Annotated in this window: 31 protein-coding genes, 3 tRNA genes and 4 pseudogenes (2 of these 38 running past the window's edge); 15 read left to right on the top strand and 23 right to left on the bottom strand. The window is 36.3% G+C overall.

The window, feature by feature from the left end:
• The 6 genes and pseudogenes from GGR08_RS01455 to GGR08_RS08625 all read right to left on the bottom strand — a co-directional run.
• A pseudogene (locus tag GGR08_RS01455) lies at window positions 1-701 on the bottom strand (hypothetical protein) (its annotated part extends 3,711 nt beyond the left edge of the window); the annotation flags it as partial.
• A 1,806-nt stretch (window positions 702-2,507) separates the two neighbouring features.
• A pseudogene (locus GGR08_RS01450) lies at window positions 2,508-2,640 on the bottom strand (integrase); the annotation flags it as partial.
• Window positions 2,641-3,851: 1,211 nt separating this feature from the next.
• Window positions 3,852-4,031, bottom strand: a complete 180-nt coding sequence (locus tag GGR08_RS01445; RefSeq protein ID WP_183193631.1) for a hypothetical protein — start codon at window positions 4,029-4,031, stop codon at window positions 3,852-3,854.
• Between the two features lie 530 nt (window positions 4,032-4,561).
• Window positions 4,562-4,696, bottom strand: a complete 135-nt coding sequence (locus tag GGR08_RS08510) for a hypothetical protein (RefSeq protein ID WP_281377791.1) — start codon at window positions 4,694-4,696, stop codon at window positions 4,562-4,564.
• A gap of 1,201 nt (window positions 4,697-5,897) precedes the next feature.
• Window positions 5,898-11,654, bottom strand: coding sequence for a Vomp family autotransporter (locus GGR08_RS01440; protein ID WP_183193630.1), 5,757 nt, complete (start codon window positions 11,652-11,654; stop codon window positions 5,898-5,900).
• 1,079 nt (window positions 11,655-12,733) lie between these two features.
• Window positions 12,734-13,230, bottom strand: a pseudogene (locus GGR08_RS08625) (helix-turn-helix domain-containing protein).
• Window positions 13,231-14,083: 853 nt separating this feature from the next.
• On the opposite strand from GGR08_RS08625, the gene GGR08_RS01435 reads away from it, so the two are divergent.
• A complete protein-coding gene (locus GGR08_RS01435) occupies window positions 14,084-14,353 on the top strand; it encodes a hypothetical protein (protein ID WP_183193629.1) in 270 nt (89 codons plus the stop codon).
• Window positions 14,354-14,668: 315 nt separating this feature from the next.
• Here GGR08_RS01435 and GGR08_RS01430 read toward each other — a convergent pair whose 3' ends face one another.
• Window positions 14,669-15,880, bottom strand: a complete 1,212-nt coding sequence (locus tag GGR08_RS01430; RefSeq protein WP_183193628.1) for an MFS transporter — start codon at window positions 15,878-15,880, stop codon at window positions 14,669-14,671.
• 723 nt (window positions 15,881-16,603) lie between these two features.
• On the opposite strand from GGR08_RS01430, the pseudogene GGR08_RS08620 reads away from it, so the two are divergent.
• A pseudogene (locus tag GGR08_RS08620) lies at window positions 16,604-16,870 on the top strand (class I SAM-dependent methyltransferase); the annotation flags it as partial.
• A gap of 1,669 nt (window positions 16,871-18,539) precedes the next feature.
• Here GGR08_RS08620 and GGR08_RS01420 read toward each other — a convergent pair.
• Window positions 18,540-18,629: transfer RNA gene (locus tag GGR08_RS01420), tRNA-Ser, on the bottom strand.
• 278 nt (window positions 18,630-18,907) lie between these two features.
• On the opposite strand from GGR08_RS01420, the gene rplU reads away from it, so the two are divergent.
• The 4 genes from rplU to GGR08_RS01400 all read left to right on the top strand — a co-directional run bounded on the left by rplU (window position 18,908) and on the right by GGR08_RS01400 (window position 24,052).
• Complete coding sequence (rplU, locus tag GGR08_RS01415) at window positions 18,908-19,369, top strand: 50S ribosomal protein L21 (RefSeq protein ID WP_183193627.1); 462 nt, start codon at window positions 18,908-18,910, stop codon at window positions 19,367-19,369.
• A gap of 12 nt (window positions 19,370-19,381) precedes the next feature.
• Window positions 19,382-19,651, top strand: coding sequence for a 50S ribosomal protein L27 (gene rpmA / locus GGR08_RS01410; RefSeq protein WP_183193626.1), 270 nt, complete (start codon window positions 19,382-19,384; stop codon window positions 19,649-19,651).
• Window positions 19,652-20,989: 1,338 nt separating this feature from the next.
• Window positions 20,990-23,524: a phosphoenolpyruvate--protein phosphotransferase gene (ptsP, locus tag GGR08_RS01405; protein WP_183193625.1), complete on the top strand. Its 2,535-nt coding sequence runs from the start codon at window positions 20,990-20,992 to the stop codon at window positions 23,522-23,524.
• A 438-nt stretch (window positions 23,525-23,962) separates the two neighbouring features.
• A tRNA-Ser gene (locus tag GGR08_RS01400) sits at window positions 23,963-24,052 on the top strand.
• Window positions 24,053-24,580: 528 nt separating this feature from the next.
• Here the strand turns inward: GGR08_RS01400 and pgi are convergent.
• The 3 genes from pgi to GGR08_RS01385 all read right to left on the bottom strand — a co-directional run bounded on the left by pgi (window position 24,581) and on the right by GGR08_RS01385 (window position 30,708).
• Window positions 24,581-26,245: a glucose-6-phosphate isomerase gene (gene pgi, locus GGR08_RS01395; protein ID WP_183193624.1), complete on the bottom strand. Its 1,665-nt coding sequence runs from the start codon at window positions 26,243-26,245 to the stop codon at window positions 24,581-24,583.
• 189 nt (window positions 26,246-26,434) lie between these two features.
• On the bottom strand, window positions 26,435-29,572 hold the full coding sequence (locus tag GGR08_RS01390; RefSeq protein WP_183193623.1) for an efflux RND transporter permease subunit: 3,138 nt from the start codon (window positions 29,570-29,572) through the stop codon (window positions 26,435-26,437).
• A 32-nt stretch (window positions 29,573-29,604) separates the two neighbouring features.
• Window positions 29,605-30,708 carry an efflux RND transporter periplasmic adaptor subunit gene (locus GGR08_RS01385; protein ID WP_183193622.1) on the bottom strand — a complete coding sequence of 368 codons (1,104 nt, stop codon included), beginning with the start codon at window positions 30,706-30,708 and terminating at the stop codon, window positions 29,605-29,607.
• A 360-nt stretch (window positions 30,709-31,068) separates the two neighbouring features.
• Between GGR08_RS01385 and GGR08_RS01380 the strand changes: the two genes are divergently transcribed.
• The 4 genes from GGR08_RS01380 to GGR08_RS01365 all read left to right on the top strand — a co-directional run bounded on the left by GGR08_RS01380 (window position 31,069) and on the right by GGR08_RS01365 (window position 36,178).
• A tRNA-Arg gene (locus GGR08_RS01380) sits at window positions 31,069-31,145 on the top strand.
• A 760-nt stretch (window positions 31,146-31,905) separates the two neighbouring features.
• Window positions 31,906-33,579, top strand: a complete 1,674-nt coding sequence (locus GGR08_RS01375) for a formate--tetrahydrofolate ligase (RefSeq protein ID WP_183193621.1) — start codon at window positions 31,906-31,908, stop codon at window positions 33,577-33,579.
• Between the two features lie 184 nt (window positions 33,580-33,763).
• Window positions 33,764-33,997 (top strand): 30S ribosomal protein S21, encoded by a 234-nt coding sequence (gene rpsU, locus GGR08_RS01370; RefSeq protein WP_183193620.1) that lies wholly within the window; start codon window positions 33,764-33,766, stop codon window positions 33,995-33,997.
• A gap of 1,620 nt (window positions 33,998-35,617) precedes the next feature.
• On the top strand, window positions 35,618-36,178 hold the full coding sequence (locus tag GGR08_RS01365) for an SH3 domain-containing protein (RefSeq protein WP_183193619.1): 561 nt from the start codon (window positions 35,618-35,620) through the stop codon (window positions 36,176-36,178).
• A gap of 47 nt (window positions 36,179-36,225) precedes the next feature.
• Here the strand turns inward: GGR08_RS01365 and irrA are convergent, their stop codons facing one another.
• The gene (irrA, locus tag GGR08_RS01360; protein WP_183193647.1) at window positions 36,226-36,738 is read right to left on the bottom strand and encodes an iron response transcriptional regulator IrrA; all 513 of its coding nucleotides are present in this window, start codon (window positions 36,736-36,738) and stop codon (window positions 36,226-36,228) included.
• Window positions 36,739-36,964: 226 nt separating this feature from the next.
• Here irrA and fabA point away from each other — a divergent pair, with 226 nt between their 5' ends.
• Genes fabA through fabI form a run of 3 tightly spaced genes read left to right on the top strand, consistent with a single transcriptional unit; the run spans window position 36,965 to window position 39,617 of the window.
• Window positions 36,965-37,474, top strand: a complete 510-nt coding sequence (gene fabA, locus GGR08_RS01355) for a 3-hydroxyacyl-[acyl-carrier-protein] dehydratase FabA (protein ID WP_183193618.1) — start codon at window positions 36,965-36,967, stop codon at window positions 37,472-37,474.
• A gap of 56 nt (window positions 37,475-37,530) precedes the next feature.
• A complete protein-coding gene (fabB, locus tag GGR08_RS01350; RefSeq protein WP_183193617.1) occupies window positions 37,531-38,751 on the top strand; it encodes a beta-ketoacyl-ACP synthase I in 1,221 nt (406 codons plus the stop codon).
• A gap of 47 nt (window positions 38,752-38,798) precedes the next feature.
• Entirely contained in the window at window positions 38,799-39,617 is an 819-nt protein-coding gene (gene fabI, locus GGR08_RS01345; protein WP_183193616.1) for an enoyl-ACP reductase FabI, read from the top strand.
• A 2,209-nt stretch (window positions 39,618-41,826) separates the two neighbouring features.
• On the opposite strand, the gene gpsA is transcribed toward fabI, so the two are convergent.
• The 11 genes from gpsA to acnA form a co-directional block, all read right to left on the bottom strand.
• Window positions 41,827-42,831 (bottom strand): NAD(P)H-dependent glycerol-3-phosphate dehydrogenase, encoded by a 1,005-nt coding sequence (gene gpsA, locus GGR08_RS01340; RefSeq protein WP_183193615.1) that lies wholly within the window; start codon window positions 42,829-42,831, stop codon window positions 41,827-41,829.
• A 395-nt stretch (window positions 42,832-43,226) separates the two neighbouring features.
• Window positions 43,227-44,015 (bottom strand): cytochrome o ubiquinol oxidase subunit IV, encoded by a 789-nt coding sequence (cyoD, locus tag GGR08_RS01335; protein ID WP_183193614.1) that lies wholly within the window; start codon window positions 44,013-44,015, stop codon window positions 43,227-43,229.
• Window positions 44,015-44,701 carry a cytochrome (ubi)quinol oxidase subunit III gene (locus GGR08_RS01330; protein WP_183193613.1) on the bottom strand — a complete coding sequence of 229 codons (687 nt, stop codon included), beginning with the start codon at window positions 44,699-44,701 and terminating at the stop codon, window positions 44,015-44,017. Before GGR08_RS01330 ends, cyoD begins: the two co-directional genes overlap by 1 nt.
• A complete protein-coding gene (cyoB, locus tag GGR08_RS01325; RefSeq protein ID WP_183193612.1) occupies window positions 44,698-46,716 on the bottom strand; it encodes a cytochrome o ubiquinol oxidase subunit I in 2,019 nt (672 codons plus the stop codon). The genes GGR08_RS01330 and cyoB overlap by 4 nt, the downstream gene beginning before the upstream one ends.
• A 75-nt stretch (window positions 46,717-46,791) precedes the next feature.
• Complete coding sequence (gene cyoA / locus GGR08_RS01320) at window positions 46,792-47,763, bottom strand: ubiquinol oxidase subunit II (RefSeq protein WP_183193611.1); 972 nt, start codon at window positions 47,761-47,763, stop codon at window positions 46,792-46,794.
• Window positions 47,764-47,880: 117 nt separating this feature from the next.
• Entirely contained in the window at window positions 47,881-48,327 is a 447-nt protein-coding gene (aroQ, locus tag GGR08_RS01315; RefSeq protein WP_183193610.1) for a type II 3-dehydroquinate dehydratase, read from the bottom strand.
• 56 nt (window positions 48,328-48,383) lie between these two features.
• Entirely contained in the window at window positions 48,384-49,517 is a 1,134-nt protein-coding gene (gene recF / locus GGR08_RS01310; RefSeq protein ID WP_183193646.1) for a DNA replication/repair protein RecF, read from the bottom strand.
• A gap of 20 nt (window positions 49,518-49,537) precedes the next feature.
• Entirely contained in the window at window positions 49,538-50,659 is a 1,122-nt protein-coding gene (dnaN, locus tag GGR08_RS01305) for a DNA polymerase III subunit beta (RefSeq protein WP_183193609.1), read from the bottom strand.
• A 170-nt stretch (window positions 50,660-50,829) separates the two neighbouring features.
• Window positions 50,830-52,401 (bottom strand): chromosomal replication initiator protein DnaA, encoded by a 1,572-nt coding sequence (gene dnaA, locus GGR08_RS01300; protein ID WP_183193608.1) that lies wholly within the window; start codon window positions 52,399-52,401, stop codon window positions 50,830-50,832.
• A 705-nt stretch (window positions 52,402-53,106) separates the two neighbouring features.
• Entirely contained in the window at window positions 53,107-53,373 is a 267-nt protein-coding gene (gene rpsT, locus GGR08_RS01295; RefSeq protein ID WP_183193607.1) for a 30S ribosomal protein S20, read from the bottom strand.
• A 225-nt stretch (window positions 53,374-53,598) separates the two neighbouring features.
• Window positions 53,599-56,286, bottom strand: a complete 2,688-nt coding sequence (acnA, locus tag GGR08_RS01290; protein ID WP_183193606.1) for an aconitate hydratase AcnA — start codon at window positions 56,284-56,286, stop codon at window positions 53,599-53,601.
• Between the two features lie 296 nt (window positions 56,287-56,582).
• Between acnA and ccmA the strand changes: the two genes are divergently transcribed.
• Both ccmA and ccmB read left to right on the top strand, forming a co-directional pair.
• Window positions 56,583-57,194, top strand: coding sequence for a heme ABC exporter ATP-binding protein CcmA (gene ccmA, locus GGR08_RS01285; protein ID WP_183193605.1), 612 nt, complete (start codon window positions 56,583-56,585; stop codon window positions 57,192-57,194).
• Window positions 57,195-57,205: 11 nt separating this feature from the next.
• Window positions 57,206-57,671 carry the 5' portion of a heme exporter protein CcmB gene (ccmB, locus tag GGR08_RS01280; protein WP_183193604.1) on the top strand. It continues 200 nt past the right edge of the window, so the window shows 466 of its 666 coding nt (coding positions 1-466); the start codon lies at window positions 57,206-57,208; its stop codon lies beyond the right edge, outside the window.

Raw genomic sequence — 57,671 nt, 5'->3', positions numbered from 1 at the left:
CCTATAGCAACACTACGAATACCATTTGCTTTCGACAAGCCACCTAAAGCAATCGCAGAATCTCCTGTTGCTTCTGATGATACACCTATAGCAACGCTTACCCTTCCAGCTGCAAGCGCCGCAACACCAAAGGCTTGTGATCCTCCCGTACGGGCTACTGCATTCGCACCAAATGCTGTTGAATAACTCCCTTGTGCAGCAGATCCACAACCGGTGGCAAAAGAATATACACCAAAAGCCTCAGGCATTATATCCTGATCACCCTTAGTCGCGTAAATTCCCATATAACCAATGTCCCCAGTAGTTCGCCCCTCTTTATCCCAGATTTGTTGGCGATCACTCTGACTATAAGGAGAATAACCATTAAAAGTTGGTTGTTCCAAAAATCTCCGATACTCTTCCTCTGCAGTTATTGCAGCTGCCCTACGTGGAATGCTTGCTTCCCGTCCAATGACATGATCCGCACCACAATAATCATCATCACCAGACAAAACAACACTGCCATGACTGCCAAACTTATAATTTACGGCTGGAAGATTTTGACTCAGATTAACTGCTGCGGTTATCGCAAGATTCGAAGCAAATACAGATGAAATATTTGATAACAATAAAACCGACATGGCTAATGAAAAAACTCTAACACAAGAAAAACGAGAAACTTTCAAATAACTCGCTCTTTGTATGGCATATAATTTTTTCATAACAAACTCTCCAATGAAAAAAAATCTGAACAACACATTGAAAACATAAAAAAACATATTTCTCTTCTAGTAGCTTACTCGGGTGGAATTAGGAGTGGTTTTCTACTAATTAAAGACGTTTTGAGTCTTTTGATATGTCCTTTCTGTAATGAAATCTAAATGAGGGATTTGGAAATATGTTTGTATGAACATAAAAAAGACACATTTAGATTCTAATAAATTCGGGTTATGGTTTATTGTTTAAGTTTAGAGAAAAGTCTCTTAATGGTTTTGAAAAGTATTTTATTTATCAGGTGTTTCGCTACTTAATAGGAGTTCCTCGCAATGGTTATATTGCTTGTGGTTTTCTTATGTTTTTTCCGTTAAAAGGAGCTATTTTTTTGTCTTTAGAATAAGAAACCATAATGTTTAAAAAATTCTTAAATTTTCTTGGGAAATTATTTTCCGTAGGTGATATGTAGCTTTATTAAATGCAATGTAACAATGCGATTTTGCCTTTTTGATATGTTGCTGATTTTTATGCATTACCTCTTCCCCCTCTTTAGGATTATATTTCGACCAAAATGAGTCTTACATAATACACTTTATGCAGCTCTATTCCCTCTATAATAAAATAGCAACAAAAAAATAACAATTTTTATCAATTTGAATATTTTTCAAAGAAACATGTGATCTTTTTTCAACAGTTTAAATAAAAAATTTTAGAAAAATCACGAGAATTTATAACCAACTATGTTAATATATAAAGCTTATTGGGGGAATAAAACATGCTTAATTCTTCAGAAAAGGGAAATATAAGTCCAGAATGCATCGGCAATTTTAACTTATCTCTATCAATTCAGTTTTGCACTTAAACTGGCTCCTACGCTCTAATGCTGTTAAACTTGTAGCGAATATATTAGAACGAATCCTGCCATTTTAGAAATATAACCTACTTCCACAGCAACGGCTGATTGATTGTGCTACATCCCCGTTTCAATCGTTAAACTTAAAGAACCAGACGTATCTTTATAATCCAAATCCGATACCGCTAAACCTATTGCCACTGCCCGTTTATATTCTTTGCAAATTTCCTTAATTTCATACCTTAAACGCTCCAGATTTTATATCTGTGTAAGATTTTGTCTCATTAACAACATTATTAACCGTATTATGTATTATTATAACATCGTTAAAGTGCTCTCTTAGTATAAGCAAAGAATAGTTTTCGTTTGCTTATCTGTACAGTCATGTAACTTGGCACTTGTAACAGTCTCCTTTTAGCCATACATCCATCCGCTATATTGGCTATTAATACTAGATCACTCTTAATTCACACCAACTAATGTTGCTTTATTCTCTATTTTTGCCATCATTCCTTCTAGCATACTTAAAACAATATCTGCTACACTAGCAATATCTTTTACTTGTTTTATCAAGCATGTTGGATTCTTCAACTTTCTTATTCGTTTGCCAAAGTTGACTACCATTAACGGTTTTTTTCGAACCTTCTGATATTTTACCATCAGCGACACGCTTAATCTTACCGTTTTGACCTTTATGGCACATGTTAAAAGCTTTTTCTAGTTTACTCCAACTTAAACTACTCGAGAAAATATTCTGTCCAAAATCATGAATACGATCATCGATCTTTATCATACTTTTATTAACATCTTCAAATACAGATACAACATTGGTATAGTTCTCCTTTTTATTTACCACGCCATCAGCGGTAAATTGTCCAATCTTAAAGTTTGGTGCAAACCATTGTCCAATTTTGTACCTCGCATCTTCACTAAAATACCTAGAAAGTACAGTGATTACCGAATAAAGGGTATACCGTAAAATCCATTGAGCACCACCATCTTTACGGTTTGAGTAACAAGCCGACGCCATCATTATATTTGTCTGCCTCCAATGTTGCAACAACCCTTGTATTAAAACGATTCCTAAGAGCCATTTTTATTCCTTTCTTACACAAATTTGATCCACAGACTAATCCCGCTTGTAACGTGCAAGGGCGTGGTTTTGATTGATTCAACATAAACAGCTTTGAAATGAAAGAATCTTACGTTATTCGGAACTCTCATTCAATATGAATAACACTAATTTATCATTACAAATCAATATATTGTAAAGTTTGAAATCATTGATCACTTCTGTGAATTCTCTGTTGTAAAAAGCCCTCCTCTTTACATCAGAAAGGCTACGCATAACGCTCGCATTGTTTGTAATACTGATTTCACTACCATCTTTCTCTCCACCAATCATGATAAATTTTGTTTTAGCATTCTGTTCCACAAAGCTACTGGCTATTACTTGTTGCCGACTTCTTTTTCAATCCTCTGTAATTATGAAAAACTCACAACGTCAATATCTGCAATAAAGCGATAGCCCCCTTAGCATTAATCTTCACTATCGCAAAATGACCAACAGCAATCGCTTCTTCAGAATCTTTGTCAACTAAAGAGATCGTGCCGATGGATATTGCAAAATTGAATTTTGTCTTTCAGACCTAAGAAAAAGGCAGCGCTATAACCATGCATTTCCTTCAAATCCGCTTCTCTCAACAACACTTCCTCCTATGGTTAAGCTATCATACACACCTACTCCCACTTTTTTGTTAGACCATTTAGAAAGATTATTTTTATACATAGATACAGCATTTTAACTGGGCAAAATTCACAGCGTCGGTCTTATCTAAACCAGCTTATGCGCCTATTATCTTTTTACTACCTGCATTAATACCAGAAATAGTAATTTGTAGACCATTTTGAATGATTAAACTTTTTGCACCTCAGATATTCGTGCCCGATTTTACACTATTTAGCATCAATTCTTTCCTAGATCAAATTTTACCTTTATTGTCGCTTTTGGTAATTTTGAGATTTTTACTTTCAATAGAAAAATTTACCAACAACAACTTTACCATTTGCATCACCAATAGACAGTTTCTAACCTTTATCTACATAAGTTTGTAACGACTTTAGCTATGCAATATTGACCACACCGGTATCTTCTATACCTGCTGCTATTTTTGTAATCTGTCTTATCTGAAGTACTAACACTCAACGCACCTCGTCCATTTTTCCATGCGGAGCTCGTATCAATTTTAGCCTTCTTAAGGAGAGAATCAAAACCAAAAACTTGAGAATATTATCCATCAGAGAATTATCTCTTAAAGCAACAGCTTCCTCCCATAGCTGTTGCTTGTGCATGAGCACTAAACGCACTACTTAAGTTACAACTTGCAACTGCTTCAGGTTCAAAGCAACAGAACCCTTTTTGCTTTATTGCAACTGCCCCTAAAACAATACTTCCTTCTGCATTTACCTTCGAATAAAATTCCATAATAATAGCATGTTTACTCGTTACATAGATACGATAACCAACGATAGTTAGCCATACTCAAAAGCTATAGAAACAACATCCAAAGCGGTTGAATAGTCACCCCAGAGTTGTATAATCGTTTTCACCATGTTCGCTTTTCTTATTATATTCACTACCCAATGCGATACTGCTTTTCCTATAGCGTGTGCCATATAACTTACAACAACCCTCGTTTCTTGCACTTGCGCTCCAGTACCTAAAGTAACGTTTGTGTCTGCACGTTAATCCAGCATCACGGCTTGTTACTGCAGATAAATCATCTTGCGAGGCATTAAATACACCAATAGTCGCGGTATTCTCATCATGCTGTGCAAACTGTTAAAAAGACATGCTATTACGAAAAGACAATTGTGGACTGATAATAATTGTTTCTTTTCTTCCTCTGTACCTACCATTCTTTTCCAACAATTATTATTCTCTGACGTAGGAGTATTTATAACAATACTATCATCACTCACATCCAAAAGGGTTTTGATTAAAAATTTGCATTATCATTCAAAAATATTAGCATTTACTGCCAACGCCGTATTCGGTACTGTTATATCATTGTCTTTTGATACATCACGCGGCTCCAAATAATCGGTAACTTCCTCATATAACAGAAATAACACTTTGGAACACACCACAAAAATAGCCTTTATATCTATAAAAACCCCTTTTTTGGGAGAGAGATTTTTGAAAAAAAAGAAACTCTCAAAAAAAGTGCGATAATTAAAATCAATAACAAAACTTTGAATCACTTCCCGCTAATTTTGTAGATAATTTGTTCACAACAAATTCCTCAATGAAAAAAATTAAACAAAAAAACATATTTAAACGCTAACTTGGTTTTGTTTTTTGTAACATCGAAATTTATATGATTGAAAAGAAAAAAATTACGTATCTGGATGTTAAAGTGGATGTGCTCGCTTTTTGTATTCTCTGAGAGAATAAGTTCTATTTTTTATAGATTAGTTAATACTTGTTTAATCTTTCAGACTTTTTAGTTATCCTTTGCAAGGATAAGATTATCTTCTTTAATTTTGGATCTCTTCTTTTCATTTGAAATGAGCAAATGCTAAAGTAATAGAAGCGAAATTTTTCCTCTACTTTGGAAAAGCGCTAAAGAGAGTTATTTAAGTTAATATGGATGGACCGATGATTTCTTTGAACGTATTTGAGAAAAAGTTTTTTATCCTTTCTTACGCGTAATCCTTTTTCTCTTGAACTGTTTTAAAATTAAAGTGTGGGTTGTTGTTTTCAATACCAAAAATATAGATGGGAATATACTATATGCCGCTATTGAATGCTGTTTGACTTTTTTACTCGTAAAAGTATTTATACTCTTCTCATTCTACAGCCCTACCAACACTTGAAAGACAATATTCAACAAAACTATAGGAATAGCTGCATTTATAAAAAATACTGTATATAAAAGACAACCAGTAACAAGAATGAACGTTTAAATTGTTGTTAGCTCATTGAGCATATGATTCTTATAACGGCTCCTAATAAAACTAAAATATCTCTAAGATATATTTCCCCCCTCAAAAAATTGGTCGTAATTTTAAAAGTTTTGTAGAAAAGAAAGGAAATCCTAATTTCTACCTGTAAAGTGCTGCAAAAATTTTTAATTATAAAATTTAAAAGTAGAAAATAATGAGCGTGTAATTTATGGAAAAATTGCAGTTTTTAAAGTTTGCTCTTTTGGAGAATACAAATTTTTTCTATTTTCTAGACCTGTATTTATCAATTTATGTATGCATCTTTTTTAAAAACGTTAAAAACAATTCACCCTTGGCTCATGAGACAAAGGTGAAAAGAGTTTTTTGTGTGTTTTGTTGATTATTAGTTCAGGGTCATATTGAATCCTGCACCTACACCCCAATGACTGCCAGAAGTGGTAACAGATACATTAGACCGAATATTTCCCTTCTCTGATGTATAACCAGCACCAAAGGCAAATGCAGATTGGCTACGCCATAAGCCAGTACCAAATCCAATGCTTAATTTTCCAGGAATATCATTGTAGCGCAAGTTAGACACTGCTAGCCCTATAGCCGCTGCTTGTCTTGCCTCTTTTTTCACACTCTCAATGCTGTAGTTTAAAGCATTAAATTTTATATCGGTATATTGATTAGACCGTTCAACAGCATCGTCAATTGCATCAATCACAATATTATTAACCCGTTGATCCGTATAATGCTTGGATTCATCAAGAACAACCTTCATCTGTGCTTGAGTATAGTCATGGAGTTGACCACCATTTACAGCTTCTTTCGAATCCTTTTCAATGCGACCATCAGCAACATTATCAATCAACACGGGTTCACTCGGATCTCCACCTTTCAAAGTGATTTTATTGGTTTTTTTACCATTTTCATCTCTGTCATAGCGAACAGCATCCTCAGCAATATCGTTAACCTTATTATCAATATTATCAACTTTAACATTAACATTGGTAACTATATCCCCAATATCAGCAATGGTATTGGAAATGTTATCAACCCTGTTATTAAGATGCTCAACATCTTTTTCGACTACTGTGATACGTTCATTGGTTTTCCAAAGTTGTCCACCATTAACCGCATCTTTCGAACCTTCAGCAATTTCACCATCAGCTACATTGATAATTTTATTCGGCATACCATCGCGACCAGCATCATAAGCTTTTTTATCATTATTCCACTTTAAAGCATCCGAATCGACCTTTTTGATTACATCATCAATACGGTTATTAATATTTGACATATTGTTATTGATACCACCAAAAGCATCAGAAACATTATTATGGTTTTTCTCAACAGTCGTACCATCAGCATTGACTTGAACAATCTTAAAAGTAGGACCTGTCCATTTACCATTCTCATATTTAGCACCACCACCGAAATAATTCGCAAGCTGATTACTCATGAGATAAAGTTGGTTACCCGTAATAGCATCTGTTGAACCTTGTGCAATCTCACCATCTAAAAGATACTTTAATTTGCTGTTTGTTTTTTTGCCATCTTTTTCGTGACGTGCAACGAATGCTTCTTCTTTATCATCCCACAGTAAAGCATCTTTAGAAATACCTTCAATTGTTCGATTAAACTCATTAGATACATTCGTTAAGCGCTTATTTACATCTTGAACATTCGAATCAAGACCCTTTAAAGCTGAACCAACATCATAAAAATCAGCCTTTCCTACCTCACCATCTACAATAGCGGATAAAGTATATTTCAACCCCTCAAAAGCACCGTTAATAAATTTTGCACCACCACCAAAAAACTTTGCAATATCTGCTGATATTTTATTAATCTGATTACCATTAATTGCATCGTAAGAATCTTGAGCAATGTTGCCATCTTTGACGTTATGAAGAACAACAGGCCCGTTGTTTCTATTACCTCCTAAAGTTACACTACCGTAATTCACCTTACCATCTTCATCTTTATCATAAAGAACTGCAGCAGCATTTGCTGTCTCAATATCTTTAGAAATTTTTTCTATGCTTTTATCAAGTTGGTCTTTGTTAACAGCTTCATCACCCTTCTCTGCCGCTTTCACACCAGAAATGGAACGTTCTACTTTACCGTATCCCGCAATATTGATCTCAGTACCAGCTGTATCCTGACCAATAGTAATAACACTTGTAGTTGCATCTTGCTTAACAAGACTATTTTTTACCACTTCAGAAATCTTATTATCAATGTTTGTAATAGAAGTATTTACACCTATAAACGCTTCCGTAACATTACGATATTCTTCTTCCTGAATAAGGAAAGATGGTTCTATACCGTTCAGTACATCTGTACTGCCCCCAAAATATTTCGATGTATTTTGAGCAATTTTTTTGAGATCATTGGTAACAGTTGTAACCTTCTCATTCGTAGCAAAAAGCTGCGAACCATTTACTGCTTCCGTTGATGTGGCAGAAAGTGTTCCTTTTTCAACACCAGAAAGTGTACGCTCCACACCATCTTTATTTATAATGCTGATTTCAGTACCATCTGTTGCCTTACCGATCGTGATACGACCATCTTCTCCCTCTTGCTTAACAAGGCTATTTTTTGTCACATTGTTAATCTGATTATAGATATCTGTGATAGAATTATCGACATCTTCAAAAGCTTCAGCAACATTATGATGCGTTTTCTCAATCATCTCACCCTTATCGTTAACTTGAACAACTTTGAAAGTAGGATCTCTCCACTTTTCATCCTCATAGCTAGCCCCCCCACCAAAATAATTTGCAATTTGTTTAACCATCTTATAAAGTTGGGATCCATTTATTGCATCCAATGAATCAACATCAATATTACCATCATTAATGAATTTCAGTTTACTTTCTGTCTTCTCTCCATTTGATCCATGCAGTGCAACAAATGCTTGTTCTTTTTCGCTCCAAAGTAAAGCATCTTGAGAAAATTTATCGAATTTATCATCAAATTTATTATCTACATATTGTATATGCTTATTCATATTTTTGACATTTATATCAAGTCCTTCAAGAGCCTTGCCAACATTGTCAAAGACCTTCCGTTCTACTTCACCATTCGCAGAAACTGTCGATAAATTATATTTTGGACCTACAAAAATGCCATCCTGAAACGCTGCATCTCCACCAAAGAATTTTGCAATATCTCCAGATATCTTATTGATTTGGCTACCATTTACCACTTCTGTTGAATCCTGTCTGAGGCTACCATCCGCAACACCAGAAATAATTCGATTTTCGCCATTAGAGTTGGCAACATCGATTTTAGTACCACTTTTCTGTTCACCGATAGTGATACGCTGCTGCTCTTCATGCCATTTAACAAGGCTATTATCTGCTATTTGATCTCTCATTTCATTCAGTTGTGAAACATTAACCGCATCTTCTTCATTAGTACCTTTTTGTAGCCCTGTAATTTTTGTATTGGCAGCAAAAATACCATCAAAAGCAATTCTAGGTCCCTTATTACCTTCAAAACCAAAGCCATCATCACTCATAATGCTTCTACCTGTCATGACACTCGTCAATTTAAGATTATCATTCAAAGAAAATGTGACTTTATTATCATTGCTTTTTGCAATTTGGATATTCTTGTTACCGGTATTATCCTCACCCGCAATAAAATCTACTGTGCTTCCTGCCCCAACATCTGTAGCATTGTTACCATCAACAGAAAGTTTCCAACCTTGTTCGGCAAGTGCTTTCACCTCTTTCAATTGTTTATAATTTACAGCATCATCGTCATATTCTCCTTCCGCGACACCAGTAATTACCCTAAATTGCCCATCTTTATTTGTAATATCAAGTTCTATTCCATCTTTTTCAGCACCAATGTAGATAGTTTTATCCTCTTCGTCCCATTTAACAAGACTATTGCTATCTATCTGATCCTTTATTTCTTTCAGTTGTGAAAAATTTACAGCATCGGTATCATCTTCTCCCTTAGCTACCCCTATAATTTTTTTATTACCAGCATTAATACCATGCGCAGTTATGCTTGGCCCTCCATCAATAAACTTAAAACCTTCATCGCTCATAATGCTGTTGCCTGTCGTGACACTCGTGAGCTTAAGAATATCATTTAAAGAAAATGTAACTTTATTATTATTGTTTTTTTCAATCTTAATATTTTTGCTTCCATTCTCACTCAGAGCTGCAACAAGATCTACTGTACTTCCTGCTCCAACATCTGTAGCATTATTACCATCAACAGAAAGTTTCCAACCTTGTTCTGCAAGTGTTTTCACCTCTTTCAATTGTTTATAATTTACTGCTTCACTATTTTCAGTTGCATCTGCCACATTTATGATTTTTTTATCACCAGCATCAAGACCATTTAAAGTTATGCTTGGTCCATTACCATCAATAAACTTAAAACCTTCATCGCTCATAATGCTGTTGCCTGTCGTGACACTCGTGAGCTTAAGAATATCATTTAAAGAAAATGTAACTTTATTATTATTGTTTTTTTCAATCTTAATATTTTTGCTTCCATTCTCACTCAGAGCTGCAACAAGATCTACTGTACTTCCTGCTCCAACATCTGTAGCATTATTACCATCAACAGAAAGTTTCCAACCTTGTTCTGCAAGTGCTTTCACCTCTTTCAATTGTTTATAATTTACTGCTTCATCATTTTCAATTGCATCTGCCACATTTCCGATGGTTTTTCCTCCAGCACTAATACCATCCTGAGTCAGGTATGGACCACCACCCTGAACAAAAAAACCATCATCACTCATAATACTCCCGCCTGCAGAGACGCTCGTCAACTTAAGAATATTATTCAAAGAAAATTCAATTTTATGCTTATCACCTACAGTTTTTTTTGTAATTATTAAATTGTCTTTCCCCCCTTTGTGATCATCTTTCACTGAAAGATCTATCGTATTACCTGGATTCACGTCTGTGGGATCTGTACCCTCAACAGAAAGTTGCCAAACTCCCGAAACCAAATCTTTCATAGCTTTTAGCTGCGCTACGTTTACTGCATCGGTATCTTCACTTCCAGCAGCGACCCCTGTAATTTGTCGTGTTAACGTACCATTATTACTACCACCAACTTCACCAACGCTAAAAGCACCTGCTGTGCTTTTCCATGCTATACGAGTATCTGTCGAAGCACCATTAAGAAAAGGATCATATCCATTAACGCCCTTGGCTCTATCAGAGACAGAACCACCACCGACAGCAACACCATCAGAAACAAGAGCCTGTGCATTTGCTCCAATTGCAACAGTATCATATAGTTTAGCAAGTGTACTAGACCCTATAGCAATCGCATTTTCAGCCTCTGCTATTGCTCTTCTTTGAGGATCAGTCTCACTTGTTCTGTCAGACTTGGCACCACCTATTGCAATAGCTCCTGAAGCTTTCGCTTCGGCTCTTGCACCTATAGCAATCGCATATTCCTGTTCTGCTTTTGCTTCCACCCCTAAAGCAACAGAACTTTTACCAGAGGCAGTTGCAAGACCACCAAAAGCAATAGCTGATTCGCCTGATGCTTCTGATCCTATACCTATAGCAACAGTCGCTTTACCACTTGCAAGGGAAGAAACACCAAAAGCTTGTGCTCCACCAGCTTTTGCGGTTGCACCAGCACCAAATGCTGTGGAATAATTTCCTGTTGCAGAAGAACCACAACCCGTTGCAAAAGAATAAACACCATAAGCCTCAGGCATAACATTTAAAAGCCCTCCAGAGCCAGTTGGTCCCATATAAGTAGCATTTACGCTTAGAACCCCATCGGTTATCCAAGTAGCCTTTTCAAGGGTCGTGCCATAAGGGTCGCGACCGTTGCTCTCAGTGTAACCATTGATAAATCTGTTATATTGTTCTTCTACGGATATTCGTGAAACATTACGATTGTCGTTTTCCTGTTTCTCACCACCACGCCCTAAAACATGATCCACACCGCAGTAGTCATCATCACCAGATAAAACAATACTGCCATGACTACCGTACGGATACACAACACCAGAACCAGGTGTACTTTGACTGACTCCTCCTACTATCGCAAGATTCGCAGCAAAAACGGGAGAAACACTCGATAAAAGAGTGCCCATTACCGCACTAAGCGAAACAGCTTTAATTAAATTAGGTGTGGAATATTTTTTTTTCATAAGAACCTCCTCCAACAGAGTTCAACATCATCACAACGTGCGAAAACAAACATGGCAAAACTTAGTTTGCTCACCTCAAAAACCAACAAATTAAGACAAACCCCTCCCCTCGATACCATCATTTACTTACTGCATCGCCCTAAAATCTTTGCAACAACATCGAATCTAGAAAAGTCCCCAACCCTTTTAGCTAGAGGGATTCAAGCTAAAGAATAAATAAAAACACAAAACTTTGAAACTATACCGGTTTCTCCATTCAAAAATACTGCGATTTATCTCTTAACAAAATAGTTTCACGAAAAAGCAATTCTACTTTTCAAATAAAGCACATTAGAAAAATGGCAAGAGTGTAAAAATAATTTTTTATAAATTTATAAAAATACTTCTCAATAAAATAGCTGTTCTTACTAAACATAAATTTATGATTTTTTTAACTTATAGCATAATGTAATAGATGACGATAATCATCGCTTCACTCTTTGCTATTCGATAATCTGCTTTAGAAAAAATGCGCATCTTCAGGAAAAACATTTCCTAATATAATGAGGTGCCCTTTTTTAAAGCTTCAACGTGTTCATGATTCTCTTGATAAAAAGATAAAAGCGCGCTATGAGCGGTTTTTTTATTCTTTTATCTTATATGGCTATTGCCTTTCTATAGAAACCAAACGTAGTCTCAACACCATAATGGGATCAAAGCTATATTATTACTTTTTCCATTGTTATATAAATTTTTTAATATCACAAACCGAAAAAAGCTATTTTCCAAACTCTTTCTCCCACATAATCCTCTGGATTTTCACTGTTGTCAGTATCTTTTCCTTCAATAAATAAATATCTCAGGAAGAATACTCGCTTCTTTTTGAATAAATGTTATTTGTATTATCAACCGGCACTCTTTTGAGAAATCATTTTATCTGCATCAAAACAAGATATAAATTTATAATGATAATTTATCGTTTTTTAAGTTGAATAAAAAACTCGAAGATCATGAGATCTTCCCATTTCAAACCTGTTCATATAGTAGAAAATAAAAAAAGTTCCATTTTTTAAAAGGGGTGTTGGTTCATATCTTGTTGCTCAAAACGCTTTATCAACTTCGATTTTATACTGTAAATGTAATTTTAAAAGCAGCACCATAACTTCGATTTTTTCCATATCGTTAAGGTTTTGAATAAACCCTTGCAATTTTCCATAAAGTTCTACCGCTAATTCTGCTACATCTTCAGGAGAAAGCTCTCTTTTTGCCTCATGTTAGGTCGTATAAACTAAAAGTCTAAGCTTTTTCATCAGCCCAACAGAAATCGCTCGTAATTTGAAGCATGACGCTTTTGCCATATCAGTAAACATTTCACCTTCATCCATAACAAGCCAATTTAAATCGACTTTTAATTGCTATAATAAAACAATCGAAAACTCTACATTAGAAGAGGTCATGCCTTTTTCAGCGTGGTTACAAATGACTTTATTAAGATAAATTAGGTCGCTATTTGATGCCTATTAAGCCATAAACCCTCTCATAGCAATCGTAATCGCTTCGCATGTTTTGTTTTGGGGTCAATTTCTTTTTTTGCCAAATTACACAATAATGCAAATATTGCGTTAACTCAATGCAATATTTGCATTATACCTCTTGTTAATACCCCGTATATGGGCAAAGATTTACACATATGACTTCGTCAAGTAGATGTTACAGCATCCATTTGCAAGAATAAAATTTATAATCATCACACAAAAAATGCAATCGTCGAGGTATTTTACTGAGCTGCACCTCTGTAATATAATTCTGGAACAGGTTAATCCCATCAAAAACTCTTTTTCAGTGTCAAAAACACTTGGACACAGGCCAATAAAAAATCCCATACTGGTTTCTTTCATCCAGCTGCGCAGTCAACCTGCTTAAAGCTCTTTGCAAGAATCTATAAACATTTCTTACAGTTTCTTTGCATTGCAACACAAGATCAAAAGTTTATCAATGTCTAAAACGCGATACAGAACAGGAAAAATAATTACACTTCTACAAAAATGAGATTATCACATCTTATTAAGAAACTGAACATTTACAAACCATGCTTGCTTATTGTAAATATTAATAACACTGATTTAGCTATGATTAGCAATAGAGATTTCAGGGGTCTTGATTTATCGTTAAGAAACTCCTCCTCTACGCAAATTAGAAGCCTTTTGGCAATGTATTTTAAATGTTATAAGTTCTAGAGCAAATACATTGCCATCCATAGTTTACAATTGGGCGCCTCAAAAGCTTGGAGTAATAAAGTTTTTAATAGGCATTGTTTTTAAAATGCGTATTTTGCAGAAAATTGACAAAACCTCGAGGTTCATATACATGGCAGTACTGAGTGATGATGGTAGAGTAATACTTAAACAGACAAAAGCTGCACAGAAAACCGCAACGTGGAGGAATTTAGCATGACCTCTTTATGCGATAAAGAATTATCCGATACACTGGTTGGTCTTTATGACGACTATCAACGCGGTTTCGATATTGGAGAGGAGCTTAAATTGTGTGTGGATTTAGCTTTATCTCTTGAACTGGAACTCAACATTCACCGTTTAAGTAAAACAGATGAGCTTTTTAAAAAAGAAATTGTGCAAACCTTGCATCGTCGCAGAAATACTCATTTCAATGAGGATGAAATTGATAAAATTCTTCATATGCATTTTGAAAAACAAGAATAATGTAACATTATTCTCGTGCGATAAAAGAGCACTTTACTTTCTACTGTGCTTAAACCAAAAAACTTTTAAGCAGCTTTAAAATATTGCGTCTTTGCCTCCTTAAAAAAATCCAATAAATTAAAGAAACACATCAACTCTTTTTGATCATCATCAAAAAATAAAGAGTATTTTATAACAAAATAAATTTATGCTTTCTTCACTAAAAGTAGCAACACCTTCACATTTTTTCTCCTACCTTTTAAAAACAAAATACGAAATATTGCGCATCGTAAATGTTTAAAAATGACGTATAGTTTTACTATACTTCAATGTAATTTATCGTTTTTCATGTTTATAAAACAGCACAATGAATATTCCAACAAACGCAATAATGCTTTGAAGAAAGTATATCGATTGAGGTGATATGCTACAGCTATCGCTTGCCATAATGAGATATACTCCAAGGATAAAGCATCCAGAGAGTCCATTAAAACTTGCCTGTAATCTTCCTTGGTATTTAGGATCACAAGCAAGCTGTGATAACGAAATCGAAAAAGCCCAACTTGAAAGTCCAAATCCAATTATAAAGTAAGCAGGAAAAACAACAAAAGTGTGTGTATTAACAGACAGAATAGCAAGTCCAACAGCCATAAAAGCTAATAAAACAGCTAATGTTTTCCTTATGGATAAAAATTTACAAAGAAGTGGAGAAAAAAACGCACCTGTCAATACGCCCATAGAATAAAGTACCTCAAATATTGCAAAGGTCTTACTATCCGCATTTAAGATTTCTTGTGTATAAGGAACAAGAATAACAGGGATAGTCATTAAAAGCGTCATAATAATCATCTGGCTTAGATAAGGTATAAAAAGAACAGGATTTCGCTTAAAATAACGAAGGGACGCTGTATAATTTTCCCACCAGTTTTGCTTACTTTGACTTTTAGATCTTAGGGAGTTAGGTACTTTCATTGCAAAGTTAAACAAACTAGCAATAATAAAAAATATACCTCCTATCAAAAGTGTTCCTTTTATTCCTACACAAGCAAGCGTAAATCCACTAAATCCCATGCCTATGATAGTACCAAGTTCATAGATCATATCGATGGTTGCATTTGCATTGATAAGCTGTTTTTTAAGAACAATACTTTGAATTAAAGGCACAGCTGATGGCATATATAAAGAAATAAAAATGCCTAACAAAACAGATAAAATCATCAAATCAATTTCTATGCCCAATTGCCAAAGTATTACCCAAGCCACAAATACTAAGCCTCTGACAAGATTTGAAACGATAATCTGCATTTTACGATTATATCTATCCGCCAACATACCCCAAAAAGGTGCAAAAATAATGCTAGGCGCCCAAAGAAAAAGCATCATCAACGCTATACCACGGATTGAACTCGTCCGATAATAGGCAAGCCATGATAATGCAATATAATTCAGCCCATTTCCAAATGCAGCAAATAAACTACTCAAGGTAAAATAGAGAAAAGTTCTATTCTCGAATAGAGCAGCGCGTTCTTTCAAATTTGCAATGAACATAAACTATTTCCTCATACACATTATTCAGTATGCAATATAATCACATTTTAAAATATATATTTAGCTCTTATTTTAGTTCATTAAATTTAAAGAAACAAAATTCCTCATTTTATTAGAGCGTGATTAATTTTTTATGAAAATAAAACACTTTAAGCATAATATAGGGTAATCATAAGATGCTGAATATTATAAATATTTATACTTTCATCACACATTACATTAGCACCATAGATATAAAATAGTGGTGCTAAAATGAGTTATTTTGGCTATAATAGTTACGAAGCGAATAAGCGATCTCATTTTTACGATAGATGATTTGGGATTAGCTATTTTTGCAAGCAGGTTATAAATTTGATGATCATAAAAGGCATTAAAGTAGTAATCGCATCAGAAGTGAGACGGATTTTTAGAAAAATATATGGAATCTCGGAGTGATTTGCGCAAAAAAACAATAGGCTTTCAAAATATATCATTGGAAGCGAAAATGAATGTAAATATCAACCCTAGAGAAGGTATCAAAGAACAACTCCTATTTAAATTTTTTTAGAATTTATGCTTAACATCATGAGCAAAGGAGAGCTTCTTTATATACAGTGCAATTCGTGGGGGTGGCTACACAGCCGACTGTTACAAATCTTTCAACCGTAAAGTAAAAAATTTGATGGATTGGCTGATAATTATGATTGTTATCGTGCACGTTATCCCCTCACTTTATTTAAAACCATGCTGCTTTCGTTTAAAGATAAAAAGCATTTTTCCATCGTATCTGCAGGAGCAGGCATCATTTTAAAGGAAATTGTCAAACCTCTAGGAAATAAATACCAATATCATGCGATCGATATATTAGAAAATATGATTAAACAAGAGCAAAAATTTCCTTTTATGCAGTGTTATCGTGGTAAAGTCGGAGGTTTCTTGACTCAAATCGACAAGCTTTATCTTATTATTGCGGCACAAGCGTTCCAGTGGATGGATCGCCCTTTATTGCTTACACTGTCGCAAGCCAAGAAGAAGAATATTTGTAGCAATTGGTTACACTGATAAAATAATATGAAGTGCAAGGAAATTTGGAACTTTTATATCGAAGTAAACTAGACATCTATATCAAATAATCTTACATCTATAATTATCTCCGTTATCTTTCAACGCATTATAATACCCCCAATAAGTGAAGTCGTCCCCCCCCCCAATTGGTGCTATAAAAAATCCCTTAAAGCTGCACTAACGCACCTCAATCGAAAACCATAAATAATTTCTGCCCGATAACAAGGTATGTTGCTACTTTAAGATTCAAACCTAGAGCGGAGGTAATCAATCACCCCCTCCCACAATCTTGAATTAAACAGCGGCACTCCTGAGAGCATAAAATATGACTCTCAAGTACAGTAGTGCTCATTATTTAGTAAAGTAACTCTTTATTGGCAAAGTGTCCCACAAAAAACGCAGCAAAAATACCAGTTGCTCTCGCTCCTTAAATTTCTGAAAACGATCTATGATTACGGTCAATATCAGCGTTCAAATTTATATCATACCCCTATCAAAAAACTGATCTATCCAGTAATAGATGCACTAACTGTTTATGAACGTATGTACTAATTATAATTATTGCATATTTTTAAAGATGCGACCAGGAAGGAGGATGACATGCACAAATGGCCAATATTTCGGTTTCATGAACTTGTTGTCTTGCTCTATCTTTCTGATATGGTACTCTTTTTAAGGTAACCTTCGGAAAGCTTATTGCATGATATCTTCATCGGTTTTTTCTAGGCATAACCGCGGCTTTTGGGACTCTTATACCCTATTTTTTGAAAAAAATGCTTTGCACATTACACTCTCTGCAATTGGGAGATTTATACAAAAGACGAATCATCATCTATAGCCTTCTTTCACTGATTATTCTTTTTCATTATATCAATTCCCCTTTTGGTTTTATTGCAGTCTCTATCTCTATTGGTTATTTCTCTTTGATTACCTTAAGTATGCTGGAGACTTTAATACTAAACTTGTGGTTAGTAATTATTAGTGCTCAAAAAGCTTCTTGGATTATGCAAAACAGTGCATTCACACAGTGGGGATTGAATATAGGCCTGCACATATGGAAATAACGCAAACCACTCGTGATTCAGTGATGATCGAAGTAGGAGACTGCCTCCACGAGGAGATTGCATCTACTTTGTTTGCCGCGTTATCATGAAAATAATTTACTTGAAAGCTCCATTAATCTTATTGCGGGAGTATTTGCGCAAATACCAAGTCGCTTTAAGAAAAAAGAATGTATCATCTTTCTTGTAAAAACAACCAAAGGCTGTATCATAAAAAATGTATTAATCTATTGTAGCAAAAGCTTTATTCTTGAGAAAATGTAGTTCATTTTATGCTCTTTATTAAAAGAAAATTAGCCTCTACCCCTAACCTTCGATTTAAATACTGCCAAGCCATTGTAGCAATTTGATGCTGGAGTGATGATGAATTATCGGCTTTGGAAAAGATAATCGTGGCAATTTCTTATAGAGAAAATATCAATGGAACAAAAAAGCCAACGAATATTGAATTTATAAAACTACGAAGGTTAGAAGATAAATAAAAAGTTAAATTAACAAAATCAAAGAAAGAAAAACCCTTGAACCTTTATATAAGCAATTGATTTTATGATTAATGGCGGAGAGAGAGGGATTCGAACCCTCGATAGAGTTACCCCTATGCCGCATTTCGAGTGCGGTGCTTTCAACCACTCAGCCACCTCTCCATATGTAGTGCGACAAAAATTCGCACTACTTGTGATGGGTAGATAACCTTCAATTATTTTTTGTACAACCCTTTTTTCTTTTTTATGAGACTTTATTGACAGAGAATAGAAATTCCTTCATATATGCAGAAAATGAGCGTGGGGAAGTCTGCGCATATTTGTGTTGAGGAAGGTTTTATCCTTCTTTAAATTTGACTACGACTGATAAAAAGCGGCCTATTTTCCCTTATTTCAAGGTAGAAATTAAATAAGAGCTGGAGTGAACGGAAGGATAAAAAATGTTCGCAGTCATTAAAACCGGTGGTAAGCAATACCGCATTGTTGCTAACCAAGTGGTAAAAGTTGAAAAAGTTAGTGGAAATGCGGGCGATATTGTTGAATTCAATGATGTGTTAATGATTGGGCAAGAAGGTAATGCGGTTATTGGGACACCTGTTATTTCCGATGCAGTGGTAACGGCTGAAATTTTAGAACAGGCACGTGAACGCAAGATCATTGCATTTAAGAAACGCCGTCGTCAGAATTCTAAACGTACGCGTGGTCATCGTCAAGAATTTACAACACTGCGTGTTTTAGAAATTTTAACGGGCGATTCAAAGCCTAAAAAAGCAGCTGCGAAACTCATAAAAGAGGAAGCAACGGCAGTAGAAGAAACAAAAGGTGCTGCTGTTGAGAAGAAGGCTGAAAAAAAGACTGCATCGCAGAAAAAAGCGGCTGTAGCAAAAAATAAGGAAGATTAAAGGAGAGCGTCTATGGCACATAAAAAAGCTGGTGGTTCCTCGCGTAATGGTCGCGATTCAGAATCGAAACGTCTAGGCGTCAAAAAGTTTGGTGGTGAAACCGTTATTGCTGGAAATATTATCATCCGTCAGCGTGGTACACGTTGGCACCCTGGCGACAACGTTGGCATTGGAAAAGACCATACACTTTTCGCTTTATTAAAAGGAAAGGTTTCTTTTCAACGGAAAGCGGGTAACCGTTTTTATGTTTCAGTCATTCCTATGGTGGAGACTGCAGAGTAATCTGTAGCATCTTAGCTAGCAATCAATTGGAATTTGATTGGATTTAGTAATTTAGCTGAATTACGCTTGTGATTTTTAAGCATTAAAAGGGAAAGATAGAGTATTATCTTTCCCTTTTTGCGTTGGTACTCTAAGAAATCTAGAAAGAATACGAAAAAGGTAGAGTTATGGAAATGAATTGCCTCAATATGGGGAAAATTTGTGCTGTGTGGTGTTTGCATTGAAGGTATTGATGTTATGGTGGAATTTGTTGGTAAATTTGTGTATGATAATAGTGAGAAGAATTTATTTTCTTTTATGAATAAAAAAGTGCTGGGAAATTTCTTTAATAAGGGAGAGGTTTGTGTTCAAAAAAATATTGAGAAATTTAATGCGAGCGTTATCTATGCGGTGATTTTAATAAAGAGGAGTATTTTTATAAGCATGTGCTGGGGATAGGTTGTCATACTATTTTAGATGGTGAAGGAAATGGATGAGGCCATTCTTTTAAAAAAGAAGGAATAAGAAAATCTATAAATAAAAATGAATGATTAAAGCTGCTTTAGGAGGAGATATTTCATTTAATTGAGGATGAAGTTATATTTTAAAGGCGGATTTAAGAGATAAAAATAACCAATGTGCAATCAGCTATCTTCAAAAGTATATTTTTCTGATTTCACTATTTATTGTGCATTATTGCAAATTAACCAGCATAAGGGCTAAGGTTGAAACAATAATTTCTCTGCATTTTTATGCTTTATTTATTTCGTTTGTCGAAATGTCTAGAAAGTAAGATTATTTATAGAATTTTTCTTAGTTTTAGTGGTTGATGAAGGTATGTGGGGGATGTGTGTACTTTGCAAATGTGCAACAGATGGCATTGTGTGTTTGCGATATCGATTGAAGAAAAGGATTAGCTTAAAATATGCTAATGTTATATGGTTTAAGAGAGAAGGATTGAAGATAAGCGGCACAGAATTTAAAGATAGTAAGTTGCATGTTTTAATGGTGTAATAAATACAGTAAGAGGGACAGTAAGTTAAATCAATTTGGAGGAAGAGTTAAAATATTAGCTGAAGTTACAGATGATTAAGGCTGTAAAAATAGAGGTTTTATCTTTGTAAAAAGTAAAAGTTAAGAGTCAAATTTGCTTATGATGGTTTAAGCAACCTGCGGGATTATAATATCCAATTTGTTTTATCAGTTATCTTGAGGTATTTAAGCACCTCACGTGGCTCTATTGGATTACGTAAAACAATAAAGTCATGATGTTGTGTACAACTTGTGTTTTTGAAAAAGTGGCTTTGAACTGAAATTTATCAGAAATATTTATATTCAAATATAAGGCAGTTTGAATTCATGATGAAATGTGAGAAAGCAGAAGCGATGAATATAGATTTTACTGAGGGTGAAATCTTGTCTGTCAAGTCTGTACAACTTGCAGCTGCTTTTAATCATAAAAATGATGCGATTTATGCAGCTGCTGAATTGCTTGTGCAGGTTGGCGCAGTTGACAAATGTTATCTGGCAAGCATGCTTGCACGTGAAGAAATAACGAATACTTGGCTTGGGAATGGTATAGCCATTCCTCATGGTTTGGTTGAAAATTGTGATTTAATCATTAAAGACACTGTTGCTGTTATACAGGTCCCTGCAGGTGTTGAGTGGCAGGATGGAAAAAAAGCGCATTTAATTATTGCCATTGCAGCGTATCCAGATCGCTATAGGGAAATTTGCAAAAAATTAACATCTCTTTTATTTGATAAAAAAAAACTTGAAATACTTGTAAAAACTACGGACAAACAGCAAATTGTTACAACTCTGTTTGATCAAGATATAAAGAAAGAAAAACCTTTTATTGGTGATCTTTCGGTGTGTCAGGAATGGATTTTAGATTACCCAAGTGGTCTTCATGCACGACCAGCTTCTCTTTGGGTTGATTTTGCGAAAAAGATTCAAAATTCTATTAGAGTTCGCCATGGTCAATATGCCGTTGAAATGAAAAATTTGGTTGGTTTATTGCAATTAGGCGCAAAAAATGGTGATGTTCTGATTTTTTCTACAGATGCTGTAGAAGGAGCAAAACTTCTCAATGATGCCATTTCTGTTGTAAAAGAAGTGAGTATTAGTGAAAAATGCGTGGTGAGAGAAATGGAATCTCAAACAAAAACTTTTCATGGCTGGTATCCACGCTCCATGCAAAAAGGCATTTCTGGTGTTGGAGCAAGTTCAGGGTTAGCGTTTGGTAAGATTTTTATTTTAAGACAAAATAATATTTCTATAATAGATCAGCCAATTGACTTTTCAGTTGGTGCAGCATGCCTTGAAAAGGCTCTTACAAAAACAAAACAAAAAATGGCATCTGTGATTTCTGATATTACAGTACGTATGGGAGCGGCTTCGGCTGCGATTTTTTCTGCGCAAATGGTTTTGCTTGAAGATGAGAATCTCATAGCTCAAGCTTGTCGTTTTATAGCAGAAGGTCATGGTGTTGCTTGGTCTTGGGATAGAGCGGTTCGGCAGTTTTCAGATATGTTTTCTAAGGTGGATAATCCTTTGTTAGCAGCACGTGCTGTTAATTTAGTTGATGTTGGTCGTCGTGTTTTAGATGAAATAAATCCATCCTATAGATCATTTTTTTTAAATGATATTCCAAGTGGTGTTATTCTGGTTACAAATGATCTTTCTCCTTCTGATATTGCTCAACTTGATGGTACAAAAGTAAAAGGATTAGCAACAGCATGGGGAGGTCCACTCTCTCATACAGCTATTTTGGCGCGTACTCTTGATATTCCAATGGTTGTTGCTGTAGGTGATGATATTTTGACGATACAGTCTGATGTTCAGGCTATTATTGATGGAGATAATGGGTTCATTTACCTTGATTCTACGCTTGAAGATATTGAAGATGCTCAAAGGCATATTGATACTGTTGCACAAAAACGTGTCGGTGAGATAAGTGCATGTAAATTACCAGTCCAAACGATAGATGGTCAAAGAATTCGTATCATGGCTAACGTCAATTATGCGAATCAGGTTTCTGTTGCGTTTGATTTGGGGGCTGAAGGTGTTGGACTCATGCGCACGGAATTTTTATTTTTAGAGAATCCTCATATTCCAGATGAAGAAGCTCAATTTGATATATATCGGGCGATGATTGCAGCTGTAGGAGATAAGCCATTAATTATTCGGGCGCTCGATATTGGTGGTGATAAACAGGTTACACATTTACATGTATCTAAAGAAGATAATCCTTTTTTAGGTATTCGAGGAACGCGGCTTTTATTACGTCGGCGTGATCTTTTGGTACCTCAATTACGTGCTTTGTATCGAGCAGCAAAGGAGGGTGGAGATCTATGGATTGTGTTTCCGATGGTGATGTCTGTTTCAGAGATTATTACTATAAAAAAGATTACAGAAGAAATCCGCAATGATATTGATGCACCAAAATTAAAACTTGGTATTATGATCGAAGTTCCGGCAGCGGCCATCATGGCAGATGTGTTGAGTGCTCATGTTGACTTTTTCTCAATTGGAACCAATGACTTAACACAATATACAATGGCTGTTGATCGGCAAAATCCGTATCTTGTGTCTGAGGCAGATAGCCTTGATCCAGCAGTTTTACGGATGATTTATCAGACTATTCAGGGAGCAGCTCAACATAAGCGTTGGGTTAGTGTATGTGGTGGTGTAGCTGGAGATCCTTTTGGTGCGATGATTTTAACTGGATTGGGAATTAATGAACTTTCTATGATATCTTGCGATATTATTCCAGTAAAGGCGTGTTTGCAGACTCATACTTTTCAAGATATGAAAGTCTTAGCACAAAAAGCACTACAATGTGAAACAGCACGAGCCGTACGCGCTCTAAGCAAGGATATCCAGTGGTAAAAACGTTAAGAGAAAAGAGCTTGCTCATAGTGTAAAGCCTTAAATCTTTAGTATTGTGGACCAATGTTTTTTAAAGAAATTATAGGCAGCATAAAAGTGACAAGCAAATCTCATCTCAAAAGAGTAATTTTAATATTAGAAATATAAGAAACTCATATCGTTATTATTAGGCTAATTAATGTTGATAGACGGGAGATATTTCATTATGAAAAAAAACATAAATCGTATGCCAATTTTAAGAGCAGCGTTTTTTCATAAAGCAGACGGTATGTCAGTAAGCGTGAAAGTTGATGGTTGGGAATAAGCTTTTTATTCCCAACAGAAAGGTATTCAACAGGTATCAGCTCTCATTTTAATAAATGAATTTGTTTTTTTGAGGTTTAAATATATAATTTAAACTTGCACGTTATTTCTTTCTGGGTATAGTGCAAGGCTTCTGGAGAGGTGGCCGAGTGGTTGAAGGCGCACGCCTGGAACGCGTGTATATGGGAAACCATATCGAGGGTTCGAATCCCTCTCTCTCCGCCATTAACTTAAAATGAACTTTCATATGCTCGGTATAACATAGCTTAAAACCTAACATTTGTAGTTTTTTTGTTGTTTGCAATTGGTTAATACACACCAAACCATGCTTGTTATGATAATTCGTATTGGATTTCCACGAGTTTTATAATTTCTATGTCTCTCTTCTCCCGATCTTTAGATTGCTTGAGAAGAATTTTTATCAATCACCAACCTTTGATAGAATTTTTGAAATAATGGTGATCGTAGGGCTATTTACAATTTCGTTAATTAACGGATTAAATGTGTTTTATCCGCATCAGAGGTTTTTATATTAACAAATCCGAGCTTTTCTTATGCAATGTACTTACTTAAAATTAATGTTATGCATATTTGTACAAAACTCTTATCTCTTCCTATAATAACAAAAAGGAGGGCTTAATAATTGGATATCGCTTATTAAGAGAGTATAGAGTTAAAATTTAAAGAATTCGCTCATATTTCTCTCTCATTCTAATTTTACATAGCTAGTACAAAAGCATGCTCCAATTATATTTATTTTGGGCGTCTTGCTTGAATATGAGCTATCAACCCTAATGTTGAACTATCGCGATTATCCGCTTTATTTTCTCCACGAAGAATGGGTAATAACTCTTCTGCTAATTCCTTACCAAGTTCAACACCCCATTGATCAAATGAATTAATATTCATTAAAATGCCTTCAACAAAAATACGATGTTCATAAAGCGCAATGAGACGACCAAGTGCAAAAGGTGTTAATAAATCTTGAACCAGCGTAATGCTTGGACGGTTTCCTTTAAAACTTCTATGAAGTGCTAAGTAGTCTGCTTCACGTTCATCAACGCCATTTTTTATCAAGATATGTCGAGTATCTTCAATACTACGCCCTTTCATCAAGGCTTTTGATTGCGCTAAACCGTTTGCTAGCAATATCTCATACATAGAATGTAAATTTTTCTCATGCCCTTTTATAAATAAAATAAATTCTACAGGAACAACATCTGTTCCTTGATGCAGAAGCTGAAAAAAGGCATGTTGACTATTTGTTCCTGAATCACCCCAAACAATCGGACCACTTGAAAAATTTAATAGTTTTCCATCCAAAGAAACTTGCTTCCCATTTGATTCCATATCAAGCTGTTGTAAATAAGCTGGAAAATGCATTAAGCGTTGCGCATAGGGAATGATAGAGCGTGATGAATAACCACAAATAACACGATGCCAGAACCCTAAAAGAGCAAATCGAATAGGAATATTTTTATGCAAAGGCATAGTTTTAAAATGTTGGTCCATTTGCAAAGCGCCATTGAGAAATTGGCGAAAATTTTGTCCCCCTATTGCAAACATAACAACAAGGCCAATGGCAGACCAAATTGAATAACGTCCTCCAACCCAACTCCAAAATTTAAAAACTTTGGTTGAATCTATGCCAAATTCTGCTACTTTATCGAGAGCACTCGAAATAGCGACAAAATGCGTGTGAATAGCTTTTTCCCCTAAATGTGAACAAATCCACTGACGTGCAACTTGAGCATTTATCATTGTTTCAGCCGTTGTAAAAGTTTTAGAAGCAATGACAAAAAGCGTTGTTGCTGGATTCAAAATAGAGAGAGTATCAGAAATATGGGCGCTATCAGCATTAGAAACAAAATGACAACGTGGACCATCATGATAAGGTTTTAAAGCATATGTGACCATTGCAGGACCAAGATCAGAGCCACCAATCCCGATATTGACAATATCACTTATTCTCTTTCCACTGCTCCCCTTATAGCTGCCTTCACGTATCTTTTCAGAAAATCGTTCCATACCTTTAAGGACGTCTTGAATATCAGGAACAAGATCATGACCATCCAGCATGAAAATTTCGTCAGCAGGTAATCGTAATGCAATATGAAGAACAGAACGTTTTTCAGTTGTATTAATGGCTTGACCTGAAAACATTGCATCACGCCGGCCTAACACATCTGCTGCGACAGCTAAATCATCTAGAAGTTGTAGCGTTTTAAATGTTACACCACATTTTGAAAAATCAAAAAGAAGATCATCAAGTTTGAGAGAAAAATGAGAAAAACGCTGATCATCCTCTACAAAATGCCGACGAATATCAGAGACTCTATCCTTTGTAGCATGGCTTTTTAAAGCTCTTAAGGTGGCTTCAAAAACCTTTTCATTTCGAATCGAAAAGCTATCTCCCATAAGCTTACCCTATACGGTTATTGATAATGAAACCTACGTCTAAATAATAATAAAGCAGAAACCATCTCCTTGATTACTTGCTCTTTTCACTGCTCACACAAAAAATAAAGAAATATAAAAGTAAAAAAATAAAATTTGAGAATGATATTTTTACAAAAATAAACTTTCAAATTTTTTCTACTCGATACATCATTTAACTTGATTGAGTTCTTTTGTTAAGCGCAAATCTTCTGCTGCTTTTGATCTTATAAAATGTCCCCCCAAAAGATAAACAACCGGTGTAACGTAAAGCGTAAAAATAGTTGCTAAACCTAAACCACCAACGATAACCCACCCCAAAGCTATACGAGCTTCTGCACCAGCACCTTTTGCTAAAACCAAAGGAATACCTCCTAAAATAGCACAAATCATTGTCATACAAACTGGACGAAGGCGAATATTTGCTGCTTCTTCTACAGCTTCACGCACATTTTTTCCCTGATCACGTAATTGATCTGCAAATTCAACAATGAGAATACCATTTTTTGCCATAACGCCAATTAACAAAATTAATCCAATTTGACTATAAATATTAAGACTCACACCACTTAATAGCATAGCAATTACAGCGCAGCCAATCCCTAATGGAACAGTAGCCATGATAATGAAACCCGAAATAAAGCTTTCAAACTGAGCCGCTAAAACCAATAAAATAATCAAAAAAGCAATGCCAAAAACAATCACAAAATTAGAAGATGCTTCATTAAGTGTTTCAGCTTCTCCTAAGGGAACCACATAGGTCCCTTTCGATAACAAAGGAGAAGCAATTTTCTGCACAGTTTGGTAAGCATCCCCTAAAGTGGTATTTGGAGCAAGATTTGCGCTTAAAATGACAGCGCTCATGCGCTTTTCCCGTTTTAATTGGGGAGCAATAGCTTTTTCATGTAAATGCGCAATAACCGATAAAGGAACATATCTATTGTCTTTGGCCTTTAAAAAAATATTTTCTAAATCATTAGGACTCTTTATAGGACTTTTACGCGATATCAATTTAACATCGTAAGAATGACCATCCACATTAATGGAACCAGCCTTTTTACCATCCAACATTGCTTGTAATGTATCCCCCAAATTAGTGATATCAATCCCTAAATCGGAGGCTTTTTGTCGATTAATTTCAATAAAAAATTGCGGTTGTGTGGCGTCAACAGCAAGACGTGGGCGAATAAAACGCGGATCGCCTTGTAAAGCACGCACCAATTTATCAGCAATGGGTTGTAATACTGCATACTCATTGCCAAGAATTGCAAATTGTAATCCTTGTCCCGTTCCCCTCACACCTAAAGAATTTCCTTGTGCAGCAAATACAAAAACTGCCGGAAACTGCCGAACCTTTGCATTAACATCTTTTACGATTTCCTGCTGACTGCGTAAACGTTTATCCCAAGATGAAAGCAATAAAACCAAAAAAGCAGTATTGGGTGAACCGCCAATACCTGCGATAGAATAAGTATTAGTAATCTCACCTGCATCACGTAATGGCTGTAAACTTTCTTCAATTTTCTCTACCTGCTCGTTCAAATATCGTGTCGAAATACCTTGTGGTCCATTAATGACCAAAAAGATAAGGGCTCTATCTTCTGCTGGCGTTAATTCTTGTTGCAACTTCGTATAGCCTCCAACACACAGAGCTGCAAAAACAAGTGAAGCAAAAATAACAGCCCAAGGCTTTCCTAAACACTTATGCAAACTGTAAGTATATGCCTTATGAAACAAAGAACCCAATTTATATAAAAAAATAAAATGGTGATGAACTTTTTCCTCTTTTTCCTCAATATGTTCTTTGAGAAAACGTGAAGCCAACATAGGACAAAGGGTTAAGGAAACAATTGAAGAAAGCAAAATAGAAATTGCCAACACAAAACCAAATTCTCTAAAAAGCCGTCCAACTTGTCCAGGAAGAAAGGAGATAGGAACAAACACTGCCACTAAAGTCAATGTTGTTGCGACAACAGCAAAAAAGACTTCACGGGTTCCTAACACCGCTGCAGCCCTAGAACCTATCCCCATATTGCGCCATCGAACAATATTTTCCAGCACAACAATAGCATCATCCACAACAAGCCCTGTTGCCAAAACAAGTCCTAAAAATGTGAGAATATTCAATGAAAACCCTACAAGATAAATAGCTGCAATAGTACCAATCAAAGCGACTGGAAGAGATACAGCAGGTATCAACGTTACACGAATGTCTCTAAGAAAAAGGAAAATAACCAAAATAACGCTCAAAATAGCAATAACCAACGCCACTTCAACCTCATGAAGGGCGCTTTTAATAAAAATTGCATCATCACTAATAACGTCTATATGGACAGAAGAAGGAACAACACTTTTGAGATTATCAATAACGGCTCTTACGCCTGCAGAAATATTAAGGGTATTGGATTGTGCTTTACGCACAATCCCTAATCCAATCCCTGTCTTTCCGTTGATACGAAGAATAACATTTTCTATATCGGGTGACAAAGTAACATGCGCAACATCACCAAGGTGTACACGAGGTTTTAAAACAACTTGTTCAAAAGATTCTGGTGTTGTTAAACGTGCAGTAGCATGGACGACTAAAGTTTGCTTAAAATTGCGTAACGATCCTACTGGCACATCTGTTGTCATATCAGCAAGAACACGTGAAATATCTGCGACAGTTAATCCATAACTTGCGAGTTTTGCTTGATCTATATCAATCTGAAAAATCTTTGTACGAGCACTATCAACCTGTACATCACCAACACCATCAACAGCAGAAATTGCATCAACAATCTGATCGTCTACAATTGTAGTTAAATCATCAAGGCTCATTGTTGGTGATGTTACAACTAAATACATCATGGAAGCAGCATTCGAATCTGTTTTAAGAATCAAAGGTGAATCTGCATTTTTGGGTAAAGAATAAGCAATGCGAGCCAGAGCATCACGAAGATCAGATGCCGCTACATTCAAATCAATACCAACATTAAAACTAATCTGCACACGGGAGCGTCCAAAAGAAGATGTCGAAGAAATCGTCTTAACACCTGAAACACGAGAAACAGCATCTTCTATAACTTTTGTTACTTCACGATCAATGGTTTCTGCTGATGCACCAGAAAACATCGTTACAATCGTTGTTACTGGCGTATCAACATCAGGTAATTCTCTCACATCAACATTCAACCATGCTGCAAATCCTGCAATAATGATCATGGCATTTAAAACAAAAGTAAACACCGGTCTGCGAATAAATAAAGCAATGAGACCACCTTGCTCCATCTGCGATATTGGCTGCTTTGTCCTCAATTCTTGGTTCATTGTATATCCATTCCATAAACTACTGATAATTACTATTGATGGGACTTTTGATCATTAATAATTACTTTACTTCCTGGATAAAGCATTTGCACCCCTTGAATAACAACTTGATCACCATCTTCTAGAGAAGCTTTCACAAAAACTTGATCTGCTTTATGCTGAATAATCGATACGGGAATAGACTCTACTTTTCCTTCTTTTACACGCCAAACAAATGATCCTTCACTATTCCATTGGATCGCAAGAGGATTAACGACAGGGAAAGAACCACTGTGAAATTGCAAGGCAACAGAAAAGGACATACCAGACATGAGCGTATCTTTTTCATTATTGATTTCAACCTGAGCATGAAGTGTGCGACTTTCTGGATCAACGACATTATCAATCGCGTAAATATGACCAACAAAAGATTTATCTGACTGTGCGGTTAATGTTGCCTTTACCTCATCTCCTTTATGAAGGCGTGATACATATCGTTCAGGAACCCATATATCGACTAAAATACGTTCTTGATTCTCAATACGGCCTATTACAGTATTAAGGCTTACGTTATTCCCAACATCAACGGGTAAAATACCAACAACTCCAGGAATCGGTGCACGAATTGTTCGGCGATCGAGTTCTAGCTCAGCACTACGCAAAACCAAATTTGCGTTATCCAACTCTAAACGTGCTGTAACTTCTTGAACTTCCGTTGCTGTATTGCTGGCACGTAATTTAATAATGCGTGAAAGCGTTAACGCATTATTATCACGTTGTACTTTTGCTTTTGCGGCCGCTATTTCCTCCGTTTTAGAATCAAGCTTTGCAATCACGTCCCCCACTTGTACTTTTGTACCAGCAGACACAAAAAGTTTATCAATAACACCTGATGATAAAGGAGTAATCTTGACTTCAGCAAGTGATTTTCCACTTCCAAGAACATTAAGATGTTCATAAAGGTCTTGAATCTTCACACGATCAACGGCCACATTCACCGATGGTCTTCCTATTGTTTTCTTTGAATTTTGAGATGATACACTCGTTTTATCCGCCATAGAAGTGGGTTGTTCTGCGCTTTGTTTTCCAGCCCAATAAGTAACCGTTAAAACGCTAATTAATAACACTAATGGAAAGATCTTTTTTAATAACGCCATACATCTACCTTTGCTGTGCCATGTTTATATGAAATAGTTTTCAACGGTAATATCGGCGTTTTACAAAAAACCAAACAGCAGGTGTATATTTTACCCCCCACCGCAAAAACATATATCATCTCTGGTTGACTATCGTTCATAGACGAAAACGTCAAGTTAACTATCGTTCATATTGTTTGATAAAATCACAGCAAAAAATGACCCGACCAAATATCCAACTGAACCCATAATATGTTATAACCTTTTTTAATATATTATAAAAAAAGAATTTTTTTATAATAACCCAAGTTTTACTTGCATTTCTTTAATGAAACGATTAGGAAGTCTTTGTTTTAGACAATGTAAAAAATCGGGATACGCGCACCCGTAGCTCAGCTGGATAGAGCACCAGACTACGAATCTGGGGGTCAGGAGTTCGAATCTCTTCGGGTGCGCCATTTGTCAACATCTTGCTTAGAAATTTAATCTCAGTTTGTTTATGTGATTTAGTTTTGCCTATCTTTGCTTCTCTTATGGCTTTATTATTGTATTATGAGTCGTTTCTTTAGCTATTTTCATAAAATGGGATGTTATATGGCCTTCAATTCAGTCTAAAGGGTATTTTTATTAGATATAATCGCATAGATTGTATTAGTTGGTGAATGTTGTTGCTTTCTTTCTCAATCTATGCGCTGGTTTTTGATCTTTTCTGGATTATACTTTTAACCAGTTGGATGATTTTTCTGTGCTTATTTCTAGCTTTTCCATCAATAGATATTTCTGAATATTTTATTGCTGTCCACCACATCTTAAGAAAGGCTTTAAGTATACCACTACAAATTGTGGTTTACTGCTCTCTAAAACTTTTTCAGTGTGTTATTTGGAACAACAAATATAAGGTATAAAAATTGCATCCATATTGCTGCGTAAAAAGTTTTTAAATTAATTACCTAAATACTTTCTTCTGATGTTGATCCTTAGCTGATCTTGAGAGGAATATTGCAGCTGGTTAAAAACTTATCAAAACTTAAAACATAGAGATTTTTTTCCCAAAAAAAACGATAAAACCCTTCTTGTGTTCTTTTGGGATTATCTCTTGCATAACACATCATTGAACTCTATGATATCCTGCACTTTCTATTCTCTAAGGATTCTTCTCATTAATCTATAGAATACAGGTCTCGAACATTAATAAAAGCTCAGTTTAAGAATTTTTCCATGCATAAAACAGATATTGAAATTGCTCGCACTGCTAAAAAACAGCATATTACTGAAATTGCACAAAAAATTGGTATTACACCTGAAAACCTCATTCCTTACGGTCATGATAAAGCTAAAATTTCTTCTGCATACATAAAATCGCTCAATAAAAATCCAGATGGTAAACTTATCCTCGTCACAGCTATCAATCCCACACCTGCTGGAGAAGGAAAAACAACAACAACTGTTGGACTAAGTGATGCTCTTAACCTTATTGGCAAAAAAACAATAGCGACTTTGAGAGAACCATCTTTAGGTCCCTGTTTTGGTGTCAAAGGGGGAGCTGCTGGTGGTGGTTATGCACAGATCATCCCAATGGATGACCTTAATTTACATTTTACCGGTGATTTTCATGCTATTACAGCAGCTCATAATCTTCTTGCTGCAATGATCGATAACCATATCTATTGGGGAAATACTCTAAACATTGATCCACGGCGCATTATTTGGAAACGCGTGCTTGATATGAATGACCGTGCATTGCGCGATATCGTTATTTCATTGGGGGGGATAACAAATGGTTTTCCAAGACAAACAGGTTTTGATATTACTGTCGCATCAGAAATTATGGCACTTCTTTGTCTTTCTGAAAATTTAGAAAATCTTACACAAAGACTCAAAAAAATTATTGTTGCCTATCGTTATGATAAAACGCCCGTAACAGTAACTGATCTCAATGCAGAAGGCGCAATGGCAGTTCTTCTTAAAGACGCCATACAACCTAACCTTGTACAAACAATTGAAAATAACCCTGTTTTTGTTCATGGAGGACCTTTTGCTAACATTGCTCATGGTTGCAACTCAGTTATAGCAACAAAAACCGCTTTAAAACTCGCTGATTATGTCGTCACAGAAGCGGGATTTGGAGCCGATCTTGGAGCAGAAAAGTTCTTCAACATCAAATGTCAGCAAGCAGGTATTGTACCAAATGCAACAGTAATTGTTGCAACGATTCGTGCATTAAAAATGAATGGTGGTGTGGAAAAAAATAATCTGACAGAAGAAAATATTATTGCCTTAGAAAAAGGAGCAGCTAACCTTTTACGACATATCAAAAATATGGAACTCTACGGTATCCCTTGTGTTGTAGCGATTAATCATTTTGACAGCGATAGCGATAATGAAATAAGAACGTTACAAAAAATAGTGGCAACAACTGGACACAAAGCTATTCTCTGTAAACATTGGAAACAAGGTGGAAAAGGTGCCATAGAACTTGCACAAGAACTCATTGCCTTAATTGAAAAACAAGATTCTGATTTTAAAGTTCTCTATCAAGATGATATTCCCCTCGTTCAAAAAATTAATTGTATTATAACAAAGCTATATGGTGGACGTGGCGCCATCATCTCAGCTCCTCTTCTTAAACAATTAGAATCTTGGGAAAAAGAAGGCTTTGGCACTTACCCTATTTGTATGGCAAAAACACCTTATTCTTTTTCTGCTGATCCCAAGCAATATGGTGCTCCTGTTGATTTTGAAATTCCCGTACGAGAAATTCGTCTCTGTGCGGGAGCCGGTTTTATTGTTGTCATTTGTGGAGATGTTATGACCATGCCCGGCTTACCGCATTATCCTACCGCTGAAAAAATTCATCTTGATGAAAATGATCAAATACTAGGACTTTCATAGGTTTATAACCCTAAACTCTAGCATTCATTATAAGAAGCAGTTTATTACAAAAAAATAGAATTTTAAAAAGCTATATAGACAAATGTCTTATTTATATGATATAAGATTTTGTCCTTTTGGAGATGCCCTTTAAAAGAGGTAGGTTTTTCCTATAATTTATAAACTGAAAAAAGCAGGATAAATAGTGCAAGTACTCGTTCGTGATAATAATGTTGACCAAGCGCTTCGCGCGTTGAAAAAAAAGATGCAGCGTGAAGGTATCTTTCGTGAAATGAAAATGCGTAGTTATTATGAAAAGCCATCTGAGAGGCGGGCTCGTGAAAAAGCTGAGGCTATTCGTCGTACACGTAAGCTTGCTCGTAAGCGTGCGCAAAGAGAAGGTTTTGTCAATAACGGACGAACTGTTGCGGTGAAGTGATATACATTTGATGCATTGTAGAGTTGCATAAGCAATAGAGGATAAATTATAAGAAAATTTTATCTTTATAGGCAATTGCAATAGGTTTCTTGCGGATGTTTTTTGCGTGTAATGTTTCGCTTAATATTTTAGTTGTATAAAATATGTTGGGTATAAATTTTTTATCATAGGGATGAAGTCTACTTCACTTTTGTAGTTTTCAGAAATGGATGATAAACAACACTTCAGATATGTAAGCGATTTGTTCTTATGTAAAATGTGAGTCGAGTGTGAAGTGTCTTGTTATCATTTTTTGCTATAGTTTTCCTCACTCTTTTTATCTTTCAAATAGCTATTTCTTATATGCAAGTCTCATGATGATTTTCTTTTTTGTCCTTAAATATTCTAAATCTTTCAAAAACTTTATATCAGGTTGTAAAACACAAATACCTACGCAACAGGTAATTGCGTGTGTAAGGATATGAAAATACATAACCCTTCTTCTCTGCACTTATGTAATGAAATAATGTAATTTCGTAACTCTTTATATCTCTTGTTCTATCCTTCTAAAGGATGAAGAATTTCAACCACTGCACAACAGTTTCTTTTTTAATAAGTTTTTTCTATTTATCACCTATGATAATTAACCTCATAAATCTATTGAATAATCCCTCCTCTTTCATAAACTTTTATATTAAGTTGAAACAAACGAAAATTGAACATAAATAGAGAAAACACTCTTATTTTAACCTGGGTGTAAGTGCCTTATATTACCACTTTTGATGAAAACGTTTTTACAATTCAAATAATGAGTCAAAATTTATAACTTATTGATTTATCATCATAAGTAATCGTTTTTCACATCAGGTAATAACTCCGCATACAGCAAATTCTCTCAACGCCCTCTCATATTGAATCGATCAATGCCTTTTGCTTATACATCAACACGTGGAATTTATCTGTAAATAGAATAAAAATGCTTCTTATAAACACTCTAAATAATAGAAACTTATAACATTGAATATTATGAAACAGAATGACGGCACAAGTTTATCTAACATACGGATAAATATTATCATTGCACAAGATCAGCGTATAGCAAATTTTATATATTAGATTATCACAGAAAACTACTCTGTTAAAATTAGCCATTCATATATCAATCTACTCTAGAATATTGCTCATATTTTTATGTTTAAGGACTTCATGCATCATATTCTTTTATTCCTTTAAAACTGTCTTCTCACCCCACACCGTAATGTCTTTACGGAATAGTTTTCGCATTCATAACACGCATAACTACACTTTTAGTTCGAGAAATACACGTGGAAAAAAGGGGCAACATTTTAGATCTGATTTTCTATACAAAAACTACTCCAACCATGATATACTTTGTTGTTTTAATATTTTTCTCACGCATATGGTTTGTTAAAAATCCAATATTTATTTACAGGTATCCCCTCATCAACACCATAAGCACTAAGAAGTTCAAACTCTTTTCTTTTTTATATTGCTCTTCTCGTAACAATTTTTTCATTGTTTAGATCTCGTTAACGGGCGATATGGCATAATTTTTATCAGGATCCAATTTTATCTTCCAGATTTTAATTATCAATATATGACGAAATAAAGGAGCTCAGTGTGCAAAATTCTCGTTGGTTTCGCGTTTTAATGCTTACATTATGTATCTTAATAGCAAAAGTCATTGTATTGTGTTCACCGCATTTGTTGCACGCACAAACATTTAATCAAAATCTAGGCCCCAGTGGTTTACCACTTCCAAGATTTGCTTCGATTAAACCTACTCGTGTTAATGTACGCATCGGGCCAGGAAGTAACTATTCTATCATTTTTACTTACCAAAAGAAGGGACTACCTATTGAAATCATCCAAGAATATGATCAGTGGCGCAAAATTCGTGATGCAGAAGGCGATGAAGGGTGGGTTTATCAATCGCTTTTATCAGGAAAGCGGACTGCTATAACTATTCCATGGCAAAAAGATAAAACAAAAAGGCTAATGCTGCGAAAAAAACCTACCGACAATGCAGAACTTGTGGCAGAAGTAGAGCCTAATGTCATCGGCAATATCCACCAATGCGATGGACAATGGTGCGAAATCACTCTTAATAACGTTCATGGATGGCTTCATCAACCTCAATTATGGGGAATTTATCCTGATGAAAAAATAAAAAATTGGTGAATGCTTAAAACGCATCAAATTCAATTTTTATTCCTCATCGCATAGCTTTAATCCTTATCACAAGGCTGATTTTTTTGTTTTAATCGCACAATCAAATCAACATGTGAAATTTCCATACCTTCTGGTGGTGTAGGCAAATTCCCAATAATGGGAGAATCTTTCAAATTGCAAGGAATATCAAGAATACGATTTTTACCTTCTATATAAAAATGGTAGTGATCAGAGGTATTTGTATCAAACCAAGTCTTCGAACCTTCTACGGCAATAATCCGTAATAATCCCGCTTCCGTAAATTGATGAAGCGTATTGTAAACCGTTGCTAAGGATACAGGAACACCCGCCTTCACTGCTTCCTCATAAAGCTCTTCAGCAGTAATATGACGATTCCCTTCAGAAAAAATCATATGTGCAAGTTCTAACCGCTGACGTGTTGGACGCAACCCATTTTCACGCAAATGTTTTTCTAACATAGAAGTAGAATAATATTGCACACCTTCTTCAAATTCTTTTGTAGACTGTTTCTCTTCATTCATATCTAAAGTGTCTGCACTCACTGACATATTACAAACCAAAATATCTTCCCGTCTCAATAAGATAAAAAAATGGGAATAGTATGGTGCAATCTTGTATTCCATTTTTAAATAATTATCTATGTAGAATACATGAAAAAAGGCTCTTGTCATTAAAAATGGTATAAAATCATTTCCCTATCTTTAAAGTTTGCTCTAAAAGTAGGTTGGGGAAAAGCGCAGAAATAAAAGATATATGCAAATAAATGGAGTAACCATGGCTGAACAAAAGTCTCGCTACACTTATGAAGAGCTTCTAAGCTGCGCTCGCGGCGAAATGTTTGGTAAGGGTAATGCGCAATTACCGGCACCACCAATGTTGATGATTCATCGAATCACTCAAATCAGTGAAACTGGTGGCAAATACGATAGAGGAATGGTTCGTGCCGAATTTGACATTACACCAGATATGTGGTTCTTTAATTGTCATTTTATAGGCGATCCCGTTATGCCAGGATGTCTTGGACTGGATGGTATGTGGCAATTAACAGGTTTTTTTCTTGGTTGGTTGGGCGAACCAGGAAAAGGAAGAGCAATATCAACAGGTGAAGTAAAGTTATCAGGTATGGTAACGCCACAAGCCAAACTTCTTGAATATGGAATAGATTTTAAGCGTATTCGACGTGGAAATTTAGTCTTAGGAATAGCTGATGGATGGCTAAAAGCAGATGAAAAAACTATTTATAAGGCGAATGATTTGCGCGTTGCTTTATTCAAAGAAGATTGAATTTATTTTCATCAGGAAGATTTTTTTACTATTCTGAATGGAATAAGGAGGTATGAATGCGTCGAGTTGTTGTGACCGGAATGGGAATTGTCTCCGCAATTGGAAATAATCCAGAGGCCGTTTTAACCAGTTTACATGAAGCAAAATCCGGAATTTCTTACGCACCTCAATATGCTGAATTAGGCTTTCGCAGCAGAGTTTACGGTAAACCTGATATTAATATAGAAGAACTTGTAGACCGACGTGCTCTACGTTTTCATGGTCGTGGAACAGCATGGAATCATATCGCCATGGATCAAGCAATTGCTGATGCTGGTCTAGAGCCCAATGAAGTATCCAATGAAAACACAGGCATTATTATGGGGTCTGGAGGTGCTTCAACGCAGTCAATAGTCGAAGCTGCTATCATTACACGTCAAAAGGGTCCAAAACGTGTTGGGCCTTTTGTTGTCCCTAAAGCAATGAGTTCTACAGCATCTGCAACCCTAGCAACTTTTTTTAAAATAAAAGGAGTCAATTATTCAATCTCTTCAGCTTGTGCTACCTCAAATCATTGTATTGGAAATGCTTATGAAATGATCCAATATGGCAAGCAGGATCGCGTTTTTGCCGGTGGTTGTGAAGATTTGGATTGGACACTCTCTGTTTTATTTGATGCTATGGGCGCTATGTCTAGCAGATATAATGACATCCCTCACAAGGCTTCACGTGCTTATGATGTCAATCGTGATGGATTTGTTATTGCTGGAGGTGCTGGCGTTTTAGTTCTTGAAGATCTAGAACTTGCTAAAGCACGTGGTGCAAAAATCTATGGAGAAATCGTTGGATATGGTGCAACATCCGATGGACATGATATGGTCGTTCCGTCAGGAGAGGGAGCAGAACGGTGCATGCGCATGGCCCTTGCAACAGTCCATAATAAAATTGATTATATAAATCCCCATGCAACGGCAACCCCTGTTGGTGATCCTCCTGAAATAGAGGCTATCCGCCGTATTTTTGGAGCAGGTGATCAATGTCCTCCCATTTCTGCTACTAAATCTCTAACAGGGCATTCCTTAGGAGCTGCAGGTGTGCACGAAGCGATTTATACATTGTTAATGATGAATCATAATTTTATCTGTGAAAGTGCCCATATTGAAGAACTTGATCCAGCTTTTGTTGATATGCCGATCGTCCGTAAACGACGAGATCATCAACAACTGAATACCGTATTGTCAAATACTTTTGGCTTTGGCGGTACCAATGCAACGCTTATTTTTCAACGCTATGTATAAATGAGAGTTCTTAGTAATTGAAAAAATACGGTCTTACGGAGAATAATATGAAAGGTTTGATGGAGGGCAAACGTGGCCTTATTATGGGAATTGCGAATGACCATTCAATTGCTTGGGGTATTGCCTGTCAACTCGCACAAGCAGGGGCTGAATTAGCCTTAACTTATCAAGGAGGTCCTTTCGGAAAACGTGTTCAGCCCCTAGCTGATAAGCTTGGCTGCAAATTAGTTCTAGAGTGTGATGTTGAAAAAATTGAAAATGTTGATTACGTCTTTGAAAAAATTGAAAAAGAATGGAAAACTATTGATTTTATTGTCCATGCTATTGGTTTTTCAGATAAAAATCAGCTAAAAGGGCGTTACGTTGATGTTACAACACGTGAAAACTTTCAACGTACAATGGTTATTTCGGCTTATTCCTTTACTGAAATTGCTCAGCGCGCGGAGAAGCTTATGCCTCATGGAGGGGCACTTTTAACCCTTACCTATGGTGCTTCACAGCAAGTTGTCCCTAATTATAATATCATGGGAATAGCTAAAGCTGCTTTAGAAGCTATGGTCCGTTATTTAGCGGCAGACTTTGGCCCGCAAAATATCCGCGTCAATGCGATTTCAGCTGGTCCTGTTAGAACCTTAGCAGGGAATGGCATTGCAGCTGCACGTGCAATATTTTCACATCAACGTCGAAATGCCCCATTACGCCGTACCGTGAATATTCATGAAATTGGAAAGTCCGCTCTTTATCTACTCTCTGACTTATCATCAGGCGTCACAGGTGAAATTCATTACGTTGATTCAGGCTATAACATCATGTCTATGCCAATACTTGAAGAGCTGAAAAAAACTGAAGATTCTCACGCAGAATAAAAATCACCCGACTAAAAAAATAAAATTGCATTTGTAGAGTGTTTTAGTCACGCCCTCAGCGGCTTTCTCTACTGATTGAACTTCATAAAAATAGGCTTCAAGTCTAATCTGTTGCACATATGATGACATACAATTTTCACCAAGGGAACATTACAGGTCGCAGAAAAAAATATTACGAGATAATAAACTGTTTGTTTCAAGATTTTTAATGACTCTGATGAAAAGAGAACCAAAATTCTGTTGGAGTATTACGCTTCCTTTCATATTTTCAAGTTAAAGATAATCTATATATTTTTCCTCAGTCTAATCTCTTTATGAATATAACGCAAAGGATACGTATACCCTCATAAAATAAGTAAACACAAAGCAAACTATATCATTATTATTGTTTTGCAAAGTTTACAAAAGCTAATTTATCTCTCCAATCCATTTTGCTGGAAAGTTTTGTGTTTTATCATGTTGTTTTCCTAACAAAGCCCATGCTTTTCTGCTTCTTGTAGATCAACATCCAATCCCAAAGCCCCAGCATATTTATGATAAATATTAAGGCAATTTATTGCTTTCTCTACTGTTGCAACTTTTATAAGCTAAATGGGAGAAAGTATGTTGAGAATCTCTATTTAATTTATCGCTGAAACGGAGCAACAACTTAATTTGGGAAGAATCTAAAAGCATAAAGAGTAAGAGCCATCTTTCGGCTTTACCATCATCCTTTAATTCAGTTGTACAACTTTTTCAAAAGTATATACAAAAATATCTTTTAAATAACGAAGGTTACTCCTTCCCTCATACCTTTGTTTATCACGTGTCTTTTTGGAGTTACAGAACCCCATACAAACCAGAATGCGCTAAACCTAATGCACCTGGATTGCCAATTCACGTGCCTAAAAAAACATTTTACTCCCAAGCCCACTTCGCGAGGGAAGCAACCATGAATATAACCATAAAGCCATTTGCATTCCTCTATCTTTAAACCTATAAAGAAAAAAGCCGACACTATCGTTATATTTGCTTCCCTCAATATAGCGAAGTTTTTAGAACTTGAGATGGCCTATAAGAAGTATTTTGAGTCGTTTCTTTATCGTTTTTATCCACACGATTTTTCCCACTTGTAACGTGTAAAGAAATAATTTTCGTTGATTCAATATAGAAAGATTTTATATGGAGGAATCTCATTATATTCAGGATTCTAATTCAATATCAACAAGTCAGCCTTACTCTTATAATCACATTATTTTTCAGTTTAAAAAACAACCACAAATATAATAATATTCTTTCAATTTCAGACCTTTACATTTGAATCAAAAAAATTATTTTTTGCATATAAAAAACAAATTTGATATGTAGAAAAAAAGAAAGCATAAATATTCTACTAAACCATCTCAAGTTTCAAAAGCTGCCTCAGCATTGTAAACTGGATAAAGTGTGTGACAGCGTTGTCTTTCCCCTTCACAAATATAAAGATGGGAGGCATAATGGGTTTTATTTCACAGGGATTTTGATTATACTGTTTATAGTACCCATTGTGGAATGGAGTTGCGTAGAGATAGCTTTTTAAAAATTATGTGAATGAGCCAACCGTAATAGTGTTTTGTTTTGCGTGAAGAGCCTGCCTCCGTGAAAGAACAAGAAAAACAAAAATATAAAGCAATCTCCGTTATTTAAAATATACTGCTTTAAATGCCTACGAAAGTTGGAAAGCTGAATAAAAAAATGATGGTGAAAACAAGAACTGGATTTTGAAAACTTCATATTCTCACTAAATTAGATTACCGCCTCGTTTCAGAGATAAATCAAACGGAAGTATGCAAATATTCTTCCTTGTATCTAACATACAAAGGCTATTTATTATACGCAGCAAATAATATTGGAAATTGGATAATAGCAATGATATTTTTAGTTTATACTCTCTATAAATAAGAAGCTGCTCTCCAATGAATCTTCTATTATACTGTTTGCAAATATCATTTGAGACGCATTTAAGAAAAAATCAAAATATCCATTATATACATGTTTAAGTGAAAATGATAATTTATTTTCAAATAGATACTTAACAAAAGCCAAAATTTTTATATTTCATAAAAAATTGAATGATATGAACCTGTAATTTTTTGAGCTATAATAGCCTTATACAATAAGCAATGTAATCTATTTTATATTTTTATCATAGTATATTTCTATTTTTTACGATTTAAATTATTTAAAACCACTATATTTCGCTCTTGAGAGTGCGACTTAGTAATGTGTTAGCCGCTTCTGTTATATTTTTACCACAATAGAGAATTTGATAAATTTGTTCGACAATAGGCATTTCCACCCCAAGACGTTGCGCTAATATATATATTTCTTTGGTATTTAAGTACCCTTCCACAACCTGACCAATTTGTTTTTCCGCTTCTTTTATATCCATTCCTTCACCAAGAAGTATTCCAAAACGGCGATTACGCGACTGATTATCAGTACATGTCAAAACCAGATCACCTAAGCCTGTCATTCCCATAAATGTGGAAAGCTCAGCCCCCATAACACCCCCTAAACGACTAATTTCAGCTAGGCCTCGTGTGATGAGAGCTATTCGTGCATTTGCTCCAAATCCCATGCCATCTGATATTCCTGCACCAATAGCAATAACATTTTTGACAGCTCCTCCTAATTGAACACCAATCATATCCGAGCTTTTATAAACTCTAAAACTTTTGTTACAATGAAAAAGTTGCTGCAATTCTTTACCAAACTCAACATCAGAAGCTGCTATCGTCATTGCAGTAGGCCAACCAATAGCTAGTTCTTTAGCAAAAGTTGGTCCAGAAAAAACAGCTAAAGGAATTTTTTCACCCAAAATCTCACGAGCAACTTCTTGTAAGAAACGTCCCGTACCATGTTCTAAACCTTTCGTTGCCCAAATAACGCGCGAATGTTGATCCAAATAAGGCTGAATCTTATACAACACTTGATGAAATACGTAGCTTGGAACAGCGATTAATATATTATTACTTGCGGTTATTGCAGTTTCAAGCGAAGTTTCGAGGAATAAATTTTCAGGAAATCGAATATCAGGTAAATATAATTGATTACAACGTTGTTCTTGTAATTTTTTGATGTGTTGAGAATTATACCCCCAAAGTAAAACATTATGACCATTACGAGCAAGAGCAATTGCTAATGCAGTGCCAAAAGAACCAGCACCAATAACTGTCATTGCAACGATTTTCATTAAACTTACTGATTATTCTCTAAATTGCTGATTTCAATTACACATTATTATTACAAATAACTTCAATGTTTTCTTTAATATAAATCCTGTAAAATTAAAATGTTACTTCTTTGTAGCTTTATCTCACACAACATAAAAACTTGTTTTTCACGCTCCCTTTCTTGTATTGTATTCGACAAACACCATTCTTTTTATATTTCACCAATAACTATTTGTCTGAAAAAAATTAAAGCTTGATTAAATACTCAACGAATCGTCTAAAAATAAAAGTATATTCAAAATCACAATATTCATTCCATTGATATCCTACGCTAGCCTCCTCTTCATATCCTATGAATCCTTTTCCCCCTGTGGAGCTGATAAATCCGCATCAACTCCACAGATATTTCTCACAATTATTCTATAGGAGAATGCATATTTGGAGCTTGTTCCATGAGCATCTCTGAACCAGGTACTTGATCTACGGGGCGATGCATATTTGGAGCTTGCTCCATGAACATCTCTGAACCAGGTACTTGATCTACGGGGCGATGCATATTTGGAACTTGTTCCATGAGTATCTCTGAACCAGGCACTTGATCTACAGGGGAGTGTATATTTGGAGCTTGCTCCATGAGCATCTCTGAACCAGGTACTTGATCTACGGGGCGATGCATATTTGGGACTTGCTCCATGGGCATTTTTGAACTAGGTACTTGATCTACAGGAGTTTGTATACTTGGAACTTGCTCCATAAGAAGCTCTGAACCCAATATCTTTTCTGATTGTTTTCTTACGGATATATTTTTGTTGGAGAACTGTTCAGATACTGAAGAATCATCCTGACTTGATATTTCCGGTTCAATAACACGTCCTGAGCCACCCATCATATTATAATTCAAATGAGAAATAGCCCACCAAGTCCCGCCAATAATAATAAAAATGCAAATAGCAGCAAACCATAAAGCACTGAAATTCCATTTGGCATCTGGATCAGAACCCAAATGTAAAAAGAAAACAATTTGTACTATAATCTGAATAATCGCCATCCCAATAAGATATGCAACCTTTGTACTAATTGCCCAACTTTCCATCATTCCATACATCACAGGAACAAAAGAACCCAAGGTAAAAAATACAGCTAGAATAAAACCGATTAAATAGGAACCAATACTGGGACCATGTGTTTCATTTCGCATGCTCATCACAACGCTCCTAATAGATAAACCATAGTGAAAACACCAATCCATACAATATCAAGTAAATGCCAAAAAATGGAAAGGCATGCTAAACGCGTTTTATTATCCTGATCCAAACCATTCCGACGAAGATGAAAAAACATCACAACCATCCAAAGAAGACCAACACTTACGTGAATACCATGGGTGCCAACTAACGCAAAAAATGCTGACCAATAAGCAGAAAGTATCTCTCGCCCAAAAAGCTGTAAACCCGTTGCAGTATCAATACCAGCATAAGCATTTGAATCATGATAAAATACTTCATTCAAAAGTTCATGGAATTCATAAAGTTCCATACCAATGAAGCAACACCCAAATACAAAGGTAATAGCCATCCATAACCGCACACCATTGATGTTATTTTTATGCGCTTGTACCATTGTAAAGCCATAAGTGACGGATGAAAACAATAAAAAAGCAGTCTCAACCAAAACAAATTTTAAATCAATAAATTCATTGCCCGCTTTACCGCCACCATAAGAAGCAGAAAAAACAGCAAAACTCGAAAAAAGTGTCGAAAACAGGATCAAATCCGAAAGAATATAGACCCAGAAACCAAACGTCATTATCGAGCTATTATCATGGTGATATTCATCCACAGCATGATGTTTATCTACAGCATTTGCATTATTCATTGCCATTGCACTCATACTGTCACTCCTTGTTCTTTAAGAACAGCTGTAAAGGCATCCTCAGTTTTTTGTACTTCTTCAGCTGGAATATAATAACCATGATGATCACCGGTTAACGAATGACACACAAGTGTTGCAATAAAACCAAGCAGTCCAACCACAACAAGCCACCAAATATGCCAAACAAGCGCAAAACCAACAACTAATGAGAAGAACCCGGCAACAATTCCAGCTGATGTATTTGATGGCATGTGAATTTTTGTAAATCCACTGGTAGGACGTTGATAACCACTTTTCTTCATATTCCAATAAGCATCATCAGACTGTATCTTTGGAAGTAGAGCGAAATTATAGGAAGGAGGCGGTGAAGAAGTATACCACTCAAGTGTTCGTGCATCACCCCAAGAATCATTTAACGTTACTGGTAAGTGCCCTTTATGCTTAATGCCGTACCAAATTGCCAAAATAACCTGTAACACAAAACAAAGGATACCAAGTAAGATAATAAAAGCACCTAGAGCAGCAACAATAAACATCGGCTGCCAACTAGGCTCCATGTAATGCTGAAGACGACGCGTTGCCCCCATTAAACCAAGTGTATAAATAGGGAAAAAAGCAAGATAAAACCCAATAAACCAACACCAGAAAGATGCAATACCTAGGATACGATTTGGTTTATAACCAAAAACTTTTGGAAACCAAAAAGCAAGCCCTGCTAAATAAGCAAAAACCACACCTCCAATAATTGTATGGTGAAAATGCGCTACCAAAAAAAGAGAATTATGAAATTGCCAATCAGCAGGGACAATGGATAATAAAACACCTGTTAATCCACCACCTACAAAAGTAAAGATCATTCCCATACACCAAAGCATTGGAGGCTCAAAACGGATCCTCCCCTTATACATTGTGAGCAACCAATTAAATACTTTTACACCCGTTGGAATTGCAATAATCATCGTCGCAATACTAAAGAAGGTATTTACAGCTTCACCCCCACCCATTGTAAAGAAATGATGTCCCCAAACAAGAAGGGAAAGAATCAAAATAACCAACATGGCCCATATCATTGAAGTATAACCAAAGAGACGTTTTGAAGAAAAAGTCGAGACAACTTCAGACACAATGCCAAAAGCAGGGACAACCAAAACATAAACCTCAGGATGACCAAAAACCCAGACATAGTTAATCCATACCATTGGATTCCCACCACCAACATTAGAAAAGAAATTCATACCCAAATAACGATCGCATGCCAAAAGCGCAAAAGCTACAGTTAAGACAGGATAAATAACTAAAATAAGGACATTACTGACAAAAGCGCTCCAACAAAAAATAGGCATTCTCATCATTGTCATTCCAGGAGCACGCATTTTAATCAAAGTCGCAACAAAATTAACAGCCCCCATTGTTGTCGCAATACCAGAAAGCTGAAGCGACCATAAATAATAGTCCACCCCAGTATCTGGGCTCGTTTGTAACTCCGTAAAAGGCGGATACATTAACCAACCACCACGGCCAAAATTGCCAACACCTAGTGATATATTAATCAAGATCGCCCCTGCAGCCGTAATCCAAAAACCTAGATTATTTGCAAAGGGAAAAGCAACGTCACGTGCACCAATTTGAAGTGGTATAAGATAATTAAACAGACCAAATAAAATAGGCGTAGCCATGAAAAAAATCATAATAGTGCCATGCGCTGAAAAAATTTGATCAAAATGCTCAGGGGTCAAATAACCTGATTTTTCACTTCCCAAAGCTAAAGCTTGATGCGTTCGCATCATAATAGCATCCGCAAAACCGCGAACAAGCATAATAATTCCAAGAATTATGTACATAATGCCTATGCGTTTATGATCAACAGTTGTAACCCAATTTCTCCATAAAATCCCCCACCACCCAAGTGCTGTTAAAGCAACAACAGCGATTAAACCAATAAAAATAATCGCAATACATGTATACAAAACGATTGGCTCATGTGCAAGCGCATGAAAAGCACCTGCTGTAGGATCTGTAAGTCTTCCAAACATTTCTTAACCCATTTCAAATGAAATTCAAGTTTTAAAAAACCTTATGTTAAAAGGGCTCTTTCTCTATTGACCCTTTTAAAAAACATCAGGACCAAATACTGAACACAATGCACCCCATAGCGTCTGAGCAGCAGCACGTTTCATTAAATCCTCATTACATACCGTATTTTCATCGATACATCGATTAACAACACGATAGTAAAGCCGCTTCTCAACAGGTGCAAAATAACGAACTTCAGCATCTTTTTCCTTCGCAGCAATATCGCCCATACGAGGCGCAATAGAAAGTTGACGATAAGATGTACGATCAAGTACCCGACCACTAGCCTGAGCTTTTACAATCCAATCCTCAAAATCCTGCAAAGACACAGAATGCCACTTAAACCGCATACCCGAAAAACCATCACCACTATAATTCGCGGAGGTTCCCTCGAATACTCCTTGCTCTTCAGCAACCAAATGCAACTTAGCATTCATCTGCGGCATAGCATAAAGAACCGTACCCAATTTGGGAACCCAAAAGGCATTGACAGAATTCTCTGACGTCAATTGCAATAAAACTTGACGTCCTTTAGGTGCATAAATCTCATTAACCGACGCAACGCCATATTCAGGATAAATAAAAAGCCACTTCCAATCAAGAGCTACAGCATCAATCTGCAATGGTTTTCTTTCACCCACAACCTCCACTGGAAGAGGATTTGCAGGCTCAAGCTTATAGGTATAATAAGCTGTTAATGAACCTAAAACCATTACAATTACAACTGGAATACCCCACATCAATGCTTCAATTTTATTTGAATGCGCCCAATCAGGAGAATAGTCCGCTCTTATATTCGATGCACGATATTTTATAGCTAAAAATACAACACTCACCATTACTGGAATGACAACGCAAAGCATAACAAGCACACAAACAACAATCAAAACGAGCTGTTGACGGGCAACATAACCCGATGGCTGCATAACATCAATTTTACAACCAGATATAAGTAATGCTCCCCCTAAAACCACAAGTATTTTTAATTGTCTAACAAGGCTTTCCATCTTTATTTACCCCCGTCATACGCACTAAAAACTGCCATAAATATAATACCTTACATTGTACAGATTTGAAAATAATTATCAAGTGAATTGAATGCCTATAGACCTAACGCTTGCTCTTTACCTATGCCAATTTAATTGTTTTGCAATATATTCAAGCGCAAACCAATATCCATCACTTCCACATCCAGCTATGATAGCATCTACACCTGCAGATGTATAAGAATGATGGCGAAAAGTTTCACGCTGATAAATATGAGATAAATGAACTTCTACCTTTGGCCCTGGAAACATTTTTAGTGCATCAAGAATTGCAATCGATGTATGACTGTAAGCAGCTGGATTGATGATCAATCCAGAATTTACCCCTATTGCTTCTTGTATCCATTCTACTAATTGCCCCTCATAGTTACTTTGATAAAAATTTATTAGAACACCGTTTTTTTTTGCCCACTCTTTACAAAACTTTTCAACATCTTCTAGACTTTTAATCCCATAAATTTCTGGTTCACGCTGACCAAGAAAATTTAAATTAGGACCATTTAAAATCGTTATCATCACAGACATAGCAAGTCTTTTCCTTTAGACTCATCACTTAATCAAAAAAATATTTAGCATGTTTTTTACGACAATAAAGCTCCATTTTTAATTTCAAAAAATTCCGCACGCCCTTTTAAGTCATCAAATAAAATACGATCTGTTCCTGTCATAAACGTTTGTACAGCTAAATCATCAAGAATATCAAATAAAGCAGCACGTCGATACGAATCAAGATGAGCAGCTATTTCATCAAGAAGAAGAATGGGAGCTCTTTCCGACATTATACCTGTTAAACGTGCATGACACAAAACCAAACCCATAAGCAGCGCTTTTTGTTCACCTGTTGAACAAGATATTGCTGCTACATTTTTATCAGCATAAAAAACCTGCAAATCTGCTCGATGTGGTCCTTCTAATGTCCGCCCAGCAGCACGATCCATTGCACGATTACGCTGCAGCCGATCATAAAATTGCTCTTCAACTTCAGTTGCTGATATTTCACTAAGAGCTGTTTCTAAAAAACCCTCAATTTGCAAAAAAGCTCGCGGAAAAGGTATCTGAGATGCCATTTGGATAAACATGTCATTTAAAAGCCGAATAACATCAATACGCGCCGCAGAAATAGCCGTTGCTAGTTCTGCCATCTGCTTTTCTAAAGCATCAAACCAACCACAATCTTCATTTCCATCCAAAAACAAACGATTACGTGCACGCATAGCTCTATCATAATCTGCTATGCGGCGACTATGCAGAGGATCAATCGCCAAAACCATACGATCCAAAAAACGACGGCGCTCAAGCGAAGGCCCTGTAAAAAGACCATCCATAGATGGTGTTAAGATACTAATATGACAGTAATCTGTTAAGCAATCACCTGACTCATTTACACCATTAATATGGATCTTTCTATTATTATCGCTAACCTCTAAAGCTGTACCAATTTTTACTTCACCATACAGAGCACATTCAAGACGTGCAAATACAACAAATCCTTCACCTCCACCATCTACAAAGCTAACATCAGAATAAGCAGCACGTCGCAAACCACGACCAGGAGAAAGAAAAGATAATGCCTCTAAAAGATTTGTCTTACCTGCACCGTTATGGCCAGTAAAAACCACATGCTGACCAGAAAAATGAATATTTAAAAAAGAATAGTTGCGATAACGTAAAAGCTTCAGCTGCCTTACTGCCACTTTGTGCACACGACTCGCTATGCATTGCAAAACAATTGCCCCTAAACACGGATAGGCATCAGCACATAAAGCACATCCGCATCATTATTATCACGAATTAGAGCTGGTGCTCCAGACTCAGCCAACATAAAAACCATCTCATCGCTTGAAAGCTGCCCAGCAATATCTAAAAGATAACGTGAATTAAACCCTATCTCAAGCGGTTCAGATGTATAAGTTACTGATAATTTATCTTCCGCACTGCCCGAATCAGGGCTATTAACAACAAGCCTTAATTGTCCATGCCCAATCGTTAACTTAACTGCACGCCCCCGATCGCTTGAAATTGTTGAGACACGATCAACTGCAGAAGAAAAACCCTGCCTATTAACAATCAATTCTTTATTATTTCCAAGAGGGATAACACGTTGATAATCGGGAAATGTTCCATCAATTAACTTTGAGGTAAAAATCACTGAACCTACAGAAAAACGGATTTTTGTTTCTGAAAGCTCTATATCTACATCGCCATTATTTTCCTCTGAAAGGAGTTTTTGCAACTCTCCTACAGTTTTACGGGGAACAATAACACCAGGCATTCCCTCAACTCCTGAAGGAGCTTCCATCTCGACTTGTGCCAAACGATGACCATCAGTTGCAACCAAACGCAGTTTCAAAACATCTTCATTAATAACATGAAAGTAAATACCATTAAGATAATAACGAGTTTCTTCAGTAGAAATAGCAAACTGCGTACAATCAAGTAAATGTTTTAACCCTGATGCCGATAGAGAGAAACGATAGCCGAACTGTCCAGGAAGTGACTCTGGAAAATCTGCCTTCGGAAGACATTGAAGCTGAAAATGTGCACAACCCGAAACAACAGACATTGTACTTGCCTGATTCTCATCAACAGATAATTCAACTTCATTGTTATCAGGAAGTTTTCGAATAATATCATAGAGCAAATGTGCTGGAACAGTTATTGCTCCAGCTTGTTCAATACCTACTGTAAAAGATTCTGTAACCTCTAAATCGAGATCTGTTGCTTTTAACTGCACACGATTATTCTCTGCATCAATCAGCACATTTGATAAAATAGGAACAGTATTACGGCGCTCTACCACACGGTGAACACGACCAAGAGACTTGAGAAATTGACTGCGATCAACTGTAATACGCATAAAAGCCCCGTATGTTTTACCAAAACTACAAAAATTCCCTAAATTAAAATGATAGACCCTTTTAAAAGAATCTCTTGCTAGAGTTTATTAAACCTCTCTTAAAATGGCAAGTCACTACTGCGCAATTAAAAAAACCTTTAAAGTTTTTTTTAACGAAAAAATGATAAACTCTAAACAGCCTGCTCTCCAATCAACCGCTTAAGCAATTCAAGTTCTTTGGCCAATGTCTGATCTCCACAAACCAAATCCTCAATTTTACGCACAGCGTGCAAAACTGTTGTATGATCACGTCCACCAAAACGGCGTCCAATTTCTGGCAATGAACGGGGAGTTAATACTTTTGCTAAATACATCGCAACTTGCCGTGGCTTCACAACCGTACGTGTTCGACGATTAGACAACAAGTCCTGTTTAGAAACATTATAATGGCGTGCAACTGTACGTTGAATTTCTTCAATCCGAATTCGCTTAGATTCACCAGGGCGCGTCAAGTGACCTAATAACTCATCAATCCGTTCTAAAGACAAATCAGACTCAAAAGACTGACGAAACAGAAGCTGATTAAATGCTCCTTCAATATCACGCCCCGACCCTAAAACCGTTTTCGCAATATATTCCAAGATATCATCAGAAATTGATATCATGCCATCATCTTGTTTTGCCACCTTCAACCGCTGGCGCAACATTTGCAAACGCATTTCATAATCCGGTGCCTCAATTTCAAGTGCAACCCCTCCTTGAAGACGAGACCGAACACGAAGATCAAGCGACTCTAATTCCGCTGGTGGACGATCTGCAGCGACAACAACTTGTTTTGCACTATCAAGTAACATATTAAGCAAATGGCAAAACTCATGTTGGATCGACTTACCCTGCAAAAACTGCATATCATCAATAATCAAAAGATCTATATCGCGAAGCTGCTCTTTAAAAGAAAGAGCATCATTATCACGAATAGCTGTTGCAAAACGCCACATAAAATATTCAGCGGTTAAATAAATAACGCGTGCAGGTGTTAAACGTTTCAATGCAGAAGCTGCAATTGCTTGAAGCAAATGTGTTTTTCCCAAACCAACAGACGCGTGAATAAAAAGAGGGTTAAAACGCAAAGCACTTTTATGCCCCTCAGCAATGGAACGCGCAGCTGCTAAAGCAACACGATTAGAAGCCCCTTCAACAAAGCTTTCAAAAGTATAGCGGGAATCAAGTGGAGATCCAAAAACTCCAGACTGAGAACTCTTGGCTGAATGCTCGGTACAACTCTCAACAAAAGATGAAGCTTCCTGCTCCTCTAGCACATCAGAAGATGCAATTGTTTTACAAACGACATCTCTTGAAACGCGTTCCATACCGCGAACGATGACTTCAACACGAAGAATCGCTGAATTCTCTTGTTTCCATAAATGAGTCAAAAGAGAGCCATAATGATTATTAATCCATGAACGCAAAAAAGCTGTAGGAACAGAAAGCTTTACAAGACTATGACTATATTCAGCAAGCTTTACACGACCAAACCAACTGGTATAAGCCTCAACACCAACCTGCGCCTTTAATTGCGCCATAACACGTACAAAAGCCGCCGTACTTTTCTCCTCTGAAACGAGAGAATGTCCTATCGAAGTATTTCTAAAAACTGCCCCATCACCCTCTGTTATGCTATTCTTTATTATGTTTTCTGCCGGCAGAATACTCACCGAAACCCTTTTAAAGGAACTAGCTTTAGAGTTCAATTTATCCACCATCTTTCATCCTGATAAAAATAAAATTTTGTCCTGCCAAACAACTAAAACAAATCTAGCGAAGGCAAAAACGCCCTACCCCAATAAGATCACCTACCTTCCCCTAAGATAGCCTCACCATAACCCCGCTAATAAAGATGACCAAGAAAATTTATCTTGCACTCATGATATGCCCCATCCTTCCTAAATGGTAAACATACCAAATTAAGAAAACTAAAAAAACCATCAGAAAACCTCTCCACTACAGAAGCTTCGAAAAACTCAAGTGAAAGCATCTTGTATTCAACAAAATACAGGATAACGTGCTGATGTAACCCCTTCATGCTTTTTAATCTTCGTAGGAACCATACAAAACAGCAGAGGTAAAATGCAAGAGGTCAAAATAAAATCATAAACCCTTTAAAAATGCTTAGATCAATGAGAAATGAAAAAAAATATTGATTCAATTAATTTTTTTTCTCTAAATTTACCAATAATTAAAAAAATCTCTTCAGATTAAAAAAAAAAATAAATTGCTTGACAAAAAAGACTCTGTAAAAATCCACAAAGCTTGTGGATAACCTTAATCCCTCTATAAACTTTCTCTCTTTTTTCAAGAACAGAATCATTATCGATTCTTAAATTTTTAATATAAACCCTTTGAAGCAATAAATAAAAAAACCAGTATCCTTATGGACACTGGCTTAATTCACAACAAAAAGAGGGAGCTTAAACGCTAAAAGCCTTCAAACGTTTAGCTAAACGCGACACTTTCCTTGCAGCAGCATTCTTATGAAAAACCCCTTTAGAAACTGCACGCATAATTTCAGGCTCAAAATTCTTAAATGCAAATTCCGCACACACCTTATCACCGCTAGCTAAAGCATCATCAAACTTACGCATAAAAGTACGAACACGTGAACGACGGGCTCTATTAACCTGCGTGCGTGCCGCAACCTTGCGGACCGCTTTTCGAGCAGAAGGTGTATTCGCCATAAATATAATCTCTCTTTCAATACCTTTGTAAAATGAGTCCAAACAGCAACGTAATAACTCTATTAATAAAAATAAACCCAACCAAAGCAAAACTATAAAGCCGCTTGTTCTATAGCGCAATCTCAACGCCAACGTCAATTAAATTTTCAAAGATAGACATAAAAAATGAAGCCAAACTCTTTTATAGCTCAATAATTTAAAAGCACTTCTTAACAAAAAAGGCATTTAAACAGCTAGCTTACGTAAAACATATTGCAAAATTCCACCATGATGCAAATAATCTAGCTCATCTTCAGTATCAACACGACATAATAATGGAACAATTTTTACCCTACCATCTGAAAAGGTAATTGTCGCTACTGTTTTTTGACGAGGCTTCAAATTATGAATCCCTTCAATTGTCACCTTTTCATCTCCCTTTAAGCCCAAAGATTTCCAGCTTACACCCTCTTCAAAGACAAAGGGGATAATGCCCATACCAACAAGATTAGAGCGGTGAATCCTTTCAAAAGATTGGACAATCACCGCTCTTATACCAAGAAGATTGGTACCTTTGGCAGCCCAATCGCGTGATGATCCATTGCCATATTCAATACCAGCAAAAACAACGAGCGGTACACCTTCTTGTTTATACGCCATTGCTGCATCGTAAATGGTTTGTTCTTCCTTTGACGGATAATGAACCGTGTAACCCCCTTCTTGACCATTTTCTCCTAATATGAAATTACGAATGCGAATATTAGCAAAGGTCCCACGAACCATAACTTCATGATTCCCACGGCGCGTTCCATATTGATTAAAATCAGCCACTTTAACATCATGATCCATTAAATATTTTCCAGCAGGAGAAGCTGCCTTAATAGAACCAGCAGGAGAAATATGATCCGTCGTAATTTTATCACCGAATAAACCTAAAATCCGTGCATCCTTAATATCTGTTAGAATATCAGGAACTTTCTGCATATTATCGAAATAAGGTGGATTACGTACATATGTGGATTGCTCATCCCAAGAATAGGTAGAACCTGTAGGGATCTGCACTTTTTGCCAATTTTCATCTCCCTTAAAGACATCCGCATACTTTTCAGCAAAGACCTTACGCGTAACATTTTCTTCGATAAATTCCTGTATTTCTTGAGAGGTTGGCCAAATATCTCTCAAGTAAATCGGTTGGCCATTTGAACCTTCACCAAGAGGTTCTTTGGTTAAATCTTTACATACCGTCCCAGCAAGTGCATGTGCAACAACTAACGGTGGTGAAGCTAAGTAATTCGCTTGCACATCAGGGGAAACACGCCCTTCAAAATTACGATTTCCTGAAAGAACTGCAGCTGCAATTACACCATTGTCATTAATCGTTTTAGAAATAGATGGATGCAAAGGACCAGAATTCCCAATACATGTTGTACATCCAAACCCTACTAAGTTAAATCCCAACGCATCTAAATCTTTTTGCAAACCCGAATTTTGAAGATAAGCTTCAACAACCTGTGAACCAGGTGCAAGAGAAGTTTTTACCCATGGTTTACTCTTGAGGCCTTTTGCTACGGCATTTCGTGCCAAAAGACCTGCTGCAATAAGAACACTTGGATTCGATGTATTTGTACAAGAAGTAATCGCAGCGATCACCACATCACCATGACCAAGTGTATATTCTTCACTTTCAACCTGATAGCGTTCATCTTGTCCAGAAGTCTTTTTATAGTCTTCAACTAATGCCTTCTCAAAACCCTGCCCAACATTCTCCAATGCAATTCGCCCTTCAGGACGTTTAGGCCCAGCCATAGAAGGTACAACTGTTCCCATATCTAATTCAATTGTATCACTAAAAATGGGATTAGCCACCATTTCCTCATGCCACATCCCTTGTGCTTTGGAGTAAGCCTCCACTAAGGCAATCCGATTTTTATCACGCCCTGTCATATTGAGATAACGCACTGTTTCCTTATCAATAGGAAAAAAACCACAAGTTGCTCCATATTCAGGTGCCATATTCCCAATTGTTGCGCGATCAGCAAGCGTCATATGCTCCAAACCAGGACCAAAAAACTCAACAAATTTACCAACAACACCCTTCTGGCGTAACACTTGGGTCACCGTCAACACAAGGTCAGTAGCTGTTACACCTTCTTTAAGTTTACCTGTTAGACGAAAACCAATCACTTCAGGTAACAACATAGAAACAGGTTGGCCTAACATTGCTGCTTCTGCTTCAATACCACCAACACCCCAACCTAAAACACCTAAACCATTCACCATCGTCGTATGCGAATCAGTTCCCACACAGGTGTCAGGATAAACCGTCTCCCCCCCCTCTTCAGTCTTCATCCACACACACTGCGCTAAATATTCTAGATTAACTTGATGACAAATCCCTGTACCCGGAGGAACAACGCGAAAATTTTGAAAAGCTTGCTGTCCCCATTTAAGGAAACGATAGCGTTCACCATTGCGTTCATATTCATGCTCAACATTTTCTTTAAAAGCCATGGGATTACCAAAATCATCAACAATAACCGAATGATCAATGATGAGATCAACAGGGATGAGAGGATTGATTTTTTCAGCGTTACCGCCAAGTTTGACCATAGCATCACGCATTGCAGAAAGATCAACAACTGCGGGAACACCTGTAAAATCCTGCATAAGAACACGCGCAGGACGGTAAGCAATTTCTGCTCGCGCACTTCCTTTGTCGCTTAACCACTTAGCAACATTAAGGATATCTTCCTTTTTAACCGTGCGACCATCTTCAAATCGCAATAAATTCTCCAGAATAACTTTCATCGAAAACGGCAAATGGGAAATACCTTCAAGTCCATTCTTTTCCGCTTCGATTAAGCTATAATAAGTATATCTTTTGCCACCAACATTTAACATTCTGCGACAATTGAAACTATCAATTTGAGTCATGACTGTCCACTCTCATACTAAAACCACCCAATTTCTAGGAATGAACAACCCAAACTACGAGTCAAGGTCGCAGTTTGAGCGCAGACGCAGTACCTCCGCTATCCATTTCCCCCTCCACCTTCATCATAGGCAAATACAGAAATTAGCGCCAAAAATCTTTTACACCAAATACTGATGTAAGGTATCTTTTATAGAACTATTTCTAGAACTATTCTAGGGACAATTGCATAAAAAACGTGTTTTTTATTTTACAATGCAATAAAGAATATGAAAATTAAAGCAAAATAAGCACTCACATGGTATTATTAGGCAAAAATTTAGCAGCTTATAGAAATGAGGAAATTCTGTTCAAAGGTCTTTCCTTTCGTTTATTTCCACAGCAACTTATGACAATCATTGGACCAAATGGTATCGGAAAATCTACATTATTACGAATCATCGCTGGTCTTCTTGAAGCTGCTGAAGGACATATAATACTTAAAAGCCATGGACAAACATACCCGGTTGCAACTGCATGTCATTATCTTGGTCCTCAAAATGCTATGAAACCTCTCTTATCTGTCATTGAAAATTTGCAATTTTGGGCAGAGTTTTATGGTCAACATTTACGCTTTGTGCATGAAGTCCTTGCTGAAATTGGTCTTTCTGATCTTGAATACTTACCCTTTAACATTCTGTCAACTGGACAACAAAGACGTATAGCTATTGCCCGCCTTTTGCTCTCCTACCGACCTATTTGGATTTTAGATGAACCAATATCTGGTCTTGATAACCATGCTCAGAAACTTCTTGCTCGTATTTTCCAACGTCATCTCAATCAAGGTGGTATGATTATTGCCGCAACTCATAATTCCTTAGGTATTTCAGAAAACCATAAAATCGTTCTAGAAAAATTTTTACCTCTCTAGGAAAGAATAAAATGAAAGCACTGTTTTGGCGTGATCTTAAATTATTATTAGCACCACAAACTTCTTCACTAACAGGGTTATTGTTTTTCACCGCTGTTGTTGTCATAATCCCCTTTGCCATTGGCCCAGATCCAAAAATTCTTGCACAAATAGGGCCCGGTATCTTGTGGCTTGGAGCCCTTCTCGCAGGTCTCCTCAATCTGAACAAACTTTTCCAAATCGATCGCGATGATGGTAATCTCGATCAATTTATTCTTTCAGAACAAAGACAAAGTTTTACCCTGATTGTCTTTATCAAATGCCTTGCTCATTGGGTAGGAACAATGCTCCCTCTCATTTTTGTGACACCTATTTTAGCCCTCATGCTTCATTTAGATGTAAAAATAACTCTTACAACAATACTTACTCTTTTATGTGGAACACCAGCCATTATTTTTATTGGGGCTATAGGAGCGGCACTCGCAACCTCATTGTTGC

Source organism: Bartonella fuyuanensis (assembly GCF_014197255.1).
Classification (GTDB): Bacteria; Pseudomonadota; Alphaproteobacteria; order Rhizobiales; family Rhizobiaceae; genus Bartonella; species Bartonella fuyuanensis.
This window is presented reverse-complemented; position numbering and strand designations above follow the sequence as displayed.

Bases quoted from the DNA above. Each gene is read 5' to 3' on its own strand.
- GGR08_RS01445 (WP_183193631.1), bottom strand. From the start codon at position 4,031: ATGGAATTTTATTCGAAGGTAAATGCAGAAGGAAGTATTGTTTTAGGG.
- GGR08_RS01440 (WP_183193630.1), bottom strand. From the start codon at position 11,654: ATGAAAAAAAAATATTCCACACCTAATTTAATTAAAGCTGTTTCGCTT.
- GGR08_RS01435 (WP_183193629.1), top strand. From the start codon at position 14,084: ATGACCTCTTTATGCGATAAAGAATTATCCGATACACTGGTTGGTCTT.
- GGR08_RS01430 (WP_183193628.1), bottom strand. From the start codon at position 15,880: ATGTTCATTGCAAATTTGAAAGAACGCGCTGCTCTATTCGAGAATAGA.
- rplU (WP_183193627.1), top strand. From the start codon at position 18,908: ATGTTCGCAGTCATTAAAACCGGTGGTAAGCAATACCGCATTGTTGCT.
- rpmA (WP_183193626.1), top strand. From the start codon at position 19,382: ATGGCACATAAAAAAGCTGGTGGTTCCTCGCGTAATGGTCGCGATTCA.
- ptsP (WP_183193625.1), top strand. From the start codon at position 20,990: ATGATGAAATGTGAGAAAGCAGAAGCGATGAATATAGATTTTACTGAG.
- pgi (WP_183193624.1), bottom strand. From the start codon at position 26,245: ATGGGAGATAGCTTTTCGATTCGAAATGAAAAGGTTTTTGAAGCCACC.
- GGR08_RS01390 (WP_183193623.1), bottom strand. From the start codon at position 29,572: ATGAACCAAGAATTGAGGACAAAGCAGCCAATATCGCAGATGGAGCAA.
- GGR08_RS01385 (WP_183193622.1), bottom strand. From the start codon at position 30,708: ATGGCGTTATTAAAAAAGATCTTTCCATTAGTGTTATTAATTAGCGTT.
- GGR08_RS01375 (WP_183193621.1), top strand. From the start codon at position 31,906: ATGCATAAAACAGATATTGAAATTGCTCGCACTGCTAAAAAACAGCAT.
- irrA (WP_183193647.1), bottom strand. From the start codon at position 36,738: ATGTCAGTGAGTGCAGACACTTTAGATATGAATGAAGAGAAACAGTCT.
- fabA (WP_183193618.1), top strand. From the start codon at position 36,965: ATGGCTGAACAAAAGTCTCGCTACACTTATGAAGAGCTTCTAAGCTGC.
- fabB (WP_183193617.1), top strand. From the start codon at position 37,531: ATGCGTCGAGTTGTTGTGACCGGAATGGGAATTGTCTCCGCAATTGGA.
- fabI (WP_183193616.1), top strand. From the start codon at position 38,799: ATGAAAGGTTTGATGGAGGGCAAACGTGGCCTTATTATGGGAATTGCG.
- gpsA (WP_183193615.1), bottom strand. From the start codon at position 42,831: ATGAAAATCGTTGCAATGACAGTTATTGGTGCTGGTTCTTTTGGCACT.
- cyoD (WP_183193614.1), bottom strand. From the start codon at position 44,015: ATGAGCATGCGAAATGAAACACATGGTCCCAGTATTGGTTCCTATTTA.
- GGR08_RS01330 (WP_183193613.1), bottom strand. From the start codon at position 44,701: ATGAGTGCAATGGCAATGAATAATGCAAATGCTGTAGATAAACATCAT.
- cyoB (WP_183193612.1), bottom strand. From the start codon at position 46,716: ATGTTTGGAAGACTTACAGATCCTACAGCAGGTGCTTTTCATGCGCTT.
- cyoA (WP_183193611.1), bottom strand. From the start codon at position 47,763: ATGGAAAGCCTTGTTAGACAATTAAAAATACTTGTGGTTTTAGGGGGA.
- aroQ (WP_183193610.1), bottom strand. From the start codon at position 48,327: ATGTCTGTGATGATAACGATTTTAAATGGTCCTAATTTAAATTTTCTT.
- dnaN (WP_183193609.1), bottom strand. From the start codon at position 50,659: ATGCGTATTACAGTTGATCGCAGTCAATTTCTCAAGTCTCTTGGTCGT.
- dnaA (WP_183193608.1), bottom strand. From the start codon at position 52,401: ATGGTGGATAAATTGAACTCTAAAGCTAGTTCCTTTAAAAGGGTTTCG.
- rpsT (WP_183193607.1), bottom strand. From the start codon at position 53,373: ATGGCGAATACACCTTCTGCTCGAAAAGCGGTCCGCAAGGTTGCGGCA.
- acnA (WP_183193606.1), bottom strand. From the start codon at position 56,286: ATGACTCAAATTGATAGTTTCAATTGTCGCAGAATGTTAAATGTTGGT.
- ccmA (WP_183193605.1), top strand. From the start codon at position 56,583: ATGGTATTATTAGGCAAAAATTTAGCAGCTTATAGAAATGAGGAAATT.